The following is a 57,069-nucleotide window of genomic DNA, read 5'->3' on the forward strand; positions in this document are numbered from 1 at the left end:
GGCACGAGGGTCGTATTGCGGTGCAAACCAGTGATACGCGTTGGTGCTCGGACGGCTTTGAGTTCCGCTGTGAGGACGGCGCCAAACTGAGCGTGACCTTCGCCCTGGATTGCTGTGACCGCGAAGCCATCGGCTGGGTCGCGAGTCCGACCGGGTACAGCGGCGATGACATCCGCGACTTGATGCTGGAGAGCGTAGAGAAACGCTTCGGTGATCAACTGCCTGCAACGCCGGTTCAATGGCTAAGCGACAACGGCTCGGCGTACACCGCCGAACAGACACGCCTGTTTGCTCGACAGATCGGTTTGCAGCCGGTGACCACCCCGGTGCGCAGCCCGCAGAGCAACGGCATGGCCGAGAGCTTCGTGAAGACGATCAAACGTGACTACGTTGCGCACATGCCCAAGCCGGATCGAGAAACGGCGCTGCGCAACCTGGCAATTGCCTTCGAGCATTACAACGAGCAGCATCCGCACAGCGCCTTGAACTATCGCTCACCGAGGGAGTTCAGGCGCTTGGCAGCAGCATCAATTTGACGGGGAGTTGGTGTCCGGTTTTGTAGGGGCAAGTCCAGTTTTCGACCGTGGCCCACATTGACTCTTCCGACTCATAAAGGCGTAAAGGCGGCTTTAGCTCAAATGGATCATTGAGGTTTGTCGGAGAGGAAAAACAGATCTTGCCGGTCTTAAGCACATCCACCCGGTCAGGATGTAGGTATTTGAACAGTCGTGGAGGAGGGCACGTAGGGTCTACATCTGGTTCATTCAGGCCTTGCATTAGAGTCAGTCCCTGAAGCGAGTGAGATAAGGGCGAGAGTCAAAAATCCTTGATTCTCATCAAGTGTCGCTAAGGTTGCTTGCACGTTTTCCACCACGTCATTTGAACCCCGCTCTCCTATCCATTTAGACAGCTCCTCTACAGCTGCGCCCAATGCTATTTGGTTTTCGTTGAGACGTTTGAGTACTGAAACCAGTAAGCGTCTGTCTTCCATGATTGACTCCGTTATTGAGTGGGTGGTCAGTGAACGGCCGGGAGCCGGCAGGCTGACTGTACTATTGTAGATCCCTCCAGGCTTCCAGCTCTGTCGGGGACCCTGGGACTATCCACTGTACACGGGGCATGAAACCCGCGGGATCGAGTTAGTGGGAGGTGCCGGAAGTTACTGAAATTTCAATCGTTGAAATTGAAAGGATCTTGAAGAAAAAGGGCCATCGTTACAGCTTCGGTAAAGGTGGCTGTATCTGTTGCTGATAGTGAACACCTGCATGGCGTCAACCATGGTAATGGGTGTCAACCACGTCAACCTGTCAACCAACTTAAAAAATCCATCCGCTAACACGAACGCGCGGGTTCTTTGCCCCGTGTCTAGCCGAAATGCCCAGGGTCCCCAGCGACTTTCCGATTCATAGGGCAAATGCACTGGTGAACAGCAGTTCACCCGGTTCACCTGTTCACTAAGCTGGTCACCTTTTCGCTGACACGATCACGCGGGTTTCCTACCCCGTATCTTCAAGAGTGCTCCAGGGTCCCCGCTACCGAACCAAAGCTAAGAGCATGACCCACATCGCCTCGCTGGAGGAGCATTACAAATGGGGCTAGGGGGATACCCTAATAAAACCGTGTTACGGGTGTTACGCGTGTTACATGGTTTGATAGGTATATGATTTTAAAGAGTTTTTATGGTGTTACACTGCTGTGGTTGATTTGACGATATGCGTGTTACATTGCAAATGGGTGTTACACCAATGAATGCCTTGGGAGGAGCTGTTTGTGATGATTACGTCGTGTGTCATCGAACTAGGGGCTTTCGCTTAGAAGGGCCGCTACCGGCCAGAAGCGGTCACTTCGTATCACTCGAGATGTCAAAGTCGTAAAGAATGCGAGCATCGCGAAAACCTTCACTGTTCTCTGCCACCCACAACCACAATGGCGTCACCCGCGCTAGGAGGCCCCGCCCCAGTTCGGATGCTTCGTAGTCGACACGTGGCGGCACCTCGTTGTAATCTTGGCATTTTACCAAACCGTCTCTTTCCAGCTGGCGAAAGCTACGGGTCAATATCTGCTGCGTCTCGCCGCTCATGCACCTGACTATCTCGGCATGCGGCAGCCGTCCCGCCGCACCTAGTATGTGGACGATTCCCAGTGACCAGCGATTATCAGCACGGCTGAGAACTTCTGTAAGTGTCCGACCAAGTCATCTGCGTGACTGGCCTGCTCGGCATCTTATCTAGCTCAAATCATGCAAGTCTCGCCCTAAAGGCTGACTCAACGACCATTCAGAAAACCTTACCCTCAACCCTTGCCGTTCTGGTGTGCAGCACATAGGGCCAACCGAATAGCTTTCCGCATTTGGAAATGGAGCAAGCCTGAGCAACGGCCAGGTCATGCCGTCTGTGGAGTACTGCAAGCGCAGCACTCCATCGGAAACAGTTACACGAAGCCAAAAATCGGCTGGGTCGCCAGGAAAGCAGCTGGGCGCCCAATCCGACGTGCCTTGTGTCAGAACGCTACTGATCATCGGCATTCCATCGTTATATTCTATTCCCGCATTGAGCCAGGTTTCCTCATTGAGCCTGACCATAATTCCCGCTTGGTCATAGAGTTCACGAAAGTCGGCGTTGACCCTGACTTGAGCGGTAAAGTCTCCAGTGGTCTCAAACCCCAGGAAATGTCCGCTGTCTCGAATGAAACCATAATGAGTTTCACGCCAAAAATCGGTTTGGAAGTCAGTAAAAATCTCTAAAGAGTGGTCAGCAAAGCTTTGGCAAATGCACGGTTTATTCAGCCATTTGGCAGTTTGCCAAATTGACGCTTCCGCATCCTGACCAACCACTTCAATTTGTTTTTTTTCCACAACGCTACCCCCTCCATTGATTCGCTGAATCCTGCGCTGAAAACCAGTTTTCTCTTATGACTATCTAGCCGTTCAGACTGTATCAAACTAATAATCACCGCCGCTCGTTTGTCGGCGAAATCGAATCCATTTGTAAACGAGGTTTGCGTTGACGCTACGGCTAAATCCGACACTGGCAATCAAAGCATCCGGCCGGGCACACTACTGAATTACCTAGCCTTTGAAGGGTTTGGAGTAGGAACGGCGTATTAGCTTCTTCTCTGCGCTGCGAGAATTTCGAGATAATATCGTACATCACGGGTCTGCTGTTTCGTCAGTTTTTGTCGATGAGCAGGGGGGGGCTGTATCTCGACGTGATAAGCCTTTTGATAAAATGGATATTTGGACTCCTGCGGAAACCTCCCCTAATGATGTGATGCCGCTTGAGCCAGCTGTGTCTTATGTAGTGTGGAAAATTTTATCCGCATGTGAAGATTTTACTCAAATGTTGCAACAGTGTGTTTTATTTCCTAAAGCATTAGCTCCAGAAATGCATATGTATATGTGTGGAAATTTCACAAAACAATTTCAAATGAGCTTGATTGGTATTGGAAAAAAATCGCAGATATGCATAAAGAGTCAAAAGCAGACTGAGCAAGCAACCTAAATAATTAGAATGCTGTTTCTATCCACGTGATGGCTACGATTGCCTCGAACACTCTGGTCTGCTCAATCGTCAGGTAGCAAATGAGAACCTTAGTTTATCCTCCAATAATGCACGTTGACTGAGTCTGCCCTGCAGCAATCGGATCGCCCGTCAATGGGGATTGATAGACCATACAAGCGGTCCATTCCGATAGGGGTTGATTCAGCTTGGCACTGACGATAGTATATACACAGGTTGATACACCTGCCGGTTGCGCCCTCAAGGGTTTGGTGAACGTATCTTCAATTTGATTACCTCCTTTGCCCAAGCGAATGAGTCAGTAATGCAACCGTCTGGCAACACATTCGCTCATGCAGAGGATTGATATGCGCGATTATCTGGACGCTAAAGCTTTAGCCCTAACCCTTCGTCAAGAGCTTGCCAGTAAAGAGATAAATTTCGGTCATGGTGAGTGTCTCGAAATTGTTTCGAGAATGTTGGGTAAGCCCAATTGGAACACTCTTTCCGCTGATATCCATCGCCGTTCTTTAGATCGAAATCCCCCCTATAAGATTGCGCATGCCTCTTTAGATGGTGAAACTTCTATATCTGTTGTCATGACGATAGAGAAGTTGAACAAGTTTTGCGGGTCTTATGCTTGCCCTACCTTAACCGTAATGAAAGTTTACAGAAAGGGGCTCCAGTTATTCTATCGGCTGAGCTATTTGCAAGAGTATGAATTGCATGCACTCGACGAAAATGCTTTCAGTATAGATTCTACCGACAATAAGGTCGTTTTTGATTTGGATTCGACGGGGCAGGTTCGAAGCGCTATTTTTTCCGGTTACAAAGAGGATGATAGATTGTTTCGAATTTCAGATGATGAAGCGAATTTGAAAGAAAAAATCTTGCAGGAAAGGATTAATGAAAACAAGCCAAGCGTGGGCTCCCAAGCAGCACTTTTGTACCACATAAATAACTTTATGCTGGAAGAACCAAACTTTGGTCATATGTCTTCGGGTCTAGAGGCAGCGTGCCGATTACATCATCGCTCAATTCAGTCTCTACTTAAAGAGATTGGCCCTATCAAAGGTGTCAAGTTTGTAGGTATTCAATACGACGGAAGTGATATTTATCATGTTGAGCATGAAAAGCGGCTTATACGCTGGACGCTTTTTTGGGACGCTGAGAGGAGCAAAATTATTTCTTGCCTCATGAGTCCGGGCGGATAAAAGCAAATTCGAGTCTCCAATTCGCTTTCATTCTAAGAAGGTGAACGGCTTTTTTGAAAGAAGATATCTTAGAGGGACAAATGAAGTAAACCCTCCCCAGCGCCGGCCGCAAGGTCGGCGTTTTTCTTCCTGTTCTAAATGCCAGCATAGTCAAGTACATGATTATCAATTGTTTGCGAACATTCCATTCCTTGCTTAAGTTGAGCATGAGTCGGTAAGTTCCGGTTCGTGCTTCAGGTCTGGACAGCGACGGTCTCAACAACTTGATAGGCGTTTGTCGGCTATCGCTTGCTGAAAACCTGATCAAAACGCTGAGGGTTCAAACGATTGGGTTCACTTGTCCTAGGCGTTGATTAGAAAATTCACCAGAATTCCCAATGTTCTGAGTTCAGCCTCGCAACCGCCAGGGGCAATTGGTCTGGGCATTATTTGCTATCGAACTCAGTGGCGGGCGATGTTTTCTGCAAAAGGCTACTCTAACAGCTCAGCTCCTGACTAGCGACTCAAGTCATTTGCTCTGCTTACTGGCGTTCGTGCCTGGGCGTTCGGGAATGTCTGCAATTAGCCAATTTCTGCCCCTCGTGACATGCAGAAATCGACCCAAAGAGGACGTCCGATTCGCTGAAGAAATGATCAGCATGTTACTTTTCCTGGACACACACGGAGTACTGCACCTCTTGTAAGGAAATTACGATGCTCGTCGATACCCGCGAAATCTGCATTCAGTCGCCACGCCTTAGAATTGAGCCATTCCGCGCGCAGGACGCTGTTGAATCCTTCTCTTGTATAACCGCCTCGTTGACTCGCTACATGTCGTGGGAACCACCTGCTTCTCTTGAGGACTATGCAAACGTCTGGCGGCAATGGCTGCCTTTAATCGCAGATGGCAGCGACTTTGTGTTCGCAATTAGACAACTCGAAGATGCTCGTTTTACTGGCCTTGTCGGATTGCACGATACCCATGGTGAAACACCGGAGCTGGGTATCTGGATTCGTGAAGATAAACACGGGCTAGGCTTTGGAGGTGAAGCGGTCCAAGCGGTTGTTCAGTGGGCCAGCCAGCGAGTGGTAGCAAAAAGTTTCATCTACCCCGTTGCGACGGACAACCATGCGAGTCGACGTATTGCCGAGGCTCTAGGTGGGATCATCCTCGAGATGCGCACATCAGCCAAGTACGACTCGGTTGTTTACAAAATACCAGCTGTTTAATCATCTTTATCAAACCCGTCGACTGACTGCTTTTGGCCGATAGCTGCTGTTTGCGACTGGCAGCTCCCGGCCATAAGCGCACGTATGCAAGCAACCGCTACCGGCCCTTTACGACAGGCAGCAATTTGCCGGTTAGTGGGGCATATCCGAGACGAGTATGAGCGGAACAGAAAGGACCGTTCATTACTCAAACTTTAAATCGACTAATCAACACGCCAAAGGATGTGGCCAAGCGCGACAATTCGTAGCTTGAAGCATTGGTTTGATGTGCTCCGGCCGCTGTTTGTGTTGAAAGGTCCTGAATGTTTATCAGATTACGATCAACCTCACGTGCAACCTGAGCCTGTTCTTCAGCGGCACTTGCGATCACGAGGTTCCTTTCACTGATAGTTGAAACACCCTCGGTGATTCGGTCAAGAGCCTGGCCAGCCTCAACGGACTGCGCCCGCGTATCGGCTGCCAGCTCTTTACTTTTATTCATCGCGAAAACGGCTTCATCAGCTCCAGAACGCACCTGTTGCATCATCGACTCAATGTCCGCCGTCGATGCTTGGGTTCGATGGGCAAGAGCTCGCACCTCATCCGCTACAACAGCGAACCCACGCCCTTGCTCACCCGCCCTGGCCGCTTCGATAGCTGCGTTCAAGGCCAAGAGGTTAGTCTGCTCGGCAATGGCTCTGATCACATCAAGAACTTTAGTGATCTCGTTGATGCGGGTGGCAAGCACCTCAACCTTGGCAGTTGAATTTGAAATCTCATCCGCCATCAATCCAACTGAATTAACAGCTCTGCGTACCTGATCACGCCCTTCTACAGCATTGCGGCTGGTTTGCTCTGAGGCTTCAGAGGCCCCCGCCGCATTTCTGGCTACTTCATCCACGGCCGCAGTCATTTCGTTCACCGCAGTCGCAGCTTGCTGAATCTCATCATTCTGCCGCGTCAAGCCGCGTGAGCTTTCTTCAGTAACCGCGTTTAACTCTTCAGATGCAGAGGCCAATTGGTCAGCAGCGCTGCCAATTTCGCTTACCGTAGTTCGTAGGTTATTCTGCATTTTATCGAGTGCGCTCAGCAGTACACTGACTTCATCTCGCCCACTGATTACAATGTGTTTAGAAAGGTCACCATCAGCCACTTCTTCAGCGCTTCGTAACGCGATGGATAGAGGTCGAGTGATCGAACGTGTGATAATCAGTCCCAAAGTGATGGCTGCTAGGAAAGCAATTATTACACCTATACCCAATATCCAGTAAGCACTTGTTGTCTCGGCCTTTGCTGCATCTGCTACCTCACCGCTTTGGCGATAGTTGGAAGCAACAATAACTTGAAGATTATCACTGACCCCCTTGAATGCCGGCGAGACTTTCTCCTGGAAAATTTTAGTAGCGCCATCAATATCACCTGCCTTAGCTAATTCGATTACTGTGCGCGCATCCTGCAAATAGGCTGGCCAGTTCTTTTCGAACTGATCACCAGCCGCACGCTCGTCATCAGCGAGAGGAGTCTGTCGGTACTCCTTGAAAAGTCGGTCAGCCTCTTTCTCGTTTTCAGACATGGATTGAACAGCAGCGTCAAATTTAAGATTTTCTTTTGCGTACTTATAGAGTAGAGCAGCGTGCAAAGACCTGGAATACGAAAAAACACTTGAGCGGGCATTAGCTGTATTGTAAACAGAAATTAAGTTATTACTTACAATGCCTTCTATTGCTTCTTTTTGCTTAGTGATACCTGAATAGCCTAAGAATCCCACCCCTAAGGTGATCATTGCGCACACTAAAAATGCAGAAATCAGTCGCGAGGAAAGCTTGGTTCTACGTAATGCGTCCATAAAGTTCTCGAAGATTGTTAATTGGTTGTCCAGTCAGGCTTGGTGCAATTACTGTGTCGGAAGAAAAGTCCATAACTATAATTTTATTTTATGGTCCTGGTAAATGATATTTTTAAGGTAGAGGCTGGTGTTTTTATAGTAATCAAACGCTGAGCGAGACAACACAATAGAATTTCTATCGAGTCGATAGCGCATGCACAAATGACATGGTTTAAATAATTTAACCCAGGTTTTTAAGCGAATGTAAGCCAGGCGATTGCCTACTTCAACGGCCGTAAAGGGTCGGAAGTCGTCGCTCATGAACGTCTGCTTTTGGCCGAAAGCGGTCCTAAGCCCACAGCCGCCAAAAATCAGAAGCCGAAAAATCTGGAGGCTTGTTTCGTAATGTGAGGATCTAGCGAAGCGAAAGCTGCTTAAGCTTCCGCCACTTTATCAGTCACCTTTTCTTTTGAGTTGGAGGTCAATGAAGGCAAGTTCTGCCTTGATTGCACCAATCGTGAGCGCCTCGACTTTGGTGTCTTTGTTTGCTCTTGCATTGAGCTTTTTCATGCCAGCTATGACGGCAATTATCCCGTTCAAATGCAGCTTTCGGGCCTTTAGGTAATCAGGCATCTGAGCACTGTTCTGTGGTGGTTTATTCATGGTTAGACCGATGGTTGGCCCGAAGCAGCCGACCCTCGCCGGTTGCTTCGGGGAGGGTTAAGGTTAGGCCGCCAGCAGGTCAAGCAGGCTGTGTTGGCGCGAGCGATCTGCTAGTTCGTGCCAGGTCCAGCTTCCAAAGTGCTCGCCCTGTTCAGGGATATCCAGCTTCATCAATGCAACCGGGTCTCGATTGATCAGTTCGCGTGCGGCCCACAACTTACCGCCTGTTTCTAGCAGCGCTTTCGCGGCCTCATTCCACTTTTCTTCTAATACCGTGTTTGCCAGATGTGCTGCTTCTTTTTCAATCTTGGCATGTTCTTTTTGTGCCTCCGTAATGTGCTGATCAATCGTCATCAGCTCTTGTTCCAGGGCGGTGATCAGCAGTTGTTGACGACGATGATGCTCAACCGCAGTCGTAAGGTTTTTTGCGGCCTTTTGAGCTTCGGCGTTTGCCGCTTTCTCGCCCTCCACATCGCCCCAGGCGACAGCCTGCGCATAAGCGGTGGCAGCGTCCGTTTCAGCTTGTCGGGCCTTTGCCATGTCTTCCTGATCGTTCTGGCGCACCTGCTGCAACCGGGTCTCGATGCTAGTGCGTTTTTCGTTGAGTTCCACTTCGTCGGCTTTCCAGTTCGCCATATCGCTGAGATAGCTCGCAGCCAAGCTTTCACGGTTTGCGAATGTCTCAAGGCGATCAATCTTCTGGTTCAGTACGCTGATTTCGAGATTTCGCGAGTCGATGCGTCTTTTGTGATCGTTGATTTCATCCTGCACTGCTCGTTGACGGCCCTGCTGGATAACCTCCGGGCTTTCCAGCGCCTCTTCGAAGGGAGCCAGGTCACCCTGAATGCTCTCCACTTCGAGGGTCAGTTGGTCGCGGCGGTCTTTCAATTCTTGGATAGTGTTCATCTGTATTGTCTCTGGGTACTGCGGTTAATAGGGATGGTTGTCGAATGGCTGGCAAGGCCGGTAATGAGCCGGCGCTACCTCGATCAGCAGGCTCGCCGTCAGGCGGCCTTGGCCTCGCCTTCATCCGTTCCTGAAACGGTCTTCACCACATAGCAGCGTTGAGGTCCTAACCCGGGCAGGCGAATCAAGCTGTACGCCTTTCCGTCGCTTCCTGGCTCAAGCACGCCCCGTTGCAGCAGCTCTTTGTTCACCGCACTGATGTTCATGCCCCTGAAGATTTCGGCCTTCCAGGCTTCAGGCAGCACGTAGTAGGTGTTGGTGGTGTGCAAAGCGTTGCCCATGCCGTGTTCCATCGTCTTGCGAAAGCCCAACCGATCAATCGTTCGTGGGCCGTGCTCGTCGATCTTGGCGGCGGCAGATTCCCAGCGGGTAAAGCGGCTTTCTCCAAAGCGCTCGATGACCTGTCTCAGCCGTGCCAAAATCGCATCACCCTCGAAATTTCCGGCGCCGCCACGCTCGGCTAGCCACGCATGCAGACACACACGTGCGGCGGTCGTGGCAGTGCCATCCGGCCAGCCGGTGACGCCGAAGGCGGTGGCCAACTCTCCGGCCGCTGCTGCGAGTCCGAAACGAAGTGCTGCACGCTGTGCCTGACCACTGGCCGAAGCGGGCAAGTTTTGGGTGATGAACTGTTCAACCGTGCGGCGAACTATCACCGACCATCTGAGCATTTCTCCAGGCGCGCACAGCGCGTTCAGGAAGGCGGTGAGGGGTTTTCCGTAGTACTTGGCTACACGGGCCTTGAGCGCATCGGAGAGGGCGGCTGCATCTTGAAAACCGTTCAGCACATCGAACATGCCGAGGCCCTTGCTGGCATCCGCTGGCACCGCAAGCATGCGCACCTCCATGCCGGCTTTCAGCTCCTTGTTTGCATCCGCCATGTGCTGCGCCAATGTCTTCTCGCCGGTCGAGAGAAACAGCAAGCGCCACTCCTGTACCTGTCGGCCCGCCTGTCCTCGATCATTCGCCCGGGCCTTACCGGTGCCGTTACCGAGCATGTAAACCGTCTCGCCAATAATGCGTGGGTCACACATGCCGATTTCATCTAGCACTAGGAGACCGTCTGAGTGGGCTGCGGCGATGGATTCCAGGGCGTTATCTGTCGAGCGCCACGAACGCACCAGACGCGGTCCGCCATAAACCGACGCAGCAACTTGTAGGTGGGTAGTCTTGCCGCCGGAGCTGTCGCCGTAGAGGTGAAAACCGCCCGACTCATGTCCCAGCAGGTTCAGCAAAGGCCCCGCAAAGGCCACAGAGACGACAAATGCCAAGCGGTGGTTGCCAACGCACAGTGAGCCGATTTGTTGCTGCCATTGCTCCAAAGAGCCCGCCTCGCTGATCGGTGGCAACTGCGCACCGGCTTCATAAAAATGCAGGTGTTCGGCATGTGAGCCGACTTGTTGTTCGGGCAAAAGGAAGGCGTTGTCGTGCCAGCCCAAGCGCGTCACCAAGCGTGCGCGCTGGGCACTGTCGAAGCCGCCGAGATAACTCTGCAGGTCATTGCGTGCGTTTCGCCCTGATCGGCTTCCCGCGAGGCGCAGGCCCATGTCTACCAGTGGACCAAGTACGTCCTTGCCGAAGTCGCCGGTCATGGTCCGGGCCGGGATGTTCCAGCGCTTTTTGGCGCCGTCCGGGTCGTCGAATTCGACCAATAAACCCCAGTTGTGGCCCTTGTCGTCACGAGTGCGAGCGATGATTTCGAGAGGCGAGCACACGGGACGCGCCTCACCATCATCGCCGGAATAAAACACCCCTTCAGACGTCAGGCGAAAGCCACCCGGCAATAAGTCATTTTTCGATTTCGCAGGGCGTTTGGCGGGCGCCTTGGCCTTCTGTTCTTGAGGTTCAGTTGGCTCAGCGGCACTGCCGAAAAACTCACCGCTGCGCACCAGCTCGGCGACGTGGGCAGCGGTCCAGCCTTTGGCTAACGCATCCGCTGCATCGTCGCCGTCTGCCCATTTTCCACCCTTGATGAGCGTGGGCTTTCCGCCTTTGCTGCTGGGCTTGAGCTTGAACACGTCGAGCGAGATTCGTTGTACCGAAGCGACGCCCAGCTCAATCAACTTGAGCTCGATGGCGCCCATGCAGGTCTTCCCGCTGGTGTCGTTATCCGGCCATAGCACCACCGTGCGCCCTTTGAGTGGCTTCAGGTCGGCCTTGTGCCAAGAGTTGGAGCCGTTCGGCCAGCACGTGGCTACATGGTCGGGCATCAGTTCAGCGGCGGCATCAGCAGCCTTTTCGCCTTCACACAGCACCACAGGCGCATCGGCGCGCTGTGCCAGCTCATCCAGGCGCAGCAGTGGCCGAGGCTCCAGCAATCCTTGCCAGCGCCATTGTGTGGTTTGCCCATCGGAGCGTTTGCACCAGGTCAACGGCGCAAAGACCTTTCGCGGTTTGCCGTCTTCATCTGGGCCCAGGTCGAAGCGATACAGCGCCATGACCGGTTGGCTCTGTGCATCGCGATAGATCCACACCTTGGACGGAACACCATGTTGCCGGTGTTTGGCTGGGCACTTGTTCATGGCCTCGACCGGGATCGGCTGAAGAGCGATCCATTCCGGCGCTGCGAGTTTGGTCGGTGCGTTTTTGGTGGTCGCGGAACCAGCGGAAACGCTGAGCAGATCTGCCAGTTTTTTACAGGCCTCAACGTCGGTGCCGCCATCGATGTAACGCACCAGGTCGATCATGTCACCGCCCTTATCGCCGGTGGCAAAATCCGCCCAGGTACCTTTGCTCAAATTGATCTTGAGTGAGCCCGCACGTTTGTCAGCGCGGGTAGGGTTTGGTGCTGTGTATTCCTTGCCGCCGTCGACGCGTTTGCCGTTTGGCAGCCAGTGAGCAAGCACACGGTCGATGTTCTTGAGAGCAGCGCTTTTTACGTCTGCAAAACCGGGGCGTTTTGAGGTGTTGCCAGTGCGCTGAGTCATGGCGTTGTCTTCGTTGCATACAGCGCATCGTTGACGTCATCAATCAGCGCTTTTGCCATTTCGCCCAGGTAGAGAGCGGGCCAACTGAACCGCTCGCCCTCGTTACTCATGGCTGCATCGAGGGTCAGTTGATTGGCGTAATACTGAAACAGCGATATAGCCTCAAGTGCGTCCTCGATCGGCACGCCAGCATTGACCCTAAACAGCTTTTGAGTACCACTGGCAACGCACGAGAATTCGGCACGCCCGAGAGTGTTGGCAGTATTCACAGGGCACCGCCCTTCTGGCCCATTGGCACAGAGGAGGCATCACCGTACATGGTGAGTGTTTTGATCAAGCCCAAAGTCCCGCGCACGTCCCAAATAACAGACGACAGCACGCGGTTGGAAAGCAGGGGTTTATCGCCGTCTAAATGATCTTCCAGCAGCATGAGAACGGAATCGGCGCGGTCGAGCGCACAGGTGATGGCATCGATAGGCAGACCGGCTTCAGCGTCCTGGCTGACACAGAGCAGATCCTCGGGCAGTGCAAAGCCTGGGAGCATGCTCATTGGGCACCCCCTGCGGCTTCCAGGGCACGAGCCTTGGCCATATGGGCGTTGTAACGGGAAAGGCGTGTAGCGAGGCTGGAGTTGGCGTGTAAAGCGGCGAGAGCCATTGCTCGATGAGCGGCGGCGCGAATTTTGGACGGATTGAGGGCGTGCATATGGTGTAGCTCCTTTTCTGTGTAGGAGCTGCCACTGATCGTCGCCAAACGAATTAGGGTGGCAGCTGTGCGCAGGTTGGCGAACCGGGGAAAAGGAACCCGGCAGACCCGAAGGTCTCCCACGCACAGCCACCATAAAATAGGAATGCGGGCACAAAAAAAGCGCCTGCAATCGTAATGGGGGCGCCTGTGCGCCTTTTCTATCCGGGTCGCCAAACCCGGTCGCTGAATTTGCAGCGACGGGCACACAGTAACGCCCGTTTTTTGAAAGTGCAACTGTGCAGATATCTTGCGGATTTTTTCGATGCGGCATAAATTGATCAGGCATTTAGATTTACCTCAACGCCTCCGGTTGCCGCCGGGGGCGTTTTCGTTTCAGGCATGGACGTCCCAGCGCAGGGAGACAAAGGGCAACAGATCGCCTTCGAGGCAGGCGCGTGCATCCTCGTAGGCGTCTATCTGTTGGCCTTCGTCGACGATGATTGCTTGAGGGGCTTGGCAGGGAACTGACAATGCGCACCAAATGCCATCTCTCCATCGCATCACCATGACGTCCCGGTTAAGGCGTTTTTGCTCCGTGCGGTAACGTTCAAAACGCTGCATACCGCGTGATGAGAAACCCACTTTTCTGAGTACAGAAAAGGGCTGCAGGATTGCCCTGTTGGCAGCTCGATTTTTCATGCTGCCACCTGATCGCGGGCAGCGATGCGTGCACGTGTCCATGCCTGAACTTCCCCCAATACCCACGCAACCGGAGCGCTTCGGGCATTGCTGTTACTCAGCTTTACCGGCAACGGGAATCCGCTTTCAGGTTGACGCATCAGCTTGTAGATAGTCGGGCGTGCGAGCCCTACGATTGAAATGACATCTGAAATTCGGATGAGAGTTGTGGCGGGATCATGCGAGGGATTTGTTTTTAATACGGTAGTCATAGCGAGCTAACCCTTTGTTAATTGAGACAACGGGTCATACGCTACGCAGGGGAGGGGGAGTGGACTGTGTCTGCTCCCTTTTATTTCAGAGGTCTAAGGCCTAGAGCGGTCAAATGCTCTCGAATGGTTTTTTTTGTTCCGTTGCTCGCCTGATCGAAAAGGAGATTGGTCAGTTCAGCATCGGTGAGACTGCGCTTTTCACTTTTCCGGCCGCTAATGATTTGCTCCGCGGCTGCTTTAATTTTTGCTCGCCTATTCGTAGCGGCGGTTTTTATCGCTGAGTCGGGATTGCGGTTCCCATTGCCTGCTTCCTGGCCCCTCTTCGTCGCTTTTGTCGACAAAGCGTCGTCGAGAATTCGATGCAGCAGATTTGATGTGTTGAAGCCTTTTTTGAACACATCCATCTGCTCCACCTGGCGATAAAGACTCGCCATCAGCAGCGCCTGATTCGCCTCTCCCAATAACGTAGCGAATTCTTCTCGTGCCCTGATCTCATTCCCGCTGGTGCGATCCCGCTCTTTTTCGATCAGGGCAAGGTACTGGCGTGGTGAGTCATGTCTCAGTCGCTCTATCAGGTCTGCATCAATGTCGTAGGTCGCGAGTTCAAGGTCAAATAGCCAATTTGCGAGCGTCTCAACGGCCTGTGTTCCAAGTACTAGGGCGTAGGTAGCCACGAGCTGTGAATCCGCTGCGGAACAGCTGACCCGAAGGATTCCTCGAATCACGCTTGGCAACGAGCCTGCTTCCGCAGAGTCGGCATGGTCGTAGATGGCATCACGTAAGGAGTAAAGGGTTCGTGTGATCGATTCTGCACCTGGGGAGTAGGAACCCTCCTCAAGCCAGAACGATGTGGCTGTGTTGATCAGATCGAAGGCACTTTTGAAGTGTTCGTTGAACTGCGGAAACAGCGCAAGACTGCGAACGGCTGCCTCGACATCGTCCTGATCCCACACCAGGCACGTTACGTCGAAACCTGCAATTTCGAGTTCGAGCTCGAGCTCTTCTGCCTCGATGCCCAGCTCAAAATCCATTTAGATCTCCCCGCCGCCCCGAAGCCGATAGGCTGTTACAGCGATTTGCAGGTGGAGGCGCCAACGCCAGCAGGGTTGAGGGCGTGGCTTTTCTGTAACATGACTGCTCGATGTAACACGTGGCGTTCAGAAGCTTTGCAGTGCGTGTAACGTTAAATATATTCAATAAATACAATGGGTTATTGGTGGGCGTAACACGCGTAACACCCGTAACACCCGTAACACCATTTTTGAAGGGGTATAGGGTTGAAGGCTTCACACGGTCTTCCTAAATTGACCTTGCACTACATTTCCGGCCTCTAGGGAATCAAGGTGATCGGCGTACCATTGCATCATTTTTACGCGTTGCTCAAAGTATTGGGCCTTGTTGTATACCCCCGAGATGCCTTCCTCTTTGTGAGCCAACTGCGCTTCAACATGTTCCTTCGGCCAGCCATGTTCTCGAAGTAACGTGCTCGCGGTGTGTCGAGTACCGTGTCCTACTAAACGCCCTTTGTAGCCGATGGTAGCGAAGACTTTGTTGATTGTGTTTTCGCTGATGGTTGGGTTCTTTGCTCCGACGCCGGGGAAAAGCCAGCGACTCCGTCCCGTTAAACAGTGCAGGTCTCTCAGTGCTGTAACGGTTTGATGGGGAAGGGGGCATACAAAATCCCGGCGCATCTTCATCTTGGCAGCAGGCGTCGTCCAAATGGCCTTCTCAAGGTCGAACTCTTTCCATTCAGCCAGGCGGACCATGCCTGGGCGGGATGCCGTCCAGATACAAAGCCATGCGGCGGTACGTGCCGTCAGTCTGCTCGGAGTGTTTTTGAGTGCTTGGAGAAACTCAGCGAGTTCAGGCTCCAACAAGTGTGGATGCTGCTGAGTCTTGGGCGCCTGGGCGGCAATGTCGCGAAGGCGGCTGCCCGGATCGTTTTCGGTGAGTCCTAAACCAATCGCTCGGCCGAAGATTTGGTTGATCCAGGTGCGGCACTTTTCTGCCACGTTGTGAGCGTCTCTAGCTTCGAGGGATGCCTGGAGATCTGCACAGTCGGTGCGGGTGATTTCGTCGAGGGGCTTATCTCCCAATGCCGGGAGTATGTCCTTATCGAGGTAGGTGCGGATTTTGTGAAGGGTAGAGGTTGCGAGGCCCTTTTCTTCTTTGGCCTTGAGCCAAGCCTCAGCAGCAGCTCGAAACGTTCGAGCCTTGGCCGCATCGATTGCAGCTTTAGCGGATCGTTTCTGCTCAAGGGGATCGGCGCCGCTACTCACCACTTTGCGTAGATCGGCAGCTTTCTCTCTTGCCAGCGCACCACTGACCTCTGGGTAACCCCCGAGCCCCATCCAAGCCCAATTGCCCGCCGGACGTTTGTAGCGTAGCTGCCAGGATTTACCACCATCAGGTTTAACCCTGAAGTAGAGGCCGTTTCCGTCTAGCTCCCGGTATTCCTTTGACTCCGGCTCCAGCCCTGCAAGCGTCGTGTCTGCGAGAGGGCGACGCTTGATATCTGCGCGCTTCATCCTTGTATCCCAAAGTTCGGTATTTTTCTCAGGATACAAGCAGGGATACAGGGATACAACGGATAAGGGGATACAGAGGTAGAAAGCCATACACAAAAAAACCGGCTCAAGTGGCCGGTTTCTCTGGGTCTGAAAGTCTGGTAGAGACTTTCAGATACTGCTATATGGTGCCCCGAGGGAGACTCGAACTCCCACTCCTTTCGAAAACGGATTTTGAATCCGCCGCGTCTACCAATTCCGCCATCAGGGCTCAATGGCGGCGAAGTATAGAGACGAGATTACCGTTGGTCAATCACGTTTCATGGTCAATTTTGACTAATTCCGCTAGACTTCCCGGCCCTGCTAGACGAACCCCATCATGCGCGTTGCTGACTTTACTTTTGATCTCCCTGATTCGCTGATCGCTCGCCACCCGTTGGCCGAGCGTCGCGCCAGTCGACTGCTGACCCTGGACGGGGTGAGCGGTGCCCTCGCACACCGTCAATTCACTGATTTGCTTGAGCATTTGCGCCCAGGCGATTTGATGGTGTTCAACAATACCCGGGTAATTCCGGCGCGGCTTTTTGGTCAGAAAGCGTCCGGCGGCAAGCTGGAGATTCTGGTGGAGCGGGTGCTGGACAGCCACCGCGTGCTGGCCCATGTGCGTTCCAGCAAGTCGCCCAAACCGGGTTCGAGCATCCTGATCGACGGCGGTGGCGAAGCCGAGATGGTGGCGCGCCATGACGCGTTGTTCGAGCTCAAGTTTGCCGAAGAGGTGTTGCCGCTGCTGGAGCGCGTTGGCCATATGCCGTTGCCTCCTTATATAGACCGTCCCGACGATGAGGCGGACCGCGAGCGCTATCAGACGGTTTACTCCCAGCGCTTGGGCGCTGTGGCCGCACCTACTGCCGGGCTGCATTTCGATCAGCCGCTGCTTGATGCGATTGCCGCCAAGGGCGTCGAAAGCGCCTATGTGACCCTGCACGTGGGGGCCGGCACGTTTCAGCCGGTGCGTGTGGATAACATCGAAGATCATCATATGCACAGCGAATGGCTGGAAGTCAGCCAGGACGTGGTGGATGCCGTGGCGGCGTGCAAGGCGCGCGGCGGGCGGGTGGTTGCCGTGGGCACCACCAGCGTGCGCTCCCTCGAAAGCGCCGCGCGCGATGGCGTGCTCAAGCCGTTCAGCGGTGACACCGATATCTTCATCTACCCAGGCCGCCCGTTCCATGTGGTCGATTGCCTGGTCACCAACTTCCATTTGCCGGAATCCACGCTGTTGATGCTGGTGTCGGCCTTTGCCGGTTACCCCGAAACCATGGCCGCCTACCAGGCCGCCATCGCCAACGAGTACCGCTTTTTCAGTTACGGTGATGCGATGTTTATCACCCGCAATCCGGCGCCACGCGGCCCAGAGGAACAATCATGAGTCGTATGTCGTTTGAACTGCTGGCCACCGACGGCAAGGCCCGTCGTGGTCGCCTGACCTTCCCGCGCGGCACCGTCGAGACCCCGGCGTTCATGCCGGTCGGCACCTACGGCACCGTCAAGGGCATGCTGCCGCGCGACATCGTCGCCACTGGCGCCGAGATCATCCTCGGCAACACCTTCCACCTGTGGCTGCGCCCGGGCACCGAAGTGATCAAGAAGCATGGCGACCTGCATGACTTCATGAAGTGGCAGGGCCCGATTCTCACGGATTCCGGTGGTTTCCAGGTGTTCAGCCTGGGTGCCATGCGCAAGATCAAGGAGGAGGGCGTGACCTTCGCCTCGCCGGTCGACGGCGCCAAGGTGTTCATGGGGCCGGAAGAATCGATGCAGGTGCAGCGCGACCTGGGCTCGGACATCGTGATGATTTTCGACGAGTGCACGCCGTACCCGGCCGATGAGGACGTGGCGCGCATCTCCATGGAGCTGTCGCTGCGTTGGGCCCAGCGTTCGAAAAACGCCCATGGCGACAACACTGCGGCGCTGTTCGGCATCGTCCAGGGCGGCATGCACGAAAGCCTGCGCAAGCGCTCGCTCGAAGGCCTCGACAAGATCGGCTTCGACGGCCTGGCCATTGGCGGTCTGTCGGTGGGCGAGCCCAAGCACGAGATGATCAAGGTGCTGGATTATCTGCCGGGCCTGATGCCTGCTGAAAAACCTCGTTACCTTATGGGCGTTGGCAAACCGGAAGATCTCGTAGAGGGTGTGCGCCGCGGTGTGGACATGTTCGATTGCGTGATGCCAACCCGTAATGCCCGCAATGGGCATCTGTTCATCGATACAGGCGTGCTGAAGATCCGTAACGCGTTCCATCGCCATGATGAATCGCCGCTCGATCCCACCTGTGACTGCTACACCTGCCAGAACTTCTCCCGGGCTTATCTGCATCATCTGGACAAGTGCGGGGAAATGCTGGGTAGCATGTTGAATACCATCCACAATTTGCGTCATTACCAAGTCCTGATGGCTGGTTTGCGCGAGGCTATTCAACAGGGTACATTGGCCGCCTTCGTCGATGCCTTCTATGCCAAGCGCGGGCTCCCTGTGCCGCCCTTGGACTGAGTTTTCCCGACCCTAAGATTCACTATTTGCAACTGGAGTGCTAAATGAGCTTTTTTATCTCTAACGCCATGGCTGACGCCGCTGCGCCTGCCGCTGCCGGCCCTATGGGCGGTGGTTTCGAGTGGATTTTCCTGGTCGGCTTCCTGGTCATCTTCTACCTGATGATCTGGCGTCCACAGGCCAAGCGCGCCAAAGAGCAGAAGAACCTGCTGGGCAGCCTGCAAAAGGGCGACGAAGTGGTGACCACTGGCGGTATCGCCGGCAAGATCACCAAGGTCGCCGATGCTTTCGTGGTACTGGAAGTCTCCGACACCGTGGAAATGAAGTTCCAGAAAGGCGCCATCGCTGCCACGCTGCCCAAAGGCACGCTCAAAGCGATCTAAGTAACAACCTTTACCAATCGACGGGGCGCGCAAGGCGCCCCGCGTTATAAGCGGGCGGCGTGATGCTGAACAAATACCCTCTGTGGAAATACGTACTGATCCTGGCGGTGCTGGCGATCGGTTTTATTTATTCCGCTCCCAATCTTTATCCTGATGACCCGGCGATCCAGATCACGGGCGCCAGCACTTCGCTGCAGGTCAATCAGGCCGACCTGGAACGTGCGAGCAAAGCGCTCAATGACGCGGGTATCCAGGTCAAGGCGGCAACATTGGCTGCGGGTGCCAAGGGCGGCTTGCTGCGCCTGACCAAATCCGAAGACCAATTGCCGGCCAAGGACGTCGTGCGCAAGGCCATGGGTGACGACTACGTAGTCGCGCTGAACCTGGCACAGACCACGCCGCAATGGCTGCGCAGCATTGGCGCGCACCCGATGAAGCTGGGTCTGGACTTGTCCGGTGGTGTGCACTTCCTGCTGGAAGTCGACATGGACAAGGCCCTCGACGCACGCCTGAAAGTTTACGAAGGCGACGTGAAGAGCCTGCTGCGTAAAGAAAAGTTGCGTTATCGCAGCCTGCCGCAGCTCAACGGTGCCATCCAGTTGGGCTTCTCCGATGAAGCCTCCCGCGAACAGGCCCGTGCACTGATCCGCAAGAACTTCAATGATTTCGACATCGTGCCGGCCGACCTCAATGGTCAGGCGGTACTGCGTCTGGCGATGAGCCCGGCGAAGATCGCGGAAATCCGCGAATACTCGATCAAGCAGAACCTGACCACGGTGCGTAACCGTGTCAACGAGCTGGGCGTGGCCGAGCCGATCGTGCAGCGTCAGGGCGCCAACCGTATCGTGGTTGAATTGCCGGGTGTGCAGGACACGGCTGAAGCCAAGCGTATCCTGGGTAAAACCGCCAACCTGGAGTTCCGTCTCGCGGCTGAGCCGGGTGCTACCCGCGCCACCTCCGAAGAGTTCGAGTTCCGCGAAGGCAATCGTCCGCCCGCTCTGATCGAGCGCGGCCTGATCATCACCGGTGACCAGGTCACCGACGCCAAGGCCGGTTTCGACTCGCAGCACGGTACGCCTGAAGTGAACATCCGCCTGGATGGCCACGGCGGCGACCTGATGAACCGCGCCACGCGCAGTAACGTTGGTCGCAGCATGGCGGTGATCTTCATCGAGCAGCGCCCGGTGACCACCTACACCAAGCAGATGGTCAATGGCGTCGAGAAAGACGTGCCGGTGCAGACCTTCAAGGAAGAGAAGAAGATCATCAGCCTGGCGACCATCCAGTCGCCGCTGGGTGCTCAATTCCGGATTACCGGCCTGAACGGTCAGGGCGAGTCCTCTGAGCTGGCGCTTTTGTTGCGTGCCGGTGGCCTGGCCGCGCCGATGTACTTCGCTGAAGAGCGCACCATTGGTCCGAGCCTGGGTGCCGACAACATCACCAAGGGTGTCGATGCGGCCTTGTGGGGCATGCTGTTCGTGTCGCTGTTCATCATCGCCATCTACCGCTTCTTCGGCGTGATCGCCACCGTGGCCCTGGCGGGCAACATGGTGATGCTGCTGGCCCTGATGTCGCTGCTGGGTGCAACGCTGACCCTGCCGGGTATTGCCGGTATCGTACTCACCATGGGTATGGCGGTGGATGCCAACGTGCTGATCTTCTCGCGGATTCGTGAGGAGATCGCCGCCGGCATGACCGTGCAGCGTGCAATCAACGAAGGCTTCGGCCGGGCATTTACCGCGATTCTCGACTCCAACCTGACCACTCTGCTGGTCGGCGGGATTCTCTTTGCCATGGGCACCGGCCCCGTCAAAGGTTTTGCGGTGACCATGTCCCTGGGTATCTTTACCTCGATGTTCACGGCCATCATGGTGACCCGCGCAATGGTCAACCTGATCTTTGGCGGACGTGACTTCAAGAAGCTGTGGATTTAAGGGGCTGCCATGTTACGTACAATCAACTTCATGGGCGTTCGCAACGTTGCGTTCGGCGTCACCGTGCTCCTTACCGTTCTGGCGTTGTTCAGCCTGTTCCATAAGGGTCTGAACTACGGTCTGGACTTCACCGGCGGTACGCTCATCGAGCTGACCTACGAGAAGCCCGCCGACGTCACCCTGGTGCGCAATGAGCTGGTCAAGGCCGGCTATCACGAAGCAATCGTGCAGAGCTTTGGTGCAACCACGGACCTGCTCGTGCGTATGCCGGGTGAAGACCCGCAACTGGGTCACCAGGTGGCCGAGGCCTTGCAGAAGGTCGGTGGCGACAACCCGGCGTCGGTCAAGCGCGTCGAGTTCGTGGGGCCGCAAGTGGGTGAAGAGCTGCGCGACCAGGGCGGCCTCGGCATGCTGATGGCGCTGGCCGGCATCATGGTCTACCTGGCTTTTCGCTTTCAGTGGAAGTTCGGTGTCGGCGCCATTGTGTCGCTGATCCACGACGTGATCGTCACCGTGGGTATCCTGGCGTATTTCCAGATTACCTTCGACCTGACCGTGCTGGCTGCGGTGCTGGCGATCATTGGTTACTCGCTCAACGACACTATCGTGGTATTCGACCGGGTTCGTGAGAACTTCCGCGTACTGCGCAAGGCGTCGTTGATCGAAAACATCAACATCTCCACCACCCAGACACTGCTGCGCACCATGGCGACGTCGATCTCCACCTTGCTGGCGATTGCCGCGTTGATGATCTTCGGCGGCGACAACCTGTGGGGCTTCTCCCTGGCGTTGTTCATCGGCGTTCTGGCGGGTACCTACTCGTCGATCTACATCGCCAACGTGGTGCTGATCTGGCTGAACCTCAATAGCGAAGACTTGATCCCTCCGGCCAGCACTGGCAAGGAGGTCGACGACCGCCCTTGATAGGCGTTTGTTGACACGCTGTTACAAAAGAGGCACGAGAATTGAACTCGTGCCTTTTTTTTTGCTCCAAGGCTGGGTATAGCGCGGATCTTTCGGTCCGCTTGTGATGGTCAGGAGGTTCAACGTGAACAAGTCGTTGCTGGTTGGTGCGGTATTGGGTGCTGTCGGTGTGACTGCCGGGGGCGCTGTTGCCACCTACAGCCTGGTTAAAAGCGGCCCTGAGTATGCGCAAGTGCTGGCGGCACAGCCGGTAAAAACCCAGATTAAAACTCCGCGTGAGGTCTGCAAGGACGTCGCAGTGACTCGGCAGAAGCCGGTGCAGGATCAGCATCAGATTGTCGGCACCGTGGTCGGTGCGCTGGCCGGTGGCCTATTGGGCAACCAGGTCGGTGGCGGTAACGGCAAGAAGCTGGCCACCGTGGCCGGTGCGGTCGGTGGCGGTTACGCCGGTAACAAGGTTCAGGAAGGCATGCAGAACCGCGATACCTACACCACCACCCAGACCCGCTGTAATACCGTCAACGACATCAGCGACAAGGTTGTCGGCTATGACGTGCGTTACACCCTGGATGGCAAGGAAGGCACCGTGCGCATGGACCGCGATCCAGGCGGCCAGATTCCAGTGGATAAAGAAGGTCGTTTGATCCTTGGCCAGAACCAGCAATAATTCAGAGATTCAAAGGTTTGTGCAGTAAATATGTGGGAGGGAGCTTGCTCCCGATGGTGGTAGGTCAGTCAATACATTAGGTGACTGACAAACAGCTATCGGGAGCAAGCCCCCTCCCACAGTTGATTTCTGGTGTTGCTGGCATGTGTGTTCATGCCAAATTCCAGGCATGAAAAAAGCACCCCTTGGGGTGCTTTTTTGTGCCTGCTTGCTTAGCGCTTCAGCGAGGCCGGCAGGTGCGGCTGGATTGCTGTCAGCACGGCCTTGAAGCACTTGGTGTTGCCCGCAACCACGTGGCCTTTTTCAAGGAAGTCGTGACCGCCGGTGAAGTCGCTCACCAGGCCGCCCGCTTCCTGGATCAGCAGGGCGCCTGCAGCCATGTCCCACTCGGACAGGCCCGACTCCCAGAACGCATCGAAACGACCGGCGGCCACGTACGCCAGGTCCAGGCTCGCAGCGCCGGCGCGACGGATGCCGGCGGTCTGGCCGACCAGGGCGCGGAACATGCCCAGGTAGTTTTCCAGGTTATCCATCTGGTCGTCACGGAATGGGAAGCCGGTGCCCAGCAGGGCGCCGTCCAGGCTGGTGCGGCCGCTGACGCGCAGGCGGCGACCATTGAGCTGCGCGCCACGGCCACGGCTGGCGGTGAATTCTTCCTGGCGAACCGGATCAAGTACGACAGCGTGCTCCAGGCGGCCACGGTATTTGCAGGCAATGCTCACGGCAAAGTGCGGGATGCCGCGCAGGAAGTTGGTGGTGCCATCCAGTGGGTCGATGATCCACAGGTAGTCTTCGCCTTCGCCGCTGCCTTTATGCAGGCCGGTTTCTTCGCCGAGAATGCCGTGGGTCGGGTAGGCCTTGCGCAGGGCGTCGATGATTTTCTGTTCGGCGGCGCGATCCACCTCGGATACGTAATCCTTGGCGTCTTTTTCGTCGACCTTGATGGTATCCAGGCGCTCGATGGAGCGGAAGATCAATTCACTGGCGCTGCGGGCGGCGCGCAGCGCGATATTCAGCATGGGCTGCATGGATAGGTCACCTAAGGTTGTTAAAGAAAGCCGGGCAGTTTAGCAGAAACTTTCTTCAGGTGAAGAGCGGCGTTAGCTTTCGTGGCATAACCTTAGGCTGTTCTGTAAGATTTGCTCCCCTTTCCCGTGTCCGAGAGCGCCTCCCTTGCTGCAAAACATTCGTGTCGTCCTCGTCAATACCAGTCACCCCGGCAATATCGGCGGAGTGGCGCGAGCCATGAAAAACATGGGGCTGACGCGCCTGGTGCTGGTCGAACCGCGGGTGTTCCCGCACCACGAGGCCGATGCTCGTGCGTCCGGTGCCAACGACCTGCTCGCGACCGCCCAGGTCGTCGCCACCCTGGAAGATGCGCTGGTGGGCTGCAATCTCGTGCTCGGCACCAGCGCTCGTGACCGGCGCATCCCCTGGCCGCTGCTGGACCCGCGTGAGTGCGGCACCAAGGTGATCGAAGAGGCCGCCGGCGGTGCTGAAATCGCCCTGGTGTTCGGCCGTGAAGACTCCGGCCTCACCAATGAAGAACTGCAGCGATGTCATTACCATGTGCACATTCCATCCGACCCGGAGTTCAGCTCGCTGAACCTCGGGGCGGCGGTGCAGGTGTTGAGCTACGAGGTGCGCATGGCCTGGCTGGCGGCGGCAGGTCAGCCGAGCAAGGTCGAGAAGGATGAAGTGGCGTCGACCAAAAGTGGCGAGTTGGCCACCATGGACGAGTTGGAGCGTTTCTATGAGCACCTGGAGCAAACCCTGGTAGCGATCGAGTTTCTCGATCCGGAAAAGCCGCGCCATCTAATGGCGCGCTTGCGTCGCCTGTATGGGCGCAGTTCGGTGAGTCGAGCGGAAATGAACATATTGCGTGGCATCCTCACGGAAACCCAGAAAGCGGGCCGTGGCGAGCTGCTTAAGCGGAAGGATTGACAATGTTCGAGCGTTTGCGAGAAGACATCCAAAGCGTTTTCCACCGCGACCCGGCGGCGCGCAATGCCTTTGAAGTGCTGACCTGCTACCCGGGCATGCATGCGATCTGGATCCACCGCCTGTCCGGCTTCTTTTGGGGCATGGGCTGGAAGTGGGTGGCGCGGCTGGTGTCGAACTTCGGCCGTTGGCTGACCGGGATCGAGATTCACCCGGGCGCCAAGGTCGGGCGTCGTTTTTTCATCGACCACGGCATGGGCATTGTGATCGGCGAAACCGCTGAAATCGGCGACGATGTGACGCTGTATCAGGGCGTGACGCTGGGCGGCACCAGCTGGAATAAAGGCAAGCGCCACCCGACTTTGGAAAATGGCGTGGTGGTGGGGGCGGGCGCCAAGGTGCTCGGTCCGTTCACGGTGGGTGCAGGCGCCAAAGTGGGTTCCAATGCCGTGGTGACCAAGGCGGTGCCGGCTGGCGCAACGGTGGTGGGTATTCCCGGTCGTATCATCGTCAAGCCGGAAGTCGGCGACGAGCAGGAAGCCAAGCGCAAGGCCATGGCCGAGAAGATTGGTTTCGATGCCTATGGCGTCAGTGAAGACATGCCCGACCCGGTGGCGCGCGCCATCGGCCAATTGCTTGATCATCTGCAGGCGGTGGATGGCAAGCTGGAGGGCATGTGCGGTGCGCTGAAGGAGTTGGGCAGCCCGTACTGCGCCAAAGATCTGCCTGAGCTGCGCGAAGAAGATTTTGCTGAAATCAAGGACGAAGCCGCTACCACCAAGGCAGGCTGAGCGCGGTCCCTTGTGGGAGCTGGCAAGCCAGCTCCCACATTTGATCTCCATTGGCTCCGTGGTCTTGCAGCAGGCCTGGTTAAGCTATTCGATCCCACCCCATCCTGCTATGATTCGCGCGCCCTTTTTGCGGGTAATCCCGACTAAAGCACTAGGTCTTATAGTTGACTTAAATACTCGGGAATCGCATACTTGCTCCCATTCTGAAACACCTTGGTACTTGTCCATGAGACTGACTACGAAAGGCCGATACGCGGTGACCGCCATGCTTGACCTGGCCTTGCACGCGCAAACTGGCCCGGTGTCCCTGGCCGATATTTCCGAGCGCCAAGGCATTTCACTGTCTTACCTCGAGCAGCTGTTCGCCAAATTGCGCCGCAGCAATCTGGTCTCCAGCGTTCGCGGGCCAGGGGGCGGCTATCAGTTGTCCCGCGAGATGCAGGGTATCCAGGTGGCCCAGGTGATCGACGCGGTCAACGAATCCGTCGATGCCACCAAATGCCAGGGCCTGGGTGATTGCCACGCCGGCGACACCTGCCTGACTCACCACCTGTGGTGTGACTTGAGCCTGCAGATCCATGAGTTTTTGAGTGGTATCAGCTTGGCTGATCTTGTGACTCGCCGTGAGGTGCAAGAAGTAGCCCAGCGTCAGGACCAGCGCCGTTGCAACACCAAGGCGCCGCGTCTGGACAAGATTGAAGCGTCCGCCGTCGAGTGACAGCCGAAGAGCTAACGGCACGCCAGCCAGCCTGATTAGGAGAAAGTCCATGAAATTGCCAATTTACCTTGATTACTCAGCGACCACCCCGGTTGACCCGCGTGTTGCGCAAAAGATGAGTGAATGCCTGCTGGTTGACGGAAACTTCGGCAACCCGGCCTCCCGCTCCCACGTATTCGGCTGGAAAGCCGAGGAAGCGGTCGAGAGCGCGCGTCGTCAGGTCGCCGACCTGGTTGGCGCAGATCCGCGTGAGATCGTCTGGACCTCCGGTGCCACCGAGTCCGACAACCTGGCGATCAAGGGCGCGGCGCATTTCTACGCGACCAAGGGCAAGCACCTGATCACCACCAAAATTGAGCACAAGGCTGTCCTCGACACCATGCGCCAGCTGGAGCGTGAAGGTTTCGAGGTGACTTACCTTGAGCCAACCACCGACGGTATCGTCACTCCGGCCATGATCGAAGCCGCGCTGCGTGAAGACACCATTCTGGTTTCCGTGATCCACGTGAACAACGAAATCGGCACCATCAACGACATCGCCGCCATCGGCGAGCTGACGCGCTCCAAGGGTGTGTTGCTGCACGTCGACGCTGCTCAGTCCACCGGCAAGGTCGATATCGACCTGTCCAAGCTGAAAGTCGACCTGATGTCGTTCTCGGCCCACAAGACATACGGCCCTAAAGGCATCGGCGCTCTCTACGTAAGCCGCAAGCCTCGCGTGCGTATCGAAGCGGGCATGCACGGTGGCGGTCACGAGCGCGGCATGCGCTCGGGCACGTTGGCCACTCACCAGATCGTTGGCATGGGTGAGGCCTTCCGCGTAGCCAAGGAAGACATGGCTGCCGAAAACATTCGTATCAAGGCCCTCAGTGATCGCTTCTACAAGCAGGTCGAGAACCTTGAAGAGCTGTACGTCAACGGCAGCATGACCGCCCGCGTACCGCACAACCTAAACCTGAGCTTCAACTACGTCGAAGGCGAGTCGCTGATCATGGCGCTCAAGGACCTGGCGGTTTCGTCCGGTTCGGCTTGCACCTCGGCCTCCCTTGAGCCTTCGTACGTACTGCGCGCCCTGGGCCGCAACGACGAACTGGCACACAGCTCGATCCGCTTCACCTTCGGCCGCTTCACCACCGAAGAGCAGGTCGACTACGCCGCGCAGAAAGTCTGCGAAGCGGTCAACAAGCTGCGCGTTCTGTCGCCGCTGTGGGACATGTTCAAAGACGGTGTCGACATCTCCAAGATCGAGTGGGCGGCACACTAAATTATAGAAGCCGCCACCCAAGGCTCTGTAGGAACGTGGCGGAAACCGCAGACGTGACTACAGGGTTCCAGAGCGGCCCTGATGAGTGAGGATTCAGTACCATGGCTTACAGCGAAAAGGTCATCGACCACTACGAAAACCCGCGCAACGTCGGCAAGATGAACGCGGAAGACCCTGATGTCGGCACCGGCATGGTCGGCGCTCCGGCGTGCGGCGATGTAATGCGCCTGCAGATCAAGGTCAATGATGCTGGCGTTATCGAAGACGCCAAATTCAAGACTTATGGCTGCGGTTCGGCCATCGCCTCCAGCTCGCTGGCGACCGAATGGATGAAAGGCAAGACCCTGGATGAGGCTGTCACCATCAGCAACACCCAGCTGGCCGAAGAACTGGCATTGCCGCCAGTGAAAATCCACTGCTCCGTACTCGCTGAAGACGCCATCAAGGCCGCCGTTCGCGACTACAAGCAGAAGAAAGGCTTGATTTAAGCATTTGGTGACGAGTAAGGAGTCAACGATGGCTATCAGCATGACAGAAGCGGCTGCTCAGCACATACGCCGCTCCCTGAATGGGCGCGGTAAAGGTGAGGGGATTCGTCTGGGTGTTCGCACCACGGGCTGTTCCGGCCTTGCCTACGTGCTGGAGTTTGTCGACGAGGTGGTTGCGGAAGATCAGGTGTTCGAAAGTCACGGCGAGAAAGTGATCATCGACCCCAAGAGCCTGACCTACCTGGACGGCACCGAACTCGATTTCGTCAAGGAAGGGTTGAACGAAGGCTTCAAGTTCAACAACCCCAACGTACGCGGTGAGTGTGGCTGCGGCGAAAGCTTCAACATCTGAGGCTACTTGTGGGTACTCCTTGTCATTTCGCTTTATTCGAGCTGCAGCCGAGCTTTCGGCTGAACCTTGAGCAGCTTGCCACGCGCTACCGAGAATTGGCGCGTGGAGTGCACCCGGACCGCTTTGCTGACGCTTCCGAGCGCGAGCAACGCCAGGCGCTGGAGCAATCGGCCAGCCTCAACGAAGCCTATCAGACGCTCAAGAGCCCTGCGAAACGCGCGCGTTACCTGCTTGCGATGAACGGTGGCGAGCTGCCCCTTGAAGTTACGGTGCACGACCCGGACTTTCTGATGCAGCAGATGCAGTGGCGCGAAGAGCTAGAAGACTTGCAGGACGAAGCCGATGTGGCGGGTGTCGCGGTCTTCAAGCGTCGGCTGAAGGCGGCCCAGGAAGAACTCAACGAAAGCTTCGCAGCCTGTTGGAATGATGCAGCGCAACGTGAGCAGGCCGAACGCCTGATGCGACGCATGCAGTTCCTCGACAAGCTCACCTACGAAGTGCGCAAGCTTGAAGAGCGCCTCGACGATTAACCCAGTGTGCTGCCCGTGATGCACGCCTGATAGACAGATAAGACCTGATTACCATGGCTCTACTGCAAATCGCCGAACCCGGCCAAAGCCCTCAACCGCACCAGCGTCGCCTGGCGGTCGGGATTGACCTGGGCACCACCAATTCTTTGGTCGCCGCCCTGCGCAGCGGTCTGTCCGAGCCGTTGCCCGACGCTGATGGCAAAGTGATCCTGCCGTCCGCTGTGCGCTACCACGCGGACCGCATCGAAGTGGGCGAGTCGGCCAAGCTGGCAGCCTCCACCGATCCCTTGAATACCGTGCTGTCAGTCAAGCGCCTGATGGGTCGTGGCCTGTCCGACGTCAAGCAATTGGGCGAGCAACTGCCGTACCGCTTTGTCGGTGGCGAATCCCATATGCCGTTCATCGACACCGTACAGGGTCCGAAAAGCCCGGTGGAAGTGTCCGCCGATATTCTCAAGGTGCTGCGCCAGCGCGCGGAAACCACCTTGGGCGGCGAACTGGTCGGCGCGGTAATTACCGTGCCGGCTTATTTCGATGACGCTCAGCGCCAGGCCACTAAGGACGCGGCGAAACTCGCCGGCCTCAACGTGCTGCGCCTGCTCAACGAACCGACCGCAGCCGCCGTGGCGTATGGTCTCGACCAGCATGCTGAAGGTCTGGTCGCTATCTACGATCTGGGCGGCGGCACCTTCGATATCTCGATTCTGCGCCTGACCGGCGGTGTGTTTGAAGTACTCGCCACCGGTGGCGACAGTGCCCTGGGCGGCGATGACTTCGATCACGCCATCGCGGGCTGGATCATCACCAGCGCCGGCTTGTCCGCCGACCTGGACCCAGGCGCGCAGCGTCATCTGCTGCAAACTGCGTGCGCGGCCAAGGAAGCGCTGACGGAGGCTGCTTCTGTTGAAGTGTCCTACGGTAGCTGGTCGGCCCAACTGACCCGCGAAGCCTTCGACGCGCTGATCGAGCCGATGGTCGCGCGTAGCCTCAAGGCCTGCCGCCGCGCGGTACGCGATTCCGGCATCGAGCTGGAAGAAGTCGTCGCGGTGGTCATGGTGGGTGGCTCAACTCGCGTACCTCGTGTGCGTGATGCAGTGGCCGAGGCATTTGGCCGGCAGCCCCTCACCGAAATCGACCCGGATCAAGTGGTCGCCATTGGCGCCGCCATCCAGGCCGACACTCTGGCTGGCAACAAGCGCGAGGGCGGCGAACTGCTGCTTCTGGACGTGATTCCATTGTCCCTGGGGCTGGAAACCATGGGCGGTCTGATGGAGAAGGTGATTCCGCGCAACACCACCATCCCCGTTGCCCGCGCCCAGGACTTCACCACATACAAAGATGGTCAGACGGCCATGATGATCCATGTGCTGCAAGGTGAGCGCGAGCTGATCAGTGACTGCCGCTCCCTGGCGCGCTTCGAGTTGCGCGGCATTCCAGCAATGGTCGCCGGCGCAGCGAAGATTCGCGTGACCTTCCAGGTCGATGCCGATGGTTTGCTCAGCGTGGCTGCGCGTGAACTCGGCTCGGGCGTTGAAGCCAGCATCCAGGTCAAGCCGTCCTACGGCCTCACCGACGGCGAAATTGCCAAGATGCTCAAGGACTCGTTCCAATATGCCGGTGACGACAAGGTCGCCCGCGTGTTGCGTGAGCAGCAAGTCGACGCTCAGCGCCTGCTCGAAGCGGTGCAGGGCGCCCTTGAGGCCGACGGCGAACGCCTGCTGGACGCCGAAGAGCGCATGGTCATTGATCTGCAGATGCAGGAACTGGCCGAACTGATGAAAGGCACCGATGGTTATGCCATCGAGCAGCAGACCAAGCGTCTGTCGCAAGTGACCGATGCCTTTGCCGCCCGTCGCATGGACCAGTCGGTAAAAGCCGCCCTGGCGGGCCGCAACCTGAATGAAATCGAGGAATAATTAATGCCGCAGGTCATTTTTCTGCCACACGCCGAGCATTGCCCGGACGGTATGGTTGTTGAGGCTGAGACCGGCAAGTCCATCCTCGAGGTTGCCCATGACAACCACATCGAGATCGAAAGCGCCTGTGGCGGTGTCTGCGCCTGCACGACCTGTCACTGCATCATCCGCGAAGGGTTCAACTCGCTGGAAGAAGCGGACGAGCTGGAAGAGGATTTCCTCGACCGCGCCTGGGGCCTGGAAGCGCATTCGCGCCTCAGCTGCCAGGCCAAGGTCGGGACTGAGGATATCACTGTCGAAATTCCGAAATATTCCCTCAACCATGCAGCCGAAGCGCCGCATTGATTCAAGGAAATGTCATGAGCCTGAAATGGGTTGATGTACAAGAAATCGCTATACAGCTTGCTGAGGCCCATCCAGAGGTCAATCCTCTTACGGTGAACTTCGTCAAGCTGCGCAACCTCGTAATGGAACTGCCGGATTTTGACGACATCCCGGACCGGGGTGGCGAAAAGGTTCTCGAGGCGATTCAAGGCCTGTGGATCGAAGAAGCAGACTGAGTCGCCTTTTACGCAGTTAGGCAATACCTGATAACCCGCGTATAATTCGCGGGTTTAATTTTTCGTAAATTACCGTTTCTGGAGTTACACCATGGCTGTTCAACGTACTTTCTCCATCATCAAGCCTGACGCTGTTGCAAAAAACGTCATCGGCGAGATCACCACTCGTTTCGAAAAAGCCGGCCTGAAGGTTGTAGCTTCGAAACTCAAGCAACTGTCCAAGGCTGAAGCTGAAGGCTTCTACGCTGAACACAGCGCCCGTGGTTTCTTCGGCGACCTGGTTGCCTTCATGATCTCCGGTCCTGTTGTTGTTCAGGTTCTGGAAGGCGAAAACGCCATCGCTCTGAACCGCGAGCTGATGGGCGCTACCAACCCTAAAGAAGCTGCTGCCGGCACCATCCGTGCTGATTTCGCTGAGTCCATCGACGCCAACGCCGTACACGGTTCGGACTCCGAAGCTGCCGCTGCCCGCGAAATTTCGTACTTTTTCGCTGCTACTGAAGTAACCGCTCGCTAAGCATCGGCTTAAAGAGTGAGGGTGAATCCATGACGACATCGACTGTTAAAACCAACCTGCTGGGTCTGACTCAGCCGGAAATGGAGAAATTCTTCGACTCAATCGGGGAGAAGCGCTTCCGTGCCGGTCAGGTAATGAAATGGATTCACCACTTTGGCGTCGATGATTTCGACGCCATGACGAACGTCAGCAAGGCCCTGCGCGACAAGCTCAAGGCCATTGCCGAGGTTCGTGGTCCGGAAGTGGTCAGCGAGGACATCTCCAGCGACGGCACCCGCAAGTGGGTCGTGCGCGTGGCGTCCGGCAGCTGCGTCGAGACCGTTTACATCCCCCAGGGCAAACGCGGCACCTTGTGCGTTTCGTCCCAGGCAGGCTGTGCCCTGGACTGCAGTTTCTGCTCCACCGGCAAGCAAGGCTTCAACAGCAACCTCACCGCCGCCGAAGTCATCGGCCAAGTGTGGATTGCCAACAAATCCTTTGGCAGCGTCCCGGCAACCGTCGACCGTGCCATCACCAACGTGGTGATGATGGGCATGGGTGAGCCGCTGCTGAACTTCGACAACGTGATTGCGGCCATGCACCTGATGATGGACGACCTGGGCTACGGCATCTCCAAGCGCCGTGTGACCCTGTCGACCTCCGGCGTGGTACCGATGATCGATGAGCTGGCCAAGCACATCGACGTCTCCCTGGCGTTGTCGCTGCACGCACCCAATGACGCATTGCGTAACCAATTGGTGCCGATCAACAAGAAGTATCCGCTTAAGATGCTGCTCGAATCTTGCCAGCGTTACATGGCGACCCTGGGCGAGAAGCGCGTGCTGACCATTGAGTACACCATGCTCAAGGACATCAACGACAAGGTCGAACACGCTGTCGAGATGATCGAGTTGCTCAAGAACACACCGTGCAAGATCAACCTGATCCCGTTCAACCCGTTTCCACATTCTGGCTACGAGCGGCCGAGCAACAACGCCATCCGCCGTTTCCAGGATCAACTGCACCAGGCCGGCTACAACGTCACCGTGCGCACCACGCGCGGCGAAGACATCGATGCCGCCTGTGGCCAATTGGTAGGGCAGGTGATGGACCGCACCCGCCGCAGCGAACGTTATATCGCCGTGCGTGAATTGAATGCCGCCGACGATCTGCCGCAAATCGCTGTGAATCGAATCTGAGAGAGGATCTCTATGCCCTTGCGCCTTGCGCTGCTGTTACTGGTTACCGGTCTTGCGGCCGGTTGTGTTTCATCGGGCCATGACAGCCCTTTGCAAACCGACAAAGGCCGTGACGAGGCGCGAGTGGCGTATGTGCAGTTGGGCCTGGGTTACCTGCAGCAAGGCATGAGCGAGCAGGCCAAGGTGCCGTTGAAAAAGGCGCTCGAGCTGGACGGCGACGCCGCCGACGCCAATGCAGCGCTGGCATTGGTGTTCAAGGCCCAGGCCGAGCCTGAACTGGCCGACCGGTATTTCACCAAGGCGCTGTCCGCGCGGCCTGCCGATTCTCGGCTGCTGAACAACTACGGCAGCTTCCTGTTCGAGCAGAAACGCTATGCGCAAGCCGCCCGTTATTTCCAGCAGGCCAGCACCGATACGTTGTATCCCGAGCGTTCACGGGTATTCGAAAACCTTGGGGTGACGTCGATGCGCCTCGGCCAGCGGGATTTAGCGCGTCAGCAGCTGGAAAAAGCCCTGCACCTGAACGGTCACCAGCCTCGCGCCTTGCTCGAAATGGCTGAGTTGTCCTACGAAGACAGGCATTATGTGCCGGCACGTGACTATTACGAGCGTTTTAGCCTGCTCAGCGGGCAAAATGCACGTAGTCTATTGCTCGGTGTGCGCCTGGCGACGGTTCATGAAGAACGCGACACGGCCGCACGTTTTGGCCAGCAACTCGAACGACTCTATCCCGGTACGCCGGAATATCAGCAATACCTGTCGGAGCAATGATGAAAGCGGCGCACCCGGAAGTTGTAGCAGCTAATCGCGTAAACCCAGGCGACACCTTGCGTCAGGCCCGCGAAAGCAATGGTTGGTCGCTGGCGGAAGTGGCCCTCAAGCTCAATTTGACGGCCACGTCCCTGGGCAACCTCGAGGCCGGCGCGTTTGACAAGCTGCCGGGGCACACTTTTGCCCGTGGTTATATCCGTGCTTATGCCAAGTTGCTCGGCATCGATCAAACCGTGCTGGTTCAGCAGTTCGATCAGTTCACCGGCACCGACTCCCAAGGCAGCAATGTCCATGGCCTTGGCCGTATCGAAGAGCCCACTCGGGTCTCACACACGATTTTGCGGATTGTCAGCCTGCTGCTGCTGATCGCGGTGATTGGCGGTGGTTTTGTCTGGTGGCAGGACCAGGCGGCCCAGCGCACCAAGGACATGACCAGCAACGCCATGGAGCACGTCGAAGTCGAAAGCGCCGACGGCACCACCCAGATTCATCCGCTGGATGAGCCGGAAGACCAGGCCGTTGTGCAAAGCCAGGCCGCGCCTGAAACGCCGCCTGCCACCGAGCAGCCAGCGCCGGAAACTGCTCCGGCCGCAACCGCTTCAGTGCCAGCGCCGACCACTCCTGCTGCGCCTGTGGCCCAGGCTCATACGCCGGCCGCTCCCGTCCAGGCACCGGCGACCACCGCTCCTGTTGCTCCGGCGGCTCCCGCGATTTCGGCACCTACAGCCCCCGCCTTGATCGCCGGTGACGGGCGCGTACAAGTTACCTTCATCGCCGACTGCTGGACGCAAGTCACCGATGGCAACGGCAAAGTGCTGTTCAGCGGCCTCAAGCGCAAGGGCGACACGCTTGACCAGGGCGGCAAGCCTCCTCTGACGCTGCGTCTGGGCTATGCCCGTGGCGCGCAAGTGGTCTACAACGGCCAGCCTGTGGACGTGGCGCCGTTCACCAGTGGCGAGACCGCTCGCCTCAAGTTGGGACAATAGTCATGCACGGCGAATCTCCAATCAAACGTCGCGTATCGCGCAAGATCTGGGTCGGCTCCGTACCCGTGGGCGGCGATGCTCCCATTGCTGTACAGAGCATGACCAACAGCGACACCAATGATGTGGCCGCCACCGTGGCCCAGATCAACCGTCTGGAAGCAGCTGGCGTCGACATCGTGCGCGTATCCGTGCCGGACATGGACGCTGCCGAAGCCTTCGGCCGCATCAAGCAACTGGTCAAGGTGCCGCTGGTTGCCGACATTCACTTCGACTACAAGATCGCGCTGCGCGTGGCCGAACTCGGTGTGGACTGCCTGCGTATCAATCCGGGCAACATCGGGCGTGAAGACCGCGTGCGCGCCGTGGTGGATGCTGCCCGTGATCGCGGCATTCCGATCCGCATCGGCGTCAACGCCGGCTCCCTGGAAAAAGATCTGCAAAAGAAATACGGCGAGCCTACCCCGGCGGCGCTGGTCGAGTCGGCGCTGCGCCACGTTGAACACCTCGAACGCCTGAATTTCCAGGACTTCAAGGTCAGCGTAAAGGCTTCCGACGTGTTCATGGCGGTAGAAGCCTACCGCCTGCTGGCCAGGGAAATCGTACAGCCGCTGCACCTGGGTATCACCGAAGCGGGCGGTCTGCGTTCAGGCACAGTGAAATCTGCGGTGGGTCTCGGTATGCTGCTCGCCGAAGGGATCGGCGACACTATCCGAATCTCCCTGGCGGCAGACCCCGTAGAGGAAGTGAAGGTCGGTTACGACATTCTCAAGTCCCTGCGTTTGCGTTCCCGTGGCATCAACTTCATTGCCTGCCCGAGCTGCTCGCGGCAGAACTTCGACGTGGTGAAAACCATGAACGACCTGGAGTTGCGTCTCGAGGACTTGCTGGTGCCGCTCGATGTTGCGGTGATCGGTTGCGTGGTCAACGGGCCGGGCGAGGCCAAGGAGGCGCATGTCGGCCTCACGGGTGGCACGCCGAACCTGATTTACATCGACGGCAAGCCGTCGCAGAAATTGACGAATGACAATCTGGTGGACCAGTTGGAAAAGCTGATCCGCGAGAGAGCGGCCGAAAAGGTCGCCGCTGACGCAGCGCTGATCGCTCGCGGCTGATTGAACGAATTTAAGGATTTGATGTGAGCAAGTCTCTGCAAGCCATTCGTGGCATGAACGACATCCTGCCGGAGCAGACGCCATTGTGGCGTTACTTCGAAAGCACGGTCGCGCGCCTGCTGGATAACTACGGCTACAAACAGATCCGCATGCCGATTGTCGAGTTCACCGAGCTGTTCAAGCGCTCCATCGGTGAAGTGACCGACATCGTCGAAAAAGAGATGTACACCTTCGAAGATCGCAACGGCGACTCCCTGACCCTGCGTCCGGAAGGCACTGCCGCATGCGTGCGCGCGGTACTCGAGCACGGCCTCACCGGTGGCGGTCAGCCGCAGAAGTTGTGGTACATCGGCCCGATGTTCCGCCATGAGCGTCCGCAGAAAGGCCGTTATCGCCAGTTCCACCAGATTGGCCTGGAAGTGTTCAACCTCGACGGCCCGGACATCGATGCCGAGCTGATCGTGATGACCTGGCGTCTATGGGGACAGTTGGGCATCCGTGACGCGGTCAAGCTTGAACTCAACAGCTTGGGCACCAGCGAATCCCGGGGCCGCTACCGCGAAGCCCTGGTCGAGTACCTGTCCGCCCACCTGGATAAACTGGATGAAGACAGCCAGCGCCGTCTGAAAACCAACCCATTGCGTGTGCTTGATACCAAGAACGCTGACACCCAGGCCGTGCTGGTAGACGCACCGAAAATGGCTGACTACCTGGACGACGAGTCCCGTGTGCACTTTGACGGCCTTAGGGCGCGTCTGGACGCCGCCGGCATTCCCTACGTCATCAACCCGAAACTGGTTCGCGGCCTCGATTACTACAGCAAGACGGTGTTCGAGTGGGTTACCGACAAGCTTGGTGCCCAGGGCACCGTGTGTGCGGGTGGTCGTTACGACGGGCTGGTCGAACAGATGGGCGGCAAGCCCACCACTGGCGTAGGCTTCGCCATGGGCATCGAGCGGTTGATCCTGCTGCTGGAAACCCTGGAGCAGATCCCGGAAGAAATCGCCCGGCAAGTGGACGTTTACCTGTGCGCCTTTGGCGAGGCCGCCGAACTGGCCGCCCTGGCCTTGAGCGAACAGGTGCGTGACCAACTGCCAAACCTGCGCCTGCAGATCAATGCCGGCGCCGGCAGCTTCAAGAGCCAGTTCAAGAAGGCTGACAAGAGCGGTGCGCTGTATGCGCTGATCCTCGGCGATGACGAACTGGCCCAGCAAGTGATAGGTTTCAAACCCCTGCGTGGCCAGGGCGAGCAACAGAACATTGCCTTTGATGCGCTCGCCGCGCACCTGGCCACCTGCGTTGTGCAGGGTTGAAGCTGTCGAACAGCCGAATTTAGCGATTTAAGGAGTATTGGGGTGTCGAGTATTGATGATGATCAACTGACCGAGTTCAAGGACTGGTGGCAGCGTAACGGCAAGCCCCTGGTGACTGGCGGTCTGCTCGCTTTGGTGGTGGTGTTCGGCTGGCAGGCCTGGCACAAATATCAGGCCAACCAGTCCCAGGGCGCCTCGGTGCTGTATCAGCAGTTGCTGGAAACCACGCTCACGCCGGACGGCAAGCCCGACCCAGCCCAGGTTGCAGACCTGGCCGGCAAGCTGAAAAGCGAATTTGGCGGCAGCACCTACGCTCAATACGGTAGCCTGTTCGTCGCCAAGGTGGCGGTCGATACCGGCAAGCTGGACGATGCCGCCGTTGAACTGAAGGCCATCGCCGACAAACCGACCAACCCGACCCTGGGTGAAATCGCCCGTCAGCGCCTGGCTCAGGTACTGGCTGCACAGAACAAGGCCGACGAAGCACTCAAACTGCTCGACGGCGATGCGGACAAGGCATTTGTAGCCACTCGCGAAGAGCTCAAGGGCGACCTCCTGGTCCAATTGGGTCGTACCGACGAAGCCAATGCTGCGTACAAGAAGGCCAAGGCTGCGCTGTCTGATGAAGCGGCGGTCGGTGGCTTACAAATCAAGCTCGACGACTTGGCCAAAGGGGATGCGTGACGTGATCCGTTGGAAACATGCAGCATTGCTGGCTCTGGCCGTTCTGGCCGCGGGTTGCAGCAGCAACAGTAAAAAAGAACTGCCACCGGCCGAGCTGACCACCTTCAAGGAAGAAGTGGTTTTGCAAAAGCAGTGGAGCCGCTCCATCGGTGACGGCCAGGGCGACACCTACAACATGTTGGTGCCGGCAATCGATGGCGAAAACATTGTGGCCGCTGACGTGACCGGCGTGGTCGTGTCCATGGATCGCATGACCGGCGACGTGAAGTGGAAAAAAGACCTCGAGTTGCCAGTGTCTGGCGCCGTTGGCGTGGGATACGGCATGGTCATGCTCGGCACGCTCAAGGGCGAAGTCGTGGCGCTGGATTCCAGTACCGGTGAAGAGAAATGGCGCGCTCGCGTGACCAGCGAAGTCCTCGCACCGCCTGCCACCAACGGCGATATCGTCGTGGTGCAGACCCAGGATGATCGAGTGATCGGCCTGGACGCCAGCACTGGCGAGCAGCGCTGGTTGTACGACAGCACGCCGGCGGTACTGACCCTGCGCGGCACCAGTGGTCCGATTGTGACCAACAATTTGGCCGTCGCAGGCCTGTCGACCGGTAAAGTGGTCGCCCTGAATACCCAGAACGGCGTGCCGGCCTGGGAAACCCGGGTGGCCATCCCGCAAGGTCGTTCCGAGCTGGATCGCGTGGTGGACATCGACGGTGGCTTGTTGCTGTCAGGCGAGACCCTCTACGTCGCCACTTACCAGGGCCGAGTGGCCGCGCTGGACCTGCAGAGCGGCCGCGTCAACTGGCAGCGTGATGCTTCCAGCTACGCGGGTGTCGCCCAAGGGTTTGGCAGCGTCTACGTAAGCCTGGCGTCCGGCACCGTTGAAAGTGTTGACGAGCGTTCCACCACTGCACTGTGGAGCAACGATTCCCTGGCCCGCCGTCAACTGTCGGCACCGGAAGTGTTCTCCAGCTACGTGGCGGTAGGCGATTTCGAAGGCTACCTGCACCTGCTGAGCCAGGTGGATGGTCGCTTCGTGGGTCGTGAGCGTATTGACAGCGACGGCCTGCGTGCGCGTCCGCTGGTCGTGGGTAACATGCTTTATGTGTTTGGCAACAGCGGCAAGCTGGAAGCCCTGACCATCAAGTAAGAACCATGCTTGGGGTAACACCCAGGCGGCCCCGTTTCGGCGGGGCATGCGGCATCTGACGATGCTGCCCCGAGCACCAGCCGCTGCCTTGCAGCGGCTTTTGTATTTTCTGAAATAACGAAGTGGAGAGCCGCATGGTTCCCGTAATCGCCCTGGTGGGCCGACCTAACGTCGGCAAGTCCACCTTGTTCAACCGCCTGACCAGGACTCGCGACGCCATCGTCGGCGACTTGTCCGGTCTGACCCGTGATCGCCAATACGGTGAGGCAAAGTGGCAAGGGCGCTCATACATTATTGTCGACACCGGTGGTATCTCCGGTGACGAGCATGGCATGGATGAAAAGATGGCCGAGCAGTCGCTGCTGGCCATCGAAGAAGCCGATGTCGTGTTGTTCCTGGTGGACGCCCGCGCGGGCTACACCGCTGCCGACCAGATGATTGGCGAGCACCTGCGCAAGCGCAACAAGCGGTCCTATCTGATCGCCAACAAGATCGACAACATCGATCCTGAGGCGGCCCGTGCCGAGTTCAGCCCGATGGGCTTGGGCGACGCCATCCCGGTCGCCGGCGCTCACGGTCGCGGCATCACCCAGATGCTGGAAATCGCCCTGCGCGACTTCCCCAAGGATGACGCCGAGGAAGAAGAGGGCGAGGAAGAAATCGTCGCCGAAGGTGAGGAAGCCAAGCGCATTCCAGGCCCGAGTGAAAAAGACGGTATCAAGATCGCCATCATCGGCCGTCCCAACGTGGGCAAGTCGACCCTGGTCAACCGCATGCTCGGTGAAGACCGCGTAATCGTGTATGACCAGCCCGGCACCACCCGCGACAGCATCTACATCCCGTTCGAGCGTAACGAGGAGAAGTACACGCTGATCGACACCGCTGGTGTGCGCAAGCGCGGCAAGATCCACGAGGAAGTTGAAAAGTTCTCCGTGGTGAAAACCCTGCAGGCCATCAAGGACGCCAACGTGGTGATCTTTGTGATGGACGCCCGCGAAGGCGTGGTGGACCACGACCTCAACCTGCTGGGCTTTGCCCTGGAGGCCGGTCGGGCACTGGTGATCGCGATCAACAAGTGGGACGGCATGACGCCCAGCGAGCGCGATTTCGTCAAGATCGAGCTGCAGCGTCGGCTGTTCTTCGTCGAGTTCGCTGATATCCACTTTATCTCGGCCCTGCATGGCACCGGTGTGGGCAACCTCTACGCGTCCGTGCAGAACTCGTTCAAGTCCGCGGTCACCCGCTGGCCGACCAACCGCCTTACCCAGATCCTGGAAGATGCGGTAGGCGAGCACGCGCCACCGATGGTCAACAACCGCCGGATCAAATTGCGTTATGCCCACTTGGGTGGTGCCAACCCGCCGATTATCGTGATCCACGGTAACCAGATCGAGAAGGTGCCCAAGTCCTATGTGCGTTACCTGGAAAACACCTACCGCCGTGTCCTGAAGCTGGTCGGTACGCCGATTCGCATCGAGTTCAAGGGTGGTGAGAACCCATACGAAGGCAACAAGAACACACTGACGGACCGTCAGGTGAACAAGAAGCGTCGTTTGATGACTCACCACAAGAAAGCCGACAAGAAGCGTCGCGACAAGAAATAGCGACAGCTTCGAGTTGCAAGCACGATTGCTTGCCGCTAAAACCGCCATGCACAAAAGGGCTCTGAACGAGCCCTTTTTTGTGCCTGACGGTTTGCTTGCTTGACCTGCTTGCGACTTGCAGCTTAAAACTTGCAGCTCACCCGAAGGGGGGCTCCCATGATCACCAGCAAGCTGCCGAACGTCGGCACCACCATTTTCACCACGATGTCGCAACTGGCTGCCGAAACCGGCGCGCTCAACCTGTCCCAGGGTTTCCCCGACTTCAACGGCCCGAAGGCGTTACTCGACGCGGTGGGCCAACACGTTGCCAGCGGGCATAACCAATATTCACCGATGACCGGCCTGCCGACCCTGCGCCAGCAAGTGGCGACGAAGATTGCCCGTAGCTATGGCGTATCGGTCGACCCCGACAGTGAAGTGACCATCACGCCCGGGGCGACCGCCGCGATTTTCTGCGCGATCCAGGCGGTGGTTCGCCAAGGCGATGAGGTCATCATTTTCGACCCCTGCTACGACAGTTATGCGCCCTCGGTAGAACTGGCAGGTGGCCGTTGCGTGCATGTGCAGTTAAGCCTGCAAGGCTTCGCACTGGACTTCGAGACGATCGAGGCGGCGCTGTCACCGCGTACGCGCATGATCGTCCTCAACACGCCGCACAATCCCACCGGAGCATTGATCAGCCGCGCCGAGCTGGATCAATTGGCCGACCTGATCCGCGATCGCGATATCTACCTGCTCAGCGATGAGGTCTACGAGCACCTGGTGTTCGACGGCGTGCCCCATGTGAGTGTGCTGGCCCACGCAGAGCTGTACCCGCGCGCCTTTGTCGTCAGCTCCTTCGGCAAGACCTACCACGTCACCGGCTGGAAAACCGGCTATGTCGTCGCGCCACCCGCGCTTACCGTCGAGTTGCGCAAGGTGCACCAGTACGTCAATTTCTGCTGCGTGACCCCCTTGCAGTTCGCGCTGGCTGACTTCATGGCCGCCCACCCGGAACACGTCGACGAACTGCCGGCGTTCTATCAGGCCAAGCGCGACTTGTTCTGTAACTTGCTGGCGCCGTCGCGCTTGAGTTTTACGCCGGTGGCCGGTACTTACTTTCAACTGGTGGATTACTCACAGATTCGCCCGGATCTGGATGATGTCGCCATGTCCCTGTGGATGACCCGCGAACACGGCGTGGCGAGCATTCCCATCTCGGTGTTCTACCAGCACCCACCCCAAGCCCAGCGCCTGGTGCGTCTGTGCTTTGCCAAACGCGAGGAGACGCTGCAGCAAGCAGCCGAAAAACTATGCGTGATTTGAATGCACTGCCGAACCTGACGATTGCCCTGGTCCAGACCAGCCTGGCCTGGCACGACCGCCAGGCCAACTTTGACCATTTCGAGCTGTTGCTGGAGCAGGCCAGGGGCGCCGACCTGATTGTATTGCCGGAAATGTTCACCACCGGCTTCTCGATGGAATCGCAAACCCTCGCTGAGCCGGAGAACGGCCCGACCCACCGCTGGCTCCAGGCCCAGGCCAGAAAGTACGCTGCGGTCATCACCGGCAGCGTGATCATCCGGGCCGCCGACGGCAGCCATCGCAACCGCCTGCTGTGGGCGCGGCCCGATGGCGAGGTGCTGCACTACGACAAGCGCCATTTGTTCCGCATGGCCGGCGAACACCACCACTACACGCCGGGCGAGCGGCAGGTCCAGTTTGAGTGGAAGGGCTGGCGCATTCGTCCGTTGATTTGCTACGACCTGCGCTTTCCGGTGTGGAGTCGTGATGCCGAGGACACTGATCTGCTGCTGTACACCGCCAACTGGCCGGGCGCACGACGTCAGCACTGGAATCGTCTGTTACCGGCGCGGGCCATCGAGAATCTGTGCTATGTGGCGGCAGTGAATCGGGTGGGCACGGATGGAAAAGGCTTTGGCTATACCGGCGACAGTCAGGCGCTGGACTTTCAGGGCGAGACCTTGCTGAGTGCGGGAGAGGCGGACGGGGTGTTTCAGGTGTGCCTGGATGCCGCGGAGCTGGCGGCGTATCGCACGCGGTTTCCGGCGAATCTGGATGCTGATGGTTTTCGGTTTGTCTGACAGACCGCTATCGGGAGCAAGGCCCCTCCCACATTTTGATCTATGAATACATTCAAAATGTGAGAGGGGGCTTGCTCCCGATGAGGCCGGCCCAGCCAATAATGCTTCTGGATTGCTTGCTTATGCCGCCTTCGCTGCCTGCTGACTCAGCGAACGGTTCAATGCACTGAACAGCGCCTTGAAGCTGGCGGTGGTGATGTTTTCATCAATCCCCACCCCATGCACCGGACGCTCGCCGTTCACCCGCAGCTCAATGTAAGCCGCTGCCTTGGCATGGGTGCCGGCGCCAATTGCGTGTTCGTTGTAGTCCATGATCTCCACACCAATCGGCAGGCCGGCCACCAGAGCTTCCAGCGCGCCATTGCCTTTACCTTTCCAGTGCAGGTTGGTTTCGCCCTGGCCCTTGCCCGAGACTTCCACCTCGACATAGCTGTTGCCGTTTTCTTCCTGCAGGCGATGGCTGACCAGCGCGTACGGGGTGTTGGCCTGCAAGTATTCACGTTGCAGCAATGCGTAGATCTGCGGCGCGGTCATCTCCAGGCCCACACGGTCGGTTTCGGCCTGTACCACCTGGCTGAACTCGATCTGCATGCGACGCGGCAAGCTGATGTCGTATTCCTGCTCCAGCAGGTAGGCGATGCCACCCTTGCCCGACTGGCTGTTCACGCGGATCACCGCCTCGTAGCTGCGGCCGATGTCGGCCGGGTCGATCGGCAGGTACGGCACTTCCCACAAGGCATCGTCTTTTTGCTGGGTGAAACCCTTGCGGATCGCGTCCTGGTGCGAGCCGGAGAACGCAGTGTGTACCAGATCGCCCACATACGGATGGCGTGGGTGCACCTGGATCTGATTGCATTCCTCGACGACCTTGCGCACGCCGTCGATGTCGGAGAAATCCAGCTGTGGGTCGAGGCCCTGGGTGTACATGTTCAGGGCCACGGTCACCAGGTCGACGTTGCCGGTGCGTTCGCCGTTACCGAACAGGCAACCTTCGACACGGTCGGCGCCGGCCATCAGGCCCAGCTCGGTGGCGGCCACGCCGGTGCCACGGTCGTTGTGGGTGTGCAGGCTGATGATCACGCTGTCACGGCGATTGATATGGCGACCGAACCACTCGATCTGGTCGGCATAGATGTTCGGCGTGGCGCATTCGACAGTGGCTGGCAGGTTGAGAATCATCTTGTGCTCGGGCGTCGGATTCCATACCTCGATCACGGCGTCACAGACTTCCTTGGCGAACTCCAGCTCGGTGGCGCTGAAGGTCTCCGGGGAATATTCGAAGGTCCACTGGGTTTCCGGCTGCTGCGCGGCGTATTTGACGAACAGCTTGGCCGCATTGACCGCGATGGCCTTGATGCCGTCCCTGTCCTGGTTGAAAACGATGCGGCGAAACGAGGGCGAGGTGGCGTTGTACAGGTGCACGATGGCTTTTTTGGCGCCGCGCAGTGATTCAAAGGTGCGTGCGATCAAGTCTTCACGGCCCTGGGTCAGCACCTGGATGGTGGTGTCCTCGGGGATGTGGTTGTCCTCGATCAGCGTACGCACGAAGTCGAAGTCGGTTTGCGAAGCGGCCGGAAACGAAGCTTCGATTTCCTTCACGCCGACGGCCACCAGGGTCTTCCAGAAGCGCAATTTCTTGGCGGCGTCCATCGGCTCGATCAGCGACTGGTTGCCATCACGCAGGTCGGAACTGCACCAGATCGGCGCGCTGGTGATGGTCTTCGACGGCCAAGTGCGGTCCGGGATATCGATGGTCGGGAATGCGCGGTATTTCGAAGACGGGTCTTTGAGCATGCTCATCGGGAAATCCTTGGTTGAGGGGCCGAGAAAAGGCGGCCTGCCGTGAAACTGTTATTGGGGATAAAGCGTTGGACGAGGCAGATCGATTCAGCTTGGCAGTCGTGCGCTGACAAGGCACAGGCTGAGGTGCTGGCGGAGCTGAATGAGGGTGTGAGAGGTTTTCATGTGCTCAACCCTAACCGCGGGGGTGAAAGATGGCAAGTCGGTGAAAAAAATTGATGGAATTACTCTTTATTTGATTTTTTATGATGCTTTAAAGCTGTTTTTTATATTTTATTGATCTTTTTTTGCGCTAGAAATCGTACGGTCGCAATTTTAGAGGGAAGGAAAGGGGAGGGGCACCGTGGCGCACCTTCCCGAACCCTCGATACGTTATGCCTTCAGATACTTATCCACATTGTGTTCAATCTGCACATCGCCTCTCCAGAACTCCATCTCGTCAGTGAGATGGTGGGCATGCGCAGGTACGCTGGTGGTGCTGGCGGCTCCTTTGGCGGCATCACGTATTGAAACACCCAGCCCGCCTGTAAGCTCCGCGATACCAGGTACGGCGGCGCCCGTGTAGGGTTCAACGTAATTGTTCATATGGGAGTTGCCGACCAGCGCTACCCATTTCTCCCCTTTTGGGGTGTTTTCGATAATTTTAGTGGCGAAATAATTGAATTCTTCCAGACGATCTATATAAAAACTTTCGCTATTTTGGAAGCCCTGAAGATCGTTGACGTGGGCTGTCAGTTCGGCATGTTCCAACCCGATGACCTTGATGCCATTTTTATGTGCCGCCTCCAGCACATTGATCGCGCTCAGTGTGTTGTCGCCGTATTCATCATTCGGATAGCGCGAGCCCAAGTATTGCGCGTCATCTGCCGTGTAGGCGTTGCCAGCGAGCGTCGGTGAGCGTTCCAGAAAGTAACCGCCTTCCAGATAAATCGTGGTAACGCCTGATTCTTTGAATCGAGCCATGTTGTTGATCAAAAAATCCAGGCTCGCCAATTGTTCATGGCTTTCCCCTATCACCCAGCCGTTGACATCAGGGCGGGAAAGCGTGCTTTTGATCAGCTCACTTGGGGCTATGTCAGCACTGACAGGCGCTATTTCCGGGCGCGGGGCCTGCGGCCTGATAGAAAAGGAATCATAGAATTCACCCATGTCACGCCTGAACCATTCCCTGAGCCTGCCTGTTTCGGCCGAATCAACGAAGTCATCTGCGGCCGAACCCTTCAATACCCTGTCCATATAGTCGTCCAAAGGCAGGTCTGGTTTTCCGCCTTTCAGTTTATTGAGCCTCCATTCTCCGGTGCCGGTGCGTACCAGCGAGGCGAATTGTTTTCCGCTGCTTGCATCGATAGCCCTTACCGAACCACTTTCAAGCTTGTAAATCGGACTGATTTTATAGGCCCGCTCCACACCCGTACCGTCGGTGAAGGGAATGTAGAAATCGTCGCCGACCTGAAACGTTCCATCCGCTCGTTTTGTGCCGTCAAGCACACTCTGCGGCGCTGCGTGCTGGCTGAAGTCCGGCAGGCGCGGCGGCTGTCTGATCTTGCTGGCTGTGGATAGCGTGCCCGTGCCGGCGGAGGTGGAGGGCACGTTCAACTGAATTTGATTTGCAGCGGCGCCGTTTGGCGGCGCAGGAATTATCCGCGTAGCCCGGCCGGATGGCACTGCCAGGGTGCCAGTGCCAGGCGCCAGGGTTTGCGCCTGTGCAGTTGGCTTGAACACGGGACGTGAAATCGGAACAGTGGGAATGGGCTGGCCGGTGGCGACAACGGTGAAATCGGAGAATGCCCTGGAGAGGTGACCGGGTTTGCCGAGCATTTTTCCAAGAGAGTTTCCCGGCATCCGCATTATCTTCAACCCTGCTCTTGCCAGCCGAGAAGCTACTGATACCCCTTTGCCAATGATCGGCACTATGTCCAGAAAGATACCTGCCAGTTCGATGCCAAACATCATTTTGTTATAACGCGACTCCTTGGACACCTCGGCGTTGCTGATCGAACTCAAATCGGCATTCTTGAGCAGGATATCCGACACCTGTTGGTACATTGCATCTCGAAGATTCCCATCAATGGGGGTGAGATAGGCGATTTTCGGTTCAAGGGCTTTCTGGACGTTTTCCAGAGTGCCGATGATGTTTTTGTCGCGATAGTCTTTAACCGTTTTCTGTAGCGACTCCATGGGAGTCGAGTGAGTGCGAGCGCGCGCGTAGGCTTTCCACTCCGGTTTAGCCATCAATGTCTCCAGCTCTTGCTGGCTGGCCAGTGCGCGCCATGCTATGCCGTCAGGCGCCTCGGGACTGTACAAGACCCGAGATGAGTGCTCTTGGTCACTGAGCACTGTGACGCCCTGGATCGGAGCGCCATAGAACGACATCGTGTTGGCGATAACGGTTTTCCCGTCGACCTTGGGGCGTGTAGCCGGGTCAGGATAATCAATCACTGCCCTTACCCACTGCGGGGCCAATGATTTGCCCGCGCTGTCTGTTTCTGACGCCGTATAGGCCGTTGGGCTGAGTTTTGCCAGATAGGCATGCTTGTTCATGGTGCTGCGCAGGGCGTGTTTCCATGCTGAACGCAGTTTGTGCGGCTCACCGGTGCTGGCATCCGGTGCCAATTGCGATTGGAGCCTATCGAGGTATTTGCCCCCTACATCGGCATCTTCCACCAATGCCAGGAGTTCTGCGGTTTTCAGCACGATGGGTGTGCCGTCACTGTCCAGCACCGGCTTGCCCTGGGCATCAAGAAGCTTGGATTGCAGGGTGTCCTGAACGTGTTCGTTGCTGTCACCTGCGGGAAATGCCGTCGGGTTTTTCAGTGACAGGTCGGTGAGCGATAACACTTTGGTTTGGTAGTTGGCCGGGGTGTACGCTCCGTGCCTGAAACGTGTATGAACGCGCGACTTCGTCGTAGTCACGACTGTTGTCTTCTGGGCGTCGATGTTCGCCCCAGGGTATTTTTTTTGCAGGGCCAGGTTCAATTGCTGGTTGGCGAACTGATGCAACGTAGGAATTTTCTCGAGCATCGGCGCCAGCCTCTCGACGCTCTTTTGCTCTACACGGTCAAGATACTGATAACCCCTGATCTGGCTGGACGTGAGATTTTTCAGCCACTGCGGCTGTTTTTTGTCGGCCAGTCGTTCGTAACGGGCGAGCATGGCGTTGTTGCCATCAACCTGCGTTGACCAGTCTGCTGCATCGTCGATAGCCGCTCCTATATCTGCGTCTTGCAGGGGCATGGGGTGCAGGACCTGGTTTTCCGTGGACAGGGTCTGCATGAGGGTCGCTTGAACCTCATCGGCCTGGCGCTTCAGCAATTGGGTAAACCCTTCGGCAATCACGTCTCCCTCAATGGGGACAAAACTTGCAATCAGGTCCTGGCCCTGCAAGGGGCTCTGAGTCTTTTGTGCCGACAGAGGCAGACCCTCTTCGAGCAGGGTTGCAGCTGTGCCCCGTGCATCCAATCGTTGGGCCAGCGCCTGGAACGCTTGAGCGCTGTTCTCGAAGGGTTCCAGGCCCTCACTTGGCGTGCACAGCACCACAGGCCCATCGTCGTTCCCAGGTGCAGAACCTTCCTTGCTGGTGACCAGCCATGCCCCCGCCAAGCGTGCACCACTGGCGCTGTTGTCATTGATCACGAGCGGGTAGATGCCTGGTCTCGATTCTGGCGCAAGCGCCTGGTTGCGTTCTTCGCGCGTTGGGTACTGGAGTACGGTATCCACCAGCCGCTTGGCTTGCGAACTCAGATAGCCATCCTGTTCGCCCAATGCCGCCAGAGTTGACAGCTGTTTCTTGTGTAACGACAGCAACTGATCCTGTGGTGCGTCTTTGAGGATTTCTTTTGGATTCGGTTGGGTCCAGAAATTTTTCACGGTTTCTGGAAATTGGGTCGCAATACGCCTGGCTATTGTGTGCAGTGAGTCCGCAGCGGTGATGGGCCGGGCCGCTTCGGTCGGCGTCGTCTTGAGCATGAATTGCGATGTGACGCCTGGCTCATCGGTAAACGGTTTATCCGGGTAGGCGTGGATTTCCTGAATTGCCCGTGTCAGCGCGTCCAGAAGCGGCTCTTTGGACACCGCAACGGATGTGCGGCCGTCATCGCCTAGTCTGGATCGCTCGAACGACAGCATGTCTGGATCAAGGGGTTTGAGCTGAGGAAATGCCTGTTCAATCTGAGCGTTTACGAAATCCCTGAATACAGGCTGTTTTCGTTGCAGCCTGGCCATCTTGAGGCTGAGAGTGTCGTACTCGGAGGTGAGGAACTTAACGGGGCCGACTTTGAAGTGTCTTGAGAGCTCGTTGGATAAGCTCGCCGGTTCTACTGGCAGTATCGTCGGTTTTATTGGGGCATCTGGTCCTTTTCTCAATTGCCGCGACTTCGGCTCCTGGGGGGACTGATCTGTCTCTTTTTCGGTTGCAGGAAGTGTATCAGCGAGCGTCAAAGCCGGGGCTGGCTCAGAGTGAAGTAACTGGATAGGTTTTGAACTGACGGATGTAGGCACGAAGCGCGTCTCCAACTAGCCTGAAAGGATGTGTGTCACGTTCCCTGTAACTTGCTGAGTAAGTGACCTTTCGGCGTATCGGGTTCCGCAGTAAATGTAAGAGCATGCTGGGTACTCCGTAGTACGGAGTACCAGGCTTCTTGAACGGATGTCTCGTGGGCTGACTACGGCTCAAAGGCGCCGATAAAGATCGCCGGGTCAACCCGCGCATCGTTGAGGCTGACATTCCAGTGCATGTGCGGCCCGGTCGCTCGGCCCGTCGCTCCGACCTTGCCCACCACGGCCCCGCGCACCAGCTGCTGGCCGACTTTCACGTCGATCTTCGACATATGGCAGAACATGCTGATAAAGCCCTGGCCATGGTCGACGAACACGGTGTTGCCGTTGAAGAAGTAGTTGCCCACCAGAATCACCTTGCCGTTGGCCGGCGTCTTGATCGGCGTGCCGGCGGGCACGGCGAAGTCCAGGCCCGAATGGGGGTTGCGCTCTTCACCGTTGAAGAAACGACGCACGCCGAACCGGCTGGACAGCGGCCCGTTCACCGGTTTGTCCAGCACCAGATTGCTTGGCACCGTGGGGCTGAAGCTGCGATAGGCCTTGAGCTGCACGGCCAGTTCACCCTCGATGCGCTTGAGCTGCGCGGGTTCGGGGTTGACCTGGCTTTTGTTTTTCAGGGTGATGCGCTGTTCCGGGTACTTCTTGTAACCCACGATGAACGGCAGGCTGCGCCCGCCGCTGCTGATGCGCTCATTGCCTGGCTTGACCGTCAGCGGGATGCCGACAATCGCCAGCCAGTTGTCCTGTTCCTTCACTACCAGCACCGGCTTGCCCTGGTAGCTGGCTTTCGGCGCGGCGGTCGCGGGGCCGAGGTCGACCACTGCAACCCCGCCGGGCACCGGTTTGTTCAGGGTGCGGGTGATGTAGCTGTCGGCGTGGGCGTTGAACGCGAGGCACAACAGCATCAGCAGGCTCAGGAGACGTGGCATCAATCAATCCAGTAACGAAAGGGTGACAGGGGTGAGGTGGTTGTCTTCCACCCGCACTTGCAATTGGCCTTCACCGAGCCGCGCGGTCAGGCGCTGGCCAGTGTGGGTTTGCGCGGCGTTGCGAATCGCCTGGCCGCGCTCGTCCAGCAGGATGCTGTAGCCGCGGCCCAGGGTCGCCAACGGGCTGACCACCTGCAGCGTCTGCACCTGGCTTTGCAGCTGCAGACGGCGTGCCTTGAGGCCTTCGCGCATGGCGCGGGGCAGGCGTTCGGCGAGGCTGTCCAGGCGTTGGCGCAGCAGGGCCAACTGACGGCCGGGGTGCTGGCCGGCCAGGCGCGTCTCCAGGCGAATAAGGCGCTCGCGGCGGGTATTGAGGCTGCGCTCGAAGGCGCGGCGCAGGCGCATGTCGAGGTCGTCCAGACGCTGGGCCTGCTGACGCAGACGTTCGCCGGGATGGCGCAGGCGCCGGGCCATGCCTTCCAGGCGCAGGCGGTCGTGGCGCAGGCGATTGCGCATCAGCATCACCAGGCGGCGGTGCAGGTTCTCCACCTGACGCACCAGGTGGCTGGCGTCGGGGGCGAGTAATTCGGCGGCTGCGGACGGGGTAGGCGCGCGCACGTCGGCGACAAAGTCGCAGATCGACACGTCGGTTTCATGGCCGACCGCGCTAACGATAGGCGTGACGCACGCGTCCACCGCGCGGGCCACGGCTTCCTCGTTGAAGCACCACAGGTCTTCCAGCGAGCCGCCGCCGCGCGCCAGGATCAGCGCGTCAAACCCACGCGCGTCGGCACGCTTGAGCGCACGGACAATCTGCGGGATGGCTTCGCGGCCTTGTACGGCGGTGGGAATCAGGGTCAATTCGATGTTCGGCGCGCGGCGGCGGAACACGCTGATAATGTCGCGAATCACCGCGCCGGTGGGTGAGCTGACAATGCCGATGCGCCGAGGGTGCAACGGCAGCGGCACTTTGCGCTCGGCACTGAAAAGGCCTTCGGCGCTGAGCTTTTCCTTCAGCGCATCGAATGCCTGGCGCAACGCGCCGTCGCCGGCCGGCTCCACCGTGTCGAGAATCAACTGGTAGTCGCCACGGCCCTCGAACAGCGAGACCTTGCCGCGCACTTTCACCGCCAGGCCATCCTTCAGCGCTTGGCGCACCCGCGCGGCATTGTTGCGAAACAGCGCGCAACGCACCTGCGCGCCGCTGTCCTTGAGAGTGAAATACACATGGCCGGAGGCCGGGCGGGCAAGGTTGGAGATCTCGCCCTCAACCCAGATATTGGTGAACACGTCTTCCAGCAACACGCGTGCGCGGCCGTTGAGCTGGCTGACAGTCAGGACTTCGCGGTCCAGGCCCAGGCGGGCAAACGGGTCTTTAATCATGGGCGGCAGTTTATAGGTAATCCCTGGGCAATCACCACGGCCTTGTGCACATGCGCGGCTGCACTATGATGAGGGGCGCCGATGAGCAAGGAGCCTGCATGACTGCAATCGAACTGTTGAACCAGTGGTCTTTTAACGGGATGGACTGGCTGGTCATTGGCCTGGGTGTGGTGCTGGCCTACGTCGTGTTCGGCATCGCGGGCTTTGGCACGGCGCTGATCGCAGGGCCAATTCTGCTTTTTTTCATGCCGTTGTCGAAGATCATTCCGCTATTGGTGCTGCTGGATTTCGTCGCCGCGTTTGGCGGCCTGCTGCAAACCCGGCGCGAGGTGAGCAAGGCCGAACTGCTGCGACTGCTGCCGTGCATGGCCATTGGTTGCACCCTCGGTGTGGTGTTTTTGCTCAATCTGCATTCGGATGTGTTGCTGCTGTTGATGGGGCTGTTTATCAGCGCTTACGCGATTTACAGCCTCCTGGTAAAGGCGCGTCCGACACAGCTGGCGGCAGGCTGGTCAGTGCCCATGGGCACCGTCGGTGGGCTGTTCGGGGCGTTGTTCGGCAGTGGCGGCTTTTTGTATGCCATCTACCTGAACAGCCGGTTGCCCAAGGAGCCGGCGCGGGCCACGCAAAGTGCGCTGATCAGCGCGAGTACGCTGGTGCGCTTGAGTCTGTTTTTGCTGGCCGGGGTGTATGCGGATTTGCCGCTGCTATTGTTGGCGCTGTGCCTGTTGCCGGCGATGGGGTTGGGGCTATGGTTCGGGCGCCGGTTGACCAGGCGCCTGTCCCGCGAGGCGTTCGTGAAAGTGGTGACGTGGCTGGTGCTGGCGAGCGGCCTTGCGTTGATCGGACGGTATGTGAGCACTTGACCTGCGTGGGGCAGGGATTAAGCTGCCTGCCTTCAAGGCCCCATCGCAGGCAGCCAGCTCCCACATTTGAACGTGTTTACAGATCAATATGTGGAAGGGGCTTGCTCCCGATGGTGCCAGCCGCCACACCGCAGGACTCCAATGAACTCCCAAAGCATCCTTGTTCCGAAAATCTCCACCTTGCCCGTCCACGAACCCCGCGCACGGGCGATCGTGCGCTGGCTGGTGCGCAAGAACATCATCAAGGAAGAACTCACCACCTGCGGCCGTACCGGCGACCGCATGGCTTACGGCCTGGCCGACGGCGCCCGCGCCGTGGTGCTGCACCCCGAAGCGCTGCCGTTCAACGAGCCGGTGAACGGGTTGGAGATCATCTACAAGCGCTGCATCTATACCCCGGCCAAGGGCTTTCTCGAGGAGGCCGGTTGCCCGGAGTGCCTCAAGGAAATCGGCGAGGCGCTGTTCGAAAGCCTGGAGGACTGGATGCCCGGTCACACCGACAACTTCACCTGCCCGCTGTGTGGGCATGAAGATGACATCAACGGGTTTCTGTTCCTGCAGGAATGCGGGTTTTCCAACCTGGGTTTCATCTTCAACAACTGGGCGGAGGCGGGGTTCAAGCAGAGCTTTATCGATGAGTTCGCCGATTGGCTGGACCAGAAGATCGCCTGGGTGAAGGTCGAGCTGTAACCCCTCCTATCCGTATTCCCAAATATGTCAGAGTTTTACATTGAGACCTGAAGGGTGTCTGAGTATAATGGCGCGCTTCCATTTTCCCGCTCGGGAGCCCCCGCGATGCTGCGTATCAGCCAAGAAGCTCTGACATTCGACGACATTCTCCTAGTGCCCGGTTATTCCGAGGTGCTTCCTAACGAAGTCAGTCTCAAGACCCGCCTAACCCGTGGCATCGAGCTGAATATTCCCCTGGTTTCCGCTGCCATGGACACTGTCACCGAAGCCCGTCTGGCCATTGCCATGGCCCAGGAAGGCGGCATCGGCATCATCCACAAGAACATGACCATCGAGCAGCAGGCTGCCGAAGTGCGCAAGGTCAAGCGTTACGAAGCCGGCGTGGTGAAAGATCCGATCACCATCGAAGCCGACGCCACCGTGCGTGACCTGTTCGACCTCACCCGCATGCACAACATCTCCGGCGTTCCGGTGCTGCACGATGGCGACTTGGTCGGCATCGTCACTTCCCGTGACGTGCGTTTCGAGAATCGCCTTGAAGTCACCGTCCGTGAAGTGATGACGCCTAAAGAGCGTCTCGTCACTGTCAAGGAAGGCGCCGACAAGAACGATGTGCGTGAGCTGCTGCACAAGCACCGCATCGAGCGCGTGCTGATCGTCGACGACAAATTCGCCCTCAAAGGCATGATGACCGTCAACGACATCGAAAAAGCCAAGGCTTACCCGCTGGCCAGCAAGGATGACCAGGGTCGTCTGCGCGTTGGCGCGGCGGTCGGTACCGGTAAAGACACCGGCGACCGCGTCTCGGCCCTCGTGGCTGCCGGCGTTGACGTGGTGGTGGTCGACACGGCTCACGGTCACTCCAAGGGTGTGATCGACCGCGTGCGCTGGGTCAAACAGAACTTCCCCGACGTGCAGGTGATTGGCGGCAACATCGCCACCGGCGCTGCCGCCAAGGCCCTGGCCGAAGCTGGCGCCGACGCGGTCAAGGTCGGTATCGGCCCTGGCTCGATCTGCACCACGCGCATCGTCGCCGGTGTGGGCGTGCCGCAGATCAGCGCCATCGCCAACGTCGCCGCAGCCCTTGAAGGCACCGGCGTTCCATTGATTGCCGACGGCGGCATCCGCTTCTCCGGTGACCTGTCCAAGGCCATCGTTGCCGGTGCGTCCTGCGTGATGATGGGCTCGATGTTCGCCGGTACCGAAGAGGCGCCGGGCGAGGTTGAACTGTTCCAGGGTCGCTCCTACAAGGCTTACCGCGGCATGGGTTCGCTGGGCGCCATGTCCCAGGCACAGGGCTCGTCCGATCGTTACTTCCAGGACTCCTCGGCGGGCGCCGAGAAACTCGTCCCGGAAGGCATCGAAGGCCGTGTGCCGTACAAGGGCAGCCTGAGCGCGATCATCCATCAACTGATGGGCGGCCTGCGTTCCTCGATGGGCTACACCGGCAGCGCCGACATCGAAGAAATGCGCACCAAGCCAGAGTTCGTGCGGATCACCGGCGCCGGCATGGCTGAATCCCATGTCCACGACGTGCAGATCACCAAGGAAGCGCCAAACTACCGCGTAGGTTGAGGCTTCCAGCAAAACTTTAAGTAACCGGGGCTGTTCTTTCAGCCCCGAGTTGTTTCTGATTCATTAGACGAGACTGACTTCATGGCCCTCGACATTCACGCCCACCGCATCCTGATCCTCGACTTCGGTTCCCAGTACACCCAGCTGATTGCCCGCCGCGTGCGTGAGATCGGCGTGTACTGCGAACTGCACCCGTTCGACATGGATGACGACGCGATCCGCGCCTTCGCCCCCAAAGGCGTCATCCTCGCCGGTGGCCCCGAGTCCGTGCACGAAGCCGACAGCCCGCGCTGCCCGCAAGCGGTATTCGACCTGGGCGTGCCGGTGTTCGGTATCTGCTACGGCATGCAAACCATGGCCGAGCAACTGGGCGGCAAGGTGGCAGGGTCCGAGCTGCGTGAATTCGGTTATGCCCGCGTCGACGTGGTCGGCAAGAGCCGCCTGCTGGACGGCATCGAAGACCACATCGACGCCGACGGCCTGTTCGGCCTCGACGTGTGGATGAGCCACGGTGACAAGGTCACCAAACTGCCGGAAGACTTCCACATCCTGGCCAGCACCCCGAGCTGCCCGATTGCCGGCATGTTCAACGACGAACGCGGCTACTATGGCGTGCAGTTCCACCCGGAAGTGACCCACACCAAGCAGGGCGGGCGCATCCTGTCGCGCTTCATTCTCGACATCTGCCAGTGCGAAGCCCTGTGGACCCCGTCGAAAATCGCTGAAGACGCCATCGCCAGCGTGCGCGCCCAGGTCGGCACCGACAACGTGCTGCTCGGTCTCTCCGGCGGCGTCGACTCCTCTGTGGTTGCCGCATTGCTGCACAAGGCCATCGGCGATCAGCTGACCTGCGTGTTCGTCGACAACGGCCTGCTGCGCCTGCACGAAGGCGAGCAAGTGATGGCCATGTTCGCCGAGAACATGGGCGTCAAAGTGATTCGCGCCAACGCCGAGGACCAGTTCCTCGACAACCTGGCTGGCGAGTCCGACCCGGAGAAGAAGCGCAAGATCATCGGCCGCACCTTCATCGACGTCTTCGATGCCCAGGCCAAACACCTGGACAACATCAAGTACCTCGCCCAGGGCACCATCTACCCCGACGTGATCGAGTCGGCCGGCGCCAAGAGCGGCAAGGCCCACGTGATCAAGTCCCACCACAACGTCGGCGGCCTGCCCGAGGAAATGAACCTCAAGCTGGTCGAGCCGCTGCGCGAACTGTTCAAGGACGAAGTCCGCCGCCTCGGCCTGGAACTCGGCCTGCCGTACGACATGGTCTACCGCCACCCCTTCCCGGGCCCGGGCCTGGGCGTGCGCATCCTCGGTGAAGTGAAAAAGGAATACGCCGACCTGCTGCGTCGCGCTGACCACATCTTCATCGAAGAACTGCGCAAGGCTGACTGGTATCACAAAGTGAGCCAGGCATTCGTGGTGTTCCAGCCGGTGAAATCGGTGGGCGTGGTAGGTGATGGCCGTCGTTATGCCTGGGTTGTTGCACTGCGTGCGGTGGAAACCATCGACTTCATGACCGCGCGTTGGGCACATTTGCCGTATGAACTGCTGGAAACGGTCAGTGGGCGGATCATCAATGAGATCGAAGGCATTTCGCGCGTGACGTATGACGTGTCGAGCAAGCCGCCGGCGACGATTGAGTGGGAGTGAGCCCACAGCGAGGCATGAAAAAAACCGGCTTTTGCCGGTTTTTTCATGCCCGCGATAAGGGCTTATTCTTGCTGACGTGAAAGCTTTGAAGGCATTCATCTGTCGGTGAATCAAACCAAGTTCAAAGCACTTTATTCCTCCCATCTCCGGCATCGACGTTGGCACTTCTCGGCGGGTGCGTGCCTTGCGATAGCCGTGTCTTGCTTGATCACACTGGCGCTTATCTATCACTGGATAGGGTGAAAATTCGGGCCCAAAAGCCGGCTTTCTTTGCTGAAGCCAACGGTGGATGTGGCTCTGTTGTCTCTCTTGCCGGGTGAGTGCCAGGGCCATCAGGTCTCAAAAGGTCTCCCGGATAATGCTCTTGACCTAGAAATGGCGAGTCATCCATTCCAAACGCCTTCACGGCAGCCACGGCTTCTACACACCAACGACCAAAATAAGCCCCGCCTTCAAAGTTCTGGTCGCCATAGGTATACCAATAAGGATGCCGATAGCTGACCGCTTGCGGGTCTGATCCGGATTTCGCGCCAGTGCGCAATTCCAGATACCAATACTCGACAAAGGCTTTGAGCAGCGGTGCCTGAGAATCTGAGGGCGCATTTACTGCCTTCAACAAACGACCATAGGGTTTGGGATATAGAAGCACGGCTCCTATCTTGCGGTCTGGACTACGGCTGGCAATGATCCGATCAAGAAGTACGTCTTCGCCATCATTGCCGATCAAGGCCAGCAAGCGATGCCATTGCTCGTCTGGAATGTCGAGTGCGAGTGCCAA

General features: G+C 57.8%; 52 protein-coding genes, 1 tRNA gene and 2 pseudogenes (1 of these 55 only partly in view). 35 read left to right on the forward strand and 20 right to left on the reverse strand.

The window, feature by feature from the left end:
• Positions 1 to 536: integrase core domain-containing protein (locus TU75_RS18495; RefSeq protein WP_156422780.1), on the forward strand; the 536-nt coding region annotated here is incomplete at its 5' end.
• Positions 537 to 760: 224 nt separating this feature from the next.
• Here TU75_RS18495 and TU75_RS26795 read toward each other — a convergent pair.
• The 3 genes and pseudogenes from TU75_RS26795 to TU75_RS18505 all read right to left on the reverse strand — a co-directional run bounded on the left by TU75_RS26795 (position 761) and on the right by TU75_RS18505 (position 2,806).
• On the reverse strand, positions 761 to 991 hold the full coding sequence (locus TU75_RS26795) for a hypothetical protein (protein WP_081610121.1): 231 nt from the start codon (positions 989 to 991) through the stop codon (positions 761 to 763).
• Positions 992 to 1,840: 849 nt separating this feature from the next.
• Positions 1,841 to 2,146, reverse strand: a pseudogene (locus TU75_RS18500) (winged helix-turn-helix transcriptional regulator); the annotation flags it as partial.
• An 81-nt stretch (positions 2,147 to 2,227) separates the two neighbouring features.
• Positions 2,228 to 2,806, reverse strand: a complete 579-nt coding sequence (locus TU75_RS18505) for a DUF1349 domain-containing protein (RefSeq protein WP_197676843.1) — start codon at positions 2,804 to 2,806, stop codon at positions 2,228 to 2,230.
• A gap of 421 nt (positions 2,807 to 3,227) precedes the next feature.
• Between TU75_RS18505 and TU75_RS27390 the strand changes: the two genes are divergently transcribed.
• From TU75_RS27390 to TU75_RS18515, 3 genes are all read left to right on the forward strand, one after another.
• Complete coding sequence (locus TU75_RS27390) at positions 3,228 to 3,500, forward strand: hypothetical protein (protein ID WP_141719149.1); 273 nt, start codon at positions 3,228 to 3,230, stop codon at positions 3,498 to 3,500.
• Between the two features lie 365 nt (positions 3,501 to 3,865).
• Positions 3,866 to 4,711 carry a glyoxalase superfamily protein gene (locus tag TU75_RS18510; RefSeq protein WP_141719150.1) on the forward strand — a complete coding sequence of 282 codons (846 nt, stop codon included), beginning with the start codon at positions 3,866 to 3,868 and terminating at the stop codon, positions 4,709 to 4,711.
• Positions 4,712 to 5,404: 693 nt separating this feature from the next.
• Positions 5,405 to 5,920: a GNAT family N-acetyltransferase gene (locus TU75_RS18515; protein WP_060549711.1), complete on the forward strand. Its 516-nt coding sequence runs from the start codon at positions 5,405 to 5,407 to the stop codon at positions 5,918 to 5,920.
• Between the two features lie 187 nt (positions 5,921 to 6,107).
• Here the strand turns inward: TU75_RS18515 and TU75_RS18520 are convergent, their stop codons facing one another.
• From TU75_RS18520 to TU75_RS18565, 11 genes are all read right to left on the reverse strand, one after another.
• Positions 6,108 to 7,745 (reverse strand): methyl-accepting chemotaxis protein, encoded by a 1,638-nt coding sequence (locus tag TU75_RS18520; protein ID WP_060549712.1) that lies wholly within the window; start codon positions 7,743 to 7,745, stop codon positions 6,108 to 6,110.
• A gap of 432 nt (positions 7,746 to 8,177) precedes the next feature.
• Positions 8,178 to 8,357: a hypothetical protein gene (locus TU75_RS18525; RefSeq protein ID WP_060549713.1), complete on the reverse strand. Its 180-nt coding sequence runs from the start codon at positions 8,355 to 8,357 to the stop codon at positions 8,178 to 8,180.
• Positions 8,358 to 8,450: 93 nt separating this feature from the next.
• The gene (locus TU75_RS18530) at positions 8,451 to 9,293 is read right to left on the reverse strand and encodes a coiled-coil domain-containing protein (RefSeq protein WP_060549714.1); all 843 of its coding nucleotides are present in this window, start codon (positions 9,291 to 9,293) and stop codon (positions 8,451 to 8,453) included.
• A gap of 98 nt (positions 9,294 to 9,391) precedes the next feature.
• The gene (locus TU75_RS18535; protein ID WP_060549715.1) at positions 9,392 to 12,280 is read right to left on the reverse strand and encodes a DUF927 domain-containing protein; all 2,889 of its coding nucleotides are present in this window, start codon (positions 12,278 to 12,280) and stop codon (positions 9,392 to 9,394) included.
• The gene (locus tag TU75_RS18540; RefSeq protein ID WP_060549716.1) at positions 12,277 to 12,549 is read right to left on the reverse strand and encodes a DUF3077 domain-containing protein; all 273 of its coding nucleotides are present in this window, start codon (positions 12,547 to 12,549) and stop codon (positions 12,277 to 12,279) included. Before TU75_RS18540 ends, TU75_RS18535 begins: the two co-directional genes overlap by 4 nt.
• Complete coding sequence (locus TU75_RS18545) at positions 12,546 to 12,830, reverse strand: hypothetical protein (RefSeq protein ID WP_017846196.1); 285 nt, start codon at positions 12,828 to 12,830, stop codon at positions 12,546 to 12,548. The genes TU75_RS18540 and TU75_RS18545 overlap by 4 nt, the downstream gene beginning before the upstream one ends.
• A 530-nt stretch (positions 12,831 to 13,360) precedes the next feature.
• On the reverse strand, positions 13,361 to 13,666 hold the full coding sequence (locus TU75_RS18550) for a hypothetical protein (RefSeq protein WP_060549717.1): 306 nt from the start codon (positions 13,664 to 13,666) through the stop codon (positions 13,361 to 13,363).
• Complete coding sequence (locus TU75_RS26800) at positions 13,663 to 13,917, reverse strand: helix-turn-helix transcriptional regulator (RefSeq protein ID WP_082630465.1); 255 nt, start codon at positions 13,915 to 13,917, stop codon at positions 13,663 to 13,665. The genes TU75_RS18550 and TU75_RS26800 overlap by 4 nt, the downstream gene beginning before the upstream one ends.
• Positions 13,918 to 13,997: 80 nt before the next feature.
• Positions 13,998 to 14,948, reverse strand: a complete 951-nt coding sequence (locus TU75_RS18555) for a hypothetical protein (protein ID WP_060549718.1) — start codon at positions 14,946 to 14,948, stop codon at positions 13,998 to 14,000.
• Positions 14,949 to 15,203: 255 nt separating this feature from the next.
• Positions 15,204 to 16,445 carry a tyrosine-type recombinase/integrase gene (locus TU75_RS18560; RefSeq protein WP_060549719.1) on the reverse strand — a complete coding sequence of 414 codons (1,242 nt, stop codon included), beginning with the start codon at positions 16,443 to 16,445 and terminating at the stop codon, positions 15,204 to 15,206.
• A gap of 165 nt (positions 16,446 to 16,610) precedes the next feature.
• Positions 16,611 to 16,695 (reverse strand) — tRNA-Leu (locus tag TU75_RS18565).
• A gap of 108 nt (positions 16,696 to 16,803) precedes the next feature.
• Here TU75_RS18565 and queA point away from each other — a divergent pair.
• From queA to TU75_RS18595, 6 genes are all read left to right on the forward strand, one after another.
• Positions 16,804 to 17,853, forward strand: a complete 1,050-nt coding sequence (gene queA, locus TU75_RS18570; RefSeq protein ID WP_003238435.1) for a tRNA preQ1(34) S-adenosylmethionine ribosyltransferase-isomerase QueA — start codon at positions 16,804 to 16,806, stop codon at positions 17,851 to 17,853.
• Between the two features lie 5 nt (positions 17,854 to 17,858).
• Entirely contained in the window at positions 17,859 to 18,974 is a 1,116-nt protein-coding gene (gene tgt / locus TU75_RS18575; protein WP_003238437.1) for a tRNA guanosine(34) transglycosylase Tgt, read from the forward strand.
• A gap of 44 nt (positions 18,975 to 19,018) precedes the next feature.
• Positions 19,019 to 19,357, forward strand: a complete 339-nt coding sequence (gene yajC, locus TU75_RS18580; protein ID WP_003238439.1) for a preprotein translocase subunit YajC — start codon at positions 19,019 to 19,021, stop codon at positions 19,355 to 19,357.
• Positions 19,358 to 19,419: 62 nt separating this feature from the next.
• Entirely contained in the window at positions 19,420 to 21,291 is a 1,872-nt protein-coding gene (gene secD / locus TU75_RS18585; protein ID WP_003238441.1) for a protein translocase subunit SecD, read from the forward strand.
• Positions 21,292 to 21,300: 9 nt separating this feature from the next.
• The gene (secF, locus tag TU75_RS18590; protein ID WP_060549720.1) at positions 21,301 to 22,215 is read left to right on the forward strand and encodes a protein translocase subunit SecF; all 915 of its coding nucleotides are present in this window, start codon (positions 21,301 to 21,303) and stop codon (positions 22,213 to 22,215) included.
• A 124-nt stretch (positions 22,216 to 22,339) separates the two neighbouring features.
• The gene (locus tag TU75_RS18595; RefSeq protein WP_003238445.1) at positions 22,340 to 22,882 is read left to right on the forward strand and encodes a glycine zipper 2TM domain-containing protein; all 543 of its coding nucleotides are present in this window, start codon (positions 22,340 to 22,342) and stop codon (positions 22,880 to 22,882) included.
• A 212-nt stretch (positions 22,883 to 23,094) separates the two neighbouring features.
• Here the strand turns inward: TU75_RS18595 and suhB are convergent, their stop codons facing one another.
• The gene (gene suhB, locus TU75_RS18600; RefSeq protein ID WP_003175971.1) at positions 23,095 to 23,910 is read right to left on the reverse strand and encodes a type III secretion system regulator SuhB; all 816 of its coding nucleotides are present in this window, start codon (positions 23,908 to 23,910) and stop codon (positions 23,095 to 23,097) included.
• Positions 23,911 to 24,055: 145 nt separating this feature from the next.
• On the opposite strand from suhB, the gene trmJ reads away from it, so the two are divergent.
• The 21 genes and pseudogenes from trmJ (at position 24,056) to TU75_RS18705 (ending at position 42,835) form a co-directional block, all read left to right on the forward strand.
• Complete coding sequence (trmJ, locus tag TU75_RS18605) at positions 24,056 to 24,826, forward strand: tRNA (cytosine(32)/uridine(32)-2'-O)-methyltransferase TrmJ (protein ID WP_060549721.1); 771 nt, start codon at positions 24,056 to 24,058, stop codon at positions 24,824 to 24,826.
• A gap of 2 nt (positions 24,827 to 24,828) precedes the next feature.
• Positions 24,829 to 25,614 (forward strand): serine O-acetyltransferase, encoded by a 786-nt coding sequence (gene cysE, locus TU75_RS18610; RefSeq protein ID WP_003238449.1) that lies wholly within the window; start codon positions 24,829 to 24,831, stop codon positions 25,612 to 25,614.
• Between the two features lie 226 nt (positions 25,615 to 25,840).
• The gene (gene iscR / locus TU75_RS18615; protein ID WP_003238451.1) at positions 25,841 to 26,332 is read left to right on the forward strand and encodes a Fe-S cluster assembly transcriptional regulator IscR; all 492 of its coding nucleotides are present in this window, start codon (positions 25,841 to 25,843) and stop codon (positions 26,330 to 26,332) included.
• A gap of 49 nt (positions 26,333 to 26,381) precedes the next feature.
• Positions 26,382 to 27,596: an IscS subfamily cysteine desulfurase gene (locus tag TU75_RS18620; protein WP_060549722.1), complete on the forward strand. Its 1,215-nt coding sequence runs from the start codon at positions 26,382 to 26,384 to the stop codon at positions 27,594 to 27,596.
• A 101-nt stretch (positions 27,597 to 27,697) separates the two neighbouring features.
• The gene (gene iscU, locus TU75_RS18625; protein ID WP_003175965.1) at positions 27,698 to 28,084 is read left to right on the forward strand and encodes a Fe-S cluster assembly scaffold IscU; all 387 of its coding nucleotides are present in this window, start codon (positions 27,698 to 27,700) and stop codon (positions 28,082 to 28,084) included.
• A 28-nt stretch (positions 28,085 to 28,112) separates the two neighbouring features.
• Positions 28,113 to 28,436, forward strand: a complete 324-nt coding sequence (iscA, locus tag TU75_RS18630) for an iron-sulfur cluster assembly protein IscA (RefSeq protein WP_003175963.1) — start codon at positions 28,113 to 28,115, stop codon at positions 28,434 to 28,436.
• A gap of 8 nt (positions 28,437 to 28,444) precedes the next feature.
• Complete coding sequence (gene hscB, locus TU75_RS18635; protein WP_060549723.1) at positions 28,445 to 28,966, forward strand: co-chaperone HscB; 522 nt, start codon at positions 28,445 to 28,447, stop codon at positions 28,964 to 28,966.
• 53 nt (positions 28,967 to 29,019) lie between these two features.
• Entirely contained in the window at positions 29,020 to 30,882 is a 1,863-nt protein-coding gene (gene hscA, locus TU75_RS18640) for a Fe-S protein assembly chaperone HscA (protein WP_015372915.1), read from the forward strand.
• A gap of 3 nt (positions 30,883 to 30,885) precedes the next feature.
• Positions 30,886 to 31,227 (forward strand): ISC system 2Fe-2S type ferredoxin, encoded by a 342-nt coding sequence (gene fdx, locus TU75_RS18645; protein ID WP_015372914.1) that lies wholly within the window; start codon positions 30,886 to 30,888, stop codon positions 31,225 to 31,227.
• 14 nt (positions 31,228 to 31,241) lie between these two features.
• Positions 31,242 to 31,442, forward strand: a complete 201-nt coding sequence (gene iscX, locus TU75_RS18650) for a Fe-S cluster assembly protein IscX (RefSeq protein WP_003238461.1) — start codon at positions 31,242 to 31,244, stop codon at positions 31,440 to 31,442.
• A gap of 91 nt (positions 31,443 to 31,533) precedes the next feature.
• Positions 31,534 to 31,959: a nucleoside-diphosphate kinase gene (gene ndk / locus TU75_RS18655; protein ID WP_003175956.1), complete on the forward strand. Its 426-nt coding sequence runs from the start codon at positions 31,534 to 31,536 to the stop codon at positions 31,957 to 31,959.
• Positions 31,960 to 31,988: 29 nt separating this feature from the next.
• Positions 31,989 to 33,124, forward strand: a pseudogene (gene rlmN / locus TU75_RS18660) (dual-specificity RNA methyltransferase RlmN); the annotation flags it as partial.
• A 25-nt stretch (positions 33,125 to 33,149) separates the two neighbouring features.
• Positions 33,150 to 33,908: a type IV pilus biogenesis/stability protein PilW gene (gene pilW, locus TU75_RS18665; protein ID WP_015372912.1), complete on the forward strand. Its 759-nt coding sequence runs from the start codon at positions 33,150 to 33,152 to the stop codon at positions 33,906 to 33,908.
• On the forward strand, positions 33,908 to 34,894 hold the full coding sequence (locus tag TU75_RS18670; protein ID WP_060549724.1) for a RodZ domain-containing protein: 987 nt from the start codon (positions 33,908 to 33,910) through the stop codon (positions 34,892 to 34,894). The genes pilW and TU75_RS18670 overlap by 1 nt, the downstream gene beginning before the upstream one ends.
• A gap of 2 nt (positions 34,895 to 34,896) precedes the next feature.
• Positions 34,897 to 36,006 (forward strand): flavodoxin-dependent (E)-4-hydroxy-3-methylbut-2-enyl-diphosphate synthase, encoded by a 1,110-nt coding sequence (gene ispG / locus TU75_RS18675; protein WP_003238471.1) that lies wholly within the window; start codon positions 34,897 to 34,899, stop codon positions 36,004 to 36,006.
• A gap of 23 nt (positions 36,007 to 36,029) precedes the next feature.
• Positions 36,030 to 37,319 carry a histidine--tRNA ligase gene (gene hisS / locus TU75_RS18680; RefSeq protein WP_003238473.1) on the forward strand — a complete coding sequence of 430 codons (1,290 nt, stop codon included), beginning with the start codon at positions 36,030 to 36,032 and terminating at the stop codon, positions 37,317 to 37,319.
• A gap of 42 nt (positions 37,320 to 37,361) precedes the next feature.
• Positions 37,362 to 38,003 (forward strand): YfgM family protein, encoded by a 642-nt coding sequence (locus TU75_RS18685; protein ID WP_003238475.1) that lies wholly within the window; start codon positions 37,362 to 37,364, stop codon positions 38,001 to 38,003.
• Positions 37,996 to 39,147, forward strand: a complete 1,152-nt coding sequence (gene bamB / locus TU75_RS18690; protein WP_032871575.1) for an outer membrane protein assembly factor BamB — start codon at positions 37,996 to 37,998, stop codon at positions 39,145 to 39,147. The genes TU75_RS18685 and bamB overlap by 8 nt, the downstream gene beginning before the upstream one ends.
• 134 nt (positions 39,148 to 39,281) lie before the next feature.
• Positions 39,282 to 40,751 (forward strand): ribosome biogenesis GTPase Der, encoded by a 1,470-nt coding sequence (der, locus tag TU75_RS18695; protein ID WP_003238479.1) that lies wholly within the window; start codon positions 39,282 to 39,284, stop codon positions 40,749 to 40,751.
• A 156-nt stretch (positions 40,752 to 40,907) separates the two neighbouring features.
• Positions 40,908 to 42,056, forward strand: coding sequence for a pyridoxal phosphate-dependent aminotransferase (locus tag TU75_RS18700; RefSeq protein ID WP_060549725.1), 1,149 nt, complete (start codon positions 40,908 to 40,910; stop codon positions 42,054 to 42,056).
• Positions 42,044 to 42,835, forward strand: coding sequence for an amidohydrolase (locus TU75_RS18705; protein WP_015372909.1), 792 nt, complete (start codon positions 42,044 to 42,046; stop codon positions 42,833 to 42,835). Before TU75_RS18700 ends, TU75_RS18705 begins: the two co-directional genes overlap by 13 nt.
• Before the next feature lie 120 nt (positions 42,836 to 42,955).
• Here the strand turns inward: TU75_RS18705 and leuA are convergent, their stop codons facing one another.
• The 4 genes from leuA to xseA form a co-directional block, all read right to left on the reverse strand.
• Positions 42,956 to 44,635: a 2-isopropylmalate synthase gene (gene leuA, locus TU75_RS18710; RefSeq protein ID WP_060549726.1), complete on the reverse strand. Its 1,680-nt coding sequence runs from the start codon at positions 44,633 to 44,635 to the stop codon at positions 42,956 to 42,958.
• A gap of 372 nt (positions 44,636 to 45,007) precedes the next feature.
• A complete protein-coding gene (locus TU75_RS18715; protein ID WP_231981903.1) occupies positions 45,008 to 49,132 on the reverse strand; it encodes a membrane-targeted effector domain-containing toxin in 4,125 nt (1,374 codons plus the stop codon).
• A gap of 164 nt (positions 49,133 to 49,296) precedes the next feature.
• Positions 49,297 to 50,118, reverse strand: a complete 822-nt coding sequence (locus TU75_RS18720) for a M23 family metallopeptidase (RefSeq protein WP_003238489.1) — start codon at positions 50,116 to 50,118, stop codon at positions 49,297 to 49,299.
• 3 nt (positions 50,119 to 50,121) lie between these two features.
• Complete coding sequence (gene xseA / locus TU75_RS18725) at positions 50,122 to 51,501, reverse strand: exodeoxyribonuclease VII large subunit (RefSeq protein ID WP_060549728.1); 1,380 nt, start codon at positions 51,499 to 51,501, stop codon at positions 50,122 to 50,124.
• A 98-nt stretch (positions 51,502 to 51,599) separates the two neighbouring features.
• Between xseA and TU75_RS18730 the strand changes: the two genes are divergently transcribed.
• The 4 genes from TU75_RS18730 to guaA all read left to right on the forward strand — a co-directional run bounded on the left by TU75_RS18730 (position 51,600) and on the right by guaA (position 56,291).
• Positions 51,600 to 52,367: a sulfite exporter TauE/SafE family protein gene (locus TU75_RS18730; RefSeq protein ID WP_015372905.1), complete on the forward strand. Its 768-nt coding sequence runs from the start codon at positions 51,600 to 51,602 to the stop codon at positions 52,365 to 52,367.
• Positions 52,368 to 52,508: 141 nt separating this feature from the next.
• Entirely contained in the window at positions 52,509 to 53,057 is a 549-nt protein-coding gene (locus TU75_RS18735; RefSeq protein WP_003238495.1) for a hypothetical protein, read from the forward strand.
• Positions 53,058 to 53,162: 105 nt separating this feature from the next.
• Positions 53,163 to 54,632 carry an IMP dehydrogenase gene (guaB, locus tag TU75_RS18740; protein ID WP_003238496.1) on the forward strand — a complete coding sequence of 490 codons (1,470 nt, stop codon included), beginning with the start codon at positions 53,163 to 53,165 and terminating at the stop codon, positions 54,630 to 54,632.
• Positions 54,633 to 54,713: 81 nt separating this feature from the next.
• The gene (guaA, locus tag TU75_RS18745) at positions 54,714 to 56,291 is read left to right on the forward strand and encodes a glutamine-hydrolyzing GMP synthase (RefSeq protein WP_003238499.1); all 1,578 of its coding nucleotides are present in this window, start codon (positions 54,714 to 54,716) and stop codon (positions 56,289 to 56,291) included.
• Positions 56,292 to 56,511: 220 nt separating this feature from the next.
• On the opposite strand, the gene TU75_RS18750 is transcribed toward guaA, so the two are convergent.
• Positions 56,512 to 57,069 carry the 3' portion of a PoNe immunity protein domain-containing protein gene (locus TU75_RS18750; protein ID WP_060549729.1) on the reverse strand. Its footprint extends 348 nt past the window's final position, so only the last 558 of its 906 coding nucleotides appear in the window; the start codon falls outside the window, past its right edge; it ends in the stop codon at positions 56,512 to 56,514.

The sequence above is a fragment of the Pseudomonas poae genome (assembly GCF_001439785.1).
GTDB lineage: Bacteria > Pseudomonadota > Gammaproteobacteria > Pseudomonadales > Pseudomonadaceae > Aquipseudomonas > Aquipseudomonas poae.

What these genes read in the sequence shown, in the direction of transcription:
- TU75_RS26795 (WP_081610121.1), bottom strand. Translation starts at nt 991, where the DNA reads ATGGAAGACAGACGCTTACTGGTTTCAGTACTCAAACGTCTCAACGAA.
- TU75_RS27390 (WP_141719149.1), top strand. Translation starts at nt 3,228, where the DNA reads ATGGATATTTGGACTCCTGCGGAAACCTCCCCTAATGATGTGATGCCG.
- TU75_RS18510 (WP_141719150.1), top strand. Translation starts at nt 3,866, where the DNA reads ATGCGCGATTATCTGGACGCTAAAGCTTTAGCCCTAACCCTTCGTCAA.
- TU75_RS18515 (WP_060549711.1), top strand. Translation starts at nt 5,405, where the DNA reads ATGCTCGTCGATACCCGCGAAATCTGCATTCAGTCGCCACGCCTTAGA.
- TU75_RS18520 (WP_060549712.1), bottom strand. Translation starts at nt 7,745, where the DNA reads ATGGACGCATTACGTAGAACCAAGCTTTCCTCGCGACTGATTTCTGCA.
- TU75_RS18525 (WP_060549713.1), bottom strand. Translation starts at nt 8,357, where the DNA reads ATGCCTGATTACCTAAAGGCCCGAAAGCTGCATTTGAACGGGATAATT.
- TU75_RS18530 (WP_060549714.1), bottom strand. Translation starts at nt 9,293, where the DNA reads ATGAACACTATCCAAGAATTGAAAGACCGCCGCGACCAACTGACCCTC.
- TU75_RS18535 (WP_060549715.1), bottom strand. Translation starts at nt 12,280, where the DNA reads ATGACTCAGCGCACTGGCAACACCTCAAAACGCCCCGGTTTTGCAGAC.
- TU75_RS18545 (WP_017846196.1), bottom strand. Translation starts at nt 12,830, where the DNA reads ATGAGCATGCTCCCAGGCTTTGCACTGCCCGAGGATCTGCTCTGTGTC.
- TU75_RS18550 (WP_060549717.1), bottom strand. Translation starts at nt 13,666, where the DNA reads ATGAAAAATCGAGCTGCCAACAGGGCAATCCTGCAGCCCTTTTCTGTA.
- TU75_RS26800 (WP_082630465.1), bottom strand. Translation starts at nt 13,917, where the DNA reads ATGACTACCGTATTAAAAACAAATCCCTCGCATGATCCCGCCACAACT.
- TU75_RS18555 (WP_060549718.1), bottom strand. Translation starts at nt 14,948, where the DNA reads ATGGATTTTGAGCTGGGCATCGAGGCAGAAGAGCTCGAGCTCGAACTC.
- TU75_RS18560 (WP_060549719.1), bottom strand. Translation starts at nt 16,445, where the DNA reads ATGAAGCGCGCAGATATCAAGCGTCGCCCTCTCGCAGACACGACGCTT.
- queA (WP_003238435.1), top strand. Translation starts at nt 16,804, where the DNA reads ATGCGCGTTGCTGACTTTACTTTTGATCTCCCTGATTCGCTGATCGCT.
- tgt (WP_003238437.1), top strand. Translation starts at nt 17,859, where the DNA reads ATGTCGTTTGAACTGCTGGCCACCGACGGCAAGGCCCGTCGTGGTCGC.
- yajC (WP_003238439.1), top strand. Translation starts at nt 19,019, where the DNA reads ATGAGCTTTTTTATCTCTAACGCCATGGCTGACGCCGCTGCGCCTGCC.
- secD (WP_003238441.1), top strand. Translation starts at nt 19,420, where the DNA reads ATGCTGAACAAATACCCTCTGTGGAAATACGTACTGATCCTGGCGGTG.
- secF (WP_060549720.1), top strand. Translation starts at nt 21,301, where the DNA reads ATGTTACGTACAATCAACTTCATGGGCGTTCGCAACGTTGCGTTCGGC.
- suhB (WP_003175971.1), bottom strand. Translation starts at nt 23,910, where the DNA reads ATGCAGCCCATGCTGAATATCGCGCTGCGCGCCGCCCGCAGCGCCAGT.
- cysE (WP_003238449.1), top strand. Translation starts at nt 24,829, where the DNA reads ATGTTCGAGCGTTTGCGAGAAGACATCCAAAGCGTTTTCCACCGCGAC.
- iscR (WP_003238451.1), top strand. Translation starts at nt 25,841, where the DNA reads ATGAGACTGACTACGAAAGGCCGATACGCGGTGACCGCCATGCTTGAC.
- TU75_RS18620 (WP_060549722.1), top strand. Translation starts at nt 26,382, where the DNA reads ATGAAATTGCCAATTTACCTTGATTACTCAGCGACCACCCCGGTTGAC.
- iscU (WP_003175965.1), top strand. Translation starts at nt 27,698, where the DNA reads ATGGCTTACAGCGAAAAGGTCATCGACCACTACGAAAACCCGCGCAAC.
- iscA (WP_003175963.1), top strand. Translation starts at nt 28,113, where the DNA reads ATGGCTATCAGCATGACAGAAGCGGCTGCTCAGCACATACGCCGCTCC.
- hscA (WP_015372915.1), top strand. Translation starts at nt 29,020, where the DNA reads ATGGCTCTACTGCAAATCGCCGAACCCGGCCAAAGCCCTCAACCGCAC.
- fdx (WP_015372914.1), top strand. Translation starts at nt 30,886, where the DNA reads ATGCCGCAGGTCATTTTTCTGCCACACGCCGAGCATTGCCCGGACGGT.
- iscX (WP_003238461.1), top strand. Translation starts at nt 31,242, where the DNA reads ATGAGCCTGAAATGGGTTGATGTACAAGAAATCGCTATACAGCTTGCT.
- ndk (WP_003175956.1), top strand. Translation starts at nt 31,534, where the DNA reads ATGGCTGTTCAACGTACTTTCTCCATCATCAAGCCTGACGCTGTTGCA.
- pilW (WP_015372912.1), top strand. Translation starts at nt 33,150, where the DNA reads ATGCCCTTGCGCCTTGCGCTGCTGTTACTGGTTACCGGTCTTGCGGCC.
- TU75_RS18670 (WP_060549724.1), top strand. Translation starts at nt 33,908, where the DNA reads ATGAAAGCGGCGCACCCGGAAGTTGTAGCAGCTAATCGCGTAAACCCA.
- ispG (WP_003238471.1), top strand. Translation starts at nt 34,897, where the DNA reads ATGCACGGCGAATCTCCAATCAAACGTCGCGTATCGCGCAAGATCTGG.
- bamB (WP_032871575.1), top strand. Translation starts at nt 37,996, where the DNA reads ATGCGTGACGTGATCCGTTGGAAACATGCAGCATTGCTGGCTCTGGCC.
- der (WP_003238479.1), top strand. Translation starts at nt 39,282, where the DNA reads ATGGTTCCCGTAATCGCCCTGGTGGGCCGACCTAACGTCGGCAAGTCC.
- TU75_RS18700 (WP_060549725.1), top strand. Translation starts at nt 40,908, where the DNA reads ATGATCACCAGCAAGCTGCCGAACGTCGGCACCACCATTTTCACCACG.
- TU75_RS18705 (WP_015372909.1), top strand. Translation starts at nt 42,044, where the DNA reads ATGCGTGATTTGAATGCACTGCCGAACCTGACGATTGCCCTGGTCCAG.
- leuA (WP_060549726.1), bottom strand. Translation starts at nt 44,635, where the DNA reads ATGAGCATGCTCAAAGACCCGTCTTCGAAATACCGCGCATTCCCGACC.
- TU75_RS18720 (WP_003238489.1), bottom strand. Translation starts at nt 50,118, where the DNA reads ATGCCACGTCTCCTGAGCCTGCTGATGCTGTTGTGCCTCGCGTTCAAC.
- xseA (WP_060549728.1), bottom strand. Translation starts at nt 51,501, where the DNA reads ATGATTAAAGACCCGTTTGCCCGCCTGGGCCTGGACCGCGAAGTCCTG.
- TU75_RS18730 (WP_015372905.1), top strand. Translation starts at nt 51,600, where the DNA reads ATGACTGCAATCGAACTGTTGAACCAGTGGTCTTTTAACGGGATGGAC.
- TU75_RS18735 (WP_003238495.1), top strand. Translation starts at nt 52,509, where the DNA reads ATGAACTCCCAAAGCATCCTTGTTCCGAAAATCTCCACCTTGCCCGTC.
- guaB (WP_003238496.1), top strand. Translation starts at nt 53,163, where the DNA reads ATGCTGCGTATCAGCCAAGAAGCTCTGACATTCGACGACATTCTCCTA.
- guaA (WP_003238499.1), top strand. Translation starts at nt 54,714, where the DNA reads ATGGCCCTCGACATTCACGCCCACCGCATCCTGATCCTCGACTTCGGT.